At 62.3% G+C, this 55,922-nt stretch carries 51 protein-coding genes (1 of these 51 running past the window's edge); 28 read left to right on the forward strand and 23 right to left on the reverse strand.

Features of this window, described 5'->3' with window-relative positions:
* Positions 1–33 precede the first annotated feature (33 nt).
* A complete protein-coding gene (locus BJQ17_RS11425) occupies positions 34–2,331 on the reverse strand; it encodes a TonB-dependent siderophore receptor (RefSeq protein WP_003255779.1) in 2,298 nt (765 codons plus the stop codon).
* Between the two features lie 140 nt (positions 2,332–2,471).
* Here BJQ17_RS11425 and BJQ17_RS11430 point away from each other — a divergent pair, with 140 nt between their 5' ends.
* From BJQ17_RS11430 to BJQ17_RS11440, 3 genes are all read left to right on the forward strand, one after another.
* Positions 2,472–3,191 (forward strand): response regulator, encoded by a 720-nt coding sequence (locus BJQ17_RS11430; protein WP_011953225.1) that lies wholly within the window; start codon positions 2,472–2,474, stop codon positions 3,189–3,191.
* A gap of 1 nt (position 3,192) precedes the next feature.
* Positions 3,193–4,560, forward strand: a complete 1,368-nt coding sequence (locus tag BJQ17_RS11435; protein WP_070096087.1) for an ATP-binding protein — start codon at positions 3,193–3,195, stop codon at positions 4,558–4,560.
* A gap of 245 nt (positions 4,561–4,805) precedes the next feature.
* The gene (locus BJQ17_RS11440) at positions 4,806–6,473 is read left to right on the forward strand and encodes an FMN-binding glutamate synthase family protein (protein ID WP_070096088.1); all 1,668 of its coding nucleotides are present in this window, start codon (positions 4,806–4,808) and stop codon (positions 6,471–6,473) included.
* Positions 6,474–6,503: 30 nt separating this feature from the next.
* Here the strand turns inward: BJQ17_RS11440 and BJQ17_RS11445 are convergent, their stop codons facing one another.
* Complete coding sequence (locus BJQ17_RS11445; protein ID WP_003255784.1) at positions 6,504–7,823, reverse strand: OprD family porin; 1,320 nt, start codon at positions 7,821–7,823, stop codon at positions 6,504–6,506.
* A 473-nt stretch (positions 7,824–8,296) separates the two neighbouring features.
* Between BJQ17_RS11445 and BJQ17_RS11450 the strand changes: the two genes are divergently transcribed.
* Positions 8,297–10,366 carry a TonB-dependent siderophore receptor gene (locus tag BJQ17_RS11450; RefSeq protein ID WP_054888393.1) on the forward strand — a complete coding sequence of 690 codons (2,070 nt, stop codon included), beginning with the start codon at positions 8,297–8,299 and terminating at the stop codon, positions 10,364–10,366.
* A 66-nt stretch (positions 10,367–10,432) separates the two neighbouring features.
* Here BJQ17_RS11450 and BJQ17_RS32090 read toward each other — a convergent pair whose 3' ends face one another.
* Together BJQ17_RS32090 and aguA are read right to left on the reverse strand one after the other, a co-directional pair.
* Positions 10,433–10,639 (reverse strand): hypothetical protein, encoded by a 207-nt coding sequence (locus BJQ17_RS32090; protein WP_033726529.1) that lies wholly within the window; start codon positions 10,637–10,639, stop codon positions 10,433–10,435.
* Between the two features lie 194 nt (positions 10,640–10,833).
* Positions 10,834–11,940 carry an agmatine deiminase gene (gene aguA, locus BJQ17_RS11455; RefSeq protein ID WP_064615111.1) on the reverse strand — a complete coding sequence of 369 codons (1,107 nt, stop codon included), beginning with the start codon at positions 11,938–11,940 and terminating at the stop codon, positions 10,834–10,836.
* 277 nt (positions 11,941–12,217) lie between these two features.
* Between aguA and rfbC the strand changes: the two genes are divergently transcribed.
* The 4 genes from rfbC to BJQ17_RS11475 are packed head-to-tail and all read left to right on the forward strand — an operon-like array spanning position 12,218 to position 16,478.
* Positions 12,218–12,763, forward strand: coding sequence for a dTDP-4-dehydrorhamnose 3,5-epimerase (rfbC, locus tag BJQ17_RS11460; RefSeq protein WP_070096089.1), 546 nt, complete (start codon positions 12,218–12,220; stop codon positions 12,761–12,763).
* 42 nt (positions 12,764–12,805) lie between these two features.
* Complete coding sequence (locus BJQ17_RS11465; protein WP_070096090.1) at positions 12,806–14,620, forward strand: ATP-binding protein; 1,815 nt, start codon at positions 12,806–12,808, stop codon at positions 14,618–14,620.
* Complete coding sequence (locus BJQ17_RS11470) at positions 14,617–16,023, forward strand: sigma-54 dependent transcriptional regulator (RefSeq protein WP_003255789.1); 1,407 nt, start codon at positions 14,617–14,619, stop codon at positions 16,021–16,023. Before BJQ17_RS11465 ends, BJQ17_RS11470 begins: the two co-directional genes overlap by 4 nt.
* Positions 16,023–16,478, forward strand: coding sequence for a YiiD C-terminal domain-containing protein (locus BJQ17_RS11475; protein WP_004575932.1), 456 nt, complete (start codon positions 16,023–16,025; stop codon positions 16,476–16,478). Before BJQ17_RS11470 ends, BJQ17_RS11475 begins: the two co-directional genes overlap by 1 nt.
* 151 nt (positions 16,479–16,629) lie before the next feature.
* Here the strand turns inward: BJQ17_RS11475 and cysQ are convergent, their stop codons facing one another.
* Both cysQ and nudE read right to left on the reverse strand, forming a co-directional pair.
* Complete coding sequence (gene cysQ / locus BJQ17_RS11480) at positions 16,630–17,448, reverse strand: 3'(2'),5'-bisphosphate nucleotidase CysQ (protein ID WP_003255792.1); 819 nt, start codon at positions 17,446–17,448, stop codon at positions 16,630–16,632.
* Complete coding sequence (gene nudE, locus BJQ17_RS11485) at positions 17,445–18,011, reverse strand: ADP compounds hydrolase NudE (protein WP_003255794.1); 567 nt, start codon at positions 18,009–18,011, stop codon at positions 17,445–17,447. Before nudE ends, cysQ begins: the two co-directional genes overlap by 4 nt.
* Positions 18,012–18,075: 64 nt before the next feature.
* On the opposite strand from nudE, the gene yrfG reads away from it, so the two are divergent.
* Positions 18,076–18,738: a GMP/IMP nucleotidase gene (yrfG, locus tag BJQ17_RS11490; RefSeq protein WP_003255795.1), complete on the forward strand. Its 663-nt coding sequence runs from the start codon at positions 18,076–18,078 to the stop codon at positions 18,736–18,738.
* 111 nt (positions 18,739–18,849) lie between these two features.
* On the opposite strand, the gene lysM is transcribed toward yrfG, so the two are convergent.
* Complete coding sequence (gene lysM, locus BJQ17_RS11495; RefSeq protein ID WP_004575933.1) at positions 18,850–19,290, reverse strand: peptidoglycan-binding protein LysM; 441 nt, start codon at positions 19,288–19,290, stop codon at positions 18,850–18,852.
* A gap of 175 nt (positions 19,291–19,465) precedes the next feature.
* Here lysM and fdhD point away from each other — a divergent pair, with 175 nt between their 5' ends.
* The 3 genes from fdhD to BJQ17_RS11510 all read left to right on the forward strand — a co-directional run bounded on the left by fdhD (position 19,466) and on the right by BJQ17_RS11510 (position 23,323).
* Entirely contained in the window at positions 19,466–20,305 is an 840-nt protein-coding gene (fdhD, locus tag BJQ17_RS11500; protein WP_054889047.1) for a formate dehydrogenase accessory sulfurtransferase FdhD, read from the forward strand.
* Positions 20,302–22,647 (forward strand): FdhF/YdeP family oxidoreductase, encoded by a 2,346-nt coding sequence (locus BJQ17_RS11505; RefSeq protein ID WP_070096091.1) that lies wholly within the window; start codon positions 20,302–20,304, stop codon positions 22,645–22,647. The genes fdhD and BJQ17_RS11505 overlap by 4 nt, the downstream gene beginning before the upstream one ends.
* 196 nt (positions 22,648–22,843) lie before the next feature.
* Positions 22,844–23,323 carry a glycine zipper domain-containing protein gene (locus tag BJQ17_RS11510; RefSeq protein ID WP_020189999.1) on the forward strand — a complete coding sequence of 160 codons (480 nt, stop codon included), beginning with the start codon at positions 22,844–22,846 and terminating at the stop codon, positions 23,321–23,323.
* Between the two features lie 56 nt (positions 23,324–23,379).
* Here the strand turns inward: BJQ17_RS11510 and BJQ17_RS11515 are convergent, their stop codons facing one another.
* From BJQ17_RS11515 to hslO, 3 genes are all read right to left on the reverse strand, one after another.
* Positions 23,380–23,820 carry a thioesterase family protein gene (locus BJQ17_RS11515; RefSeq protein ID WP_070096092.1) on the reverse strand — a complete coding sequence of 147 codons (441 nt, stop codon included), beginning with the start codon at positions 23,818–23,820 and terminating at the stop codon, positions 23,380–23,382.
* Between the two features lie 416 nt (positions 23,821–24,236).
* Positions 24,237–25,778, reverse strand: coding sequence for a phosphoenolpyruvate carboxykinase (locus BJQ17_RS11520; RefSeq protein WP_003255806.1), 1,542 nt, complete (start codon positions 25,776–25,778; stop codon positions 24,237–24,239).
* Positions 25,779–25,957: 179 nt separating this feature from the next.
* Positions 25,958–26,857, reverse strand: a complete 900-nt coding sequence (gene hslO / locus BJQ17_RS11525) for an Hsp33 family molecular chaperone HslO (RefSeq protein ID WP_003255808.1) — start codon at positions 26,855–26,857, stop codon at positions 25,958–25,960.
* Positions 26,858–26,977: 120 nt separating this feature from the next.
* Here hslO and BJQ17_RS11530 point away from each other — a divergent pair, with 120 nt between their 5' ends.
* Positions 26,978–27,772 (forward strand): phosphatase PAP2 family protein, encoded by a 795-nt coding sequence (locus tag BJQ17_RS11530; protein ID WP_070096093.1) that lies wholly within the window; start codon positions 26,978–26,980, stop codon positions 27,770–27,772.
* A 27-nt stretch (positions 27,773–27,799) separates the two neighbouring features.
* Here BJQ17_RS11530 and BJQ17_RS11535 read toward each other — a convergent pair whose 3' ends face one another.
* Complete coding sequence (locus BJQ17_RS11535; RefSeq protein ID WP_003255812.1) at positions 27,800–28,201, reverse strand: RNA-binding S4 domain-containing protein; 402 nt, start codon at positions 28,199–28,201, stop codon at positions 27,800–27,802.
* A gap of 109 nt (positions 28,202–28,310) precedes the next feature.
* Between BJQ17_RS11535 and BJQ17_RS11540 the strand changes: the two genes are divergently transcribed.
* Together BJQ17_RS11540 and rimK are read left to right on the forward strand one after the other, a co-directional pair.
* Complete coding sequence (locus BJQ17_RS11540) at positions 28,311–28,793, forward strand: ATP-dependent zinc protease (protein ID WP_004576370.1); 483 nt, start codon at positions 28,311–28,313, stop codon at positions 28,791–28,793.
* Complete coding sequence (rimK, locus tag BJQ17_RS11545; protein WP_003255817.1) at positions 28,790–29,695, forward strand: 30S ribosomal protein S6--L-glutamate ligase; 906 nt, start codon at positions 28,790–28,792, stop codon at positions 29,693–29,695. Before BJQ17_RS11540 ends, rimK begins: the two co-directional genes overlap by 4 nt.
* 97 nt (positions 29,696–29,792) lie before the next feature.
* Here the strand turns inward: rimK and BJQ17_RS11550 are convergent, their stop codons facing one another.
* A complete protein-coding gene (locus BJQ17_RS11550) occupies positions 29,793–31,106 on the reverse strand; it encodes an ATP-binding protein (RefSeq protein ID WP_003255819.1) in 1,314 nt (437 codons plus the stop codon).
* Between the two features lie 13 nt (positions 31,107–31,119).
* Entirely contained in the window at positions 31,120–31,860 is a 741-nt protein-coding gene (gene ompR / locus BJQ17_RS11555; RefSeq protein ID WP_003255821.1) for a two-component system response regulator OmpR, read from the reverse strand.
* A 217-nt stretch (positions 31,861–32,077) separates the two neighbouring features.
* On the opposite strand from ompR, the gene BJQ17_RS11560 reads away from it, so the two are divergent.
* The 4 genes from BJQ17_RS11560 (at position 32,078) to BJQ17_RS11575 (ending at position 37,148) form a co-directional block, all read left to right on the forward strand.
* Positions 32,078–34,402: a Tex family protein gene (locus BJQ17_RS11560; RefSeq protein ID WP_004576371.1), complete on the forward strand. Its 2,325-nt coding sequence runs from the start codon at positions 32,078–32,080 to the stop codon at positions 34,400–34,402.
* Positions 34,402–34,785 (forward strand): PaaI family thioesterase, encoded by a 384-nt coding sequence (locus BJQ17_RS11565; protein WP_003255824.1) that lies wholly within the window; start codon positions 34,402–34,404, stop codon positions 34,783–34,785. Before BJQ17_RS11560 ends, BJQ17_RS11565 begins: the two co-directional genes overlap by 1 nt.
* A 153-nt stretch (positions 34,786–34,938) precedes the next feature.
* Positions 34,939–36,516 carry a glutamate--cysteine ligase gene (gene gshA / locus BJQ17_RS11570; protein WP_029611781.1) on the forward strand — a complete coding sequence of 526 codons (1,578 nt, stop codon included), beginning with the start codon at positions 34,939–34,941 and terminating at the stop codon, positions 36,514–36,516.
* Complete coding sequence (locus BJQ17_RS11575; protein ID WP_070096094.1) at positions 36,516–37,148, forward strand: TetR/AcrR family transcriptional regulator; 633 nt, start codon at positions 36,516–36,518, stop codon at positions 37,146–37,148. The genes gshA and BJQ17_RS11575 overlap by 1 nt, the downstream gene beginning before the upstream one ends.
* A gap of 147 nt (positions 37,149–37,295) precedes the next feature.
* Here BJQ17_RS11575 and BJQ17_RS11580 read toward each other — a convergent pair whose 3' ends face one another.
* The 8 genes from BJQ17_RS11580 to BJQ17_RS11615 all read right to left on the reverse strand — a co-directional run bounded on the left by BJQ17_RS11580 (position 37,296) and on the right by BJQ17_RS11615 (position 44,370).
* Positions 37,296–37,511, reverse strand: coding sequence for a molybdopterin-binding protein (locus BJQ17_RS11580; protein WP_003255829.1), 216 nt, complete (start codon positions 37,509–37,511; stop codon positions 37,296–37,298).
* Between the two features lie 27 nt (positions 37,512–37,538).
* Entirely contained in the window at positions 37,539–38,351 is an 813-nt protein-coding gene (gene ssuB / locus BJQ17_RS11585) for an aliphatic sulfonates ABC transporter ATP-binding protein (RefSeq protein WP_003255830.1), read from the reverse strand.
* A complete protein-coding gene (gene ssuC / locus BJQ17_RS11590) occupies positions 38,348–39,145 on the reverse strand; it encodes an aliphatic sulfonate ABC transporter permease SsuC (protein WP_003255831.1) in 798 nt (265 codons plus the stop codon). The genes ssuB and ssuC overlap by 4 nt, the downstream gene beginning before the upstream one ends.
* A 10-nt stretch (positions 39,146–39,155) precedes the next feature.
* Positions 39,156–40,304 (reverse strand): FMNH2-dependent alkanesulfonate monooxygenase, encoded by a 1,149-nt coding sequence (gene ssuD / locus BJQ17_RS11595; RefSeq protein WP_004576374.1) that lies wholly within the window; start codon positions 40,302–40,304, stop codon positions 39,156–39,158.
* Positions 40,305–40,363: 59 nt separating this feature from the next.
* Entirely contained in the window at positions 40,364–41,329 is a 966-nt protein-coding gene (locus BJQ17_RS11600; protein WP_004576375.1) for a sulfonate ABC transporter substrate-binding protein, read from the reverse strand.
* Between the two features lie 85 nt (positions 41,330–41,414).
* The gene (gene ssuE / locus BJQ17_RS11605) at positions 41,415–42,008 is read right to left on the reverse strand and encodes an NADPH-dependent FMN reductase (protein WP_003255835.1); all 594 of its coding nucleotides are present in this window, start codon (positions 42,006–42,008) and stop codon (positions 41,415–41,417) included.
* A gap of 217 nt (positions 42,009–42,225) precedes the next feature.
* Entirely contained in the window at positions 42,226–42,864 is a 639-nt protein-coding gene (locus BJQ17_RS11610; protein ID WP_003255836.1) for a peroxiredoxin, read from the reverse strand.
* A 165-nt stretch (positions 42,865–43,029) separates the two neighbouring features.
* On the reverse strand, positions 43,030–44,370 hold the full coding sequence (locus tag BJQ17_RS11615) for an OprD family porin (RefSeq protein WP_003255838.1): 1,341 nt from the start codon (positions 44,368–44,370) through the stop codon (positions 43,030–43,032).
* Between the two features lie 518 nt (positions 44,371–44,888).
* On the opposite strand from BJQ17_RS11615, the gene tauA reads away from it, so the two are divergent.
* Genes tauA through tauD form a run of 4 tightly spaced genes read left to right on the forward strand, consistent with a single transcriptional unit; the run spans position 44,889 to position 48,380 of the window.
* Positions 44,889–45,860, forward strand: a complete 972-nt coding sequence (tauA, locus tag BJQ17_RS11620; RefSeq protein WP_003255840.1) for a taurine ABC transporter substrate-binding protein — start codon at positions 44,889–44,891, stop codon at positions 45,858–45,860.
* 13 nt (positions 45,861–45,873) lie between these two features.
* Positions 45,874–46,662, forward strand: a complete 789-nt coding sequence (tauB, locus tag BJQ17_RS11625; protein WP_010951613.1) for a taurine ABC transporter ATP-binding subunit — start codon at positions 45,874–45,876, stop codon at positions 46,660–46,662.
* Positions 46,659–47,498: a taurine ABC transporter permease TauC gene (gene tauC, locus BJQ17_RS11630; protein ID WP_003255842.1), complete on the forward strand. Its 840-nt coding sequence runs from the start codon at positions 46,659–46,661 to the stop codon at positions 47,496–47,498. The genes tauB and tauC overlap by 4 nt, the downstream gene beginning before the upstream one ends.
* A gap of 48 nt (positions 47,499–47,546) precedes the next feature.
* Positions 47,547–48,380, forward strand: a complete 834-nt coding sequence (gene tauD, locus BJQ17_RS11635) for a taurine dioxygenase (protein ID WP_003255843.1) — start codon at positions 47,547–47,549, stop codon at positions 48,378–48,380.
* Between the two features lie 63 nt (positions 48,381–48,443).
* Here the strand turns inward: tauD and betT are convergent, their stop codons facing one another.
* Both betT and epsC read right to left on the reverse strand, forming a co-directional pair.
* Positions 48,444–50,447 carry a choline transporter BetT gene (gene betT / locus BJQ17_RS11640; protein WP_003255844.1) on the reverse strand — a complete coding sequence of 668 codons (2,004 nt, stop codon included), beginning with the start codon at positions 50,445–50,447 and terminating at the stop codon, positions 48,444–48,446.
* Positions 50,448–50,715: 268 nt separating this feature from the next.
* Positions 50,716–51,648 (reverse strand): serine O-acetyltransferase EpsC, encoded by a 933-nt coding sequence (epsC, locus tag BJQ17_RS11645; protein ID WP_003255846.1) that lies wholly within the window; start codon positions 51,646–51,648, stop codon positions 50,716–50,718.
* Between the two features lie 307 nt (positions 51,649–51,955).
* On the opposite strand from epsC, the gene tcyJ reads away from it, so the two are divergent.
* From tcyJ to BJQ17_RS11670, 5 genes are all read left to right on the forward strand, one after another.
* A complete protein-coding gene (gene tcyJ / locus BJQ17_RS11650; RefSeq protein ID WP_003255847.1) occupies positions 51,956–52,750 on the forward strand; it encodes a cystine ABC transporter substrate-binding protein in 795 nt (264 codons plus the stop codon).
* On the forward strand, positions 52,747–53,415 hold the full coding sequence (tcyL, locus tag BJQ17_RS11655; protein ID WP_003255849.1) for a cystine ABC transporter permease: 669 nt from the start codon (positions 52,747–52,749) through the stop codon (positions 53,413–53,415). Before tcyJ ends, tcyL begins: the two co-directional genes overlap by 4 nt.
* 2 nt (positions 53,416–53,417) lie before the next feature.
* The gene (gene tcyN, locus BJQ17_RS11660) at positions 53,418–54,176 is read left to right on the forward strand and encodes an L-cystine ABC transporter ATP-binding protein TcyN (RefSeq protein WP_003255850.1); all 759 of its coding nucleotides are present in this window, start codon (positions 53,418–53,420) and stop codon (positions 54,174–54,176) included.
* A gap of 318 nt (positions 54,177–54,494) precedes the next feature.
* A complete protein-coding gene (locus BJQ17_RS11665; RefSeq protein WP_070096095.1) occupies positions 54,495–55,736 on the forward strand; it encodes an SfnB family sulfur acquisition oxidoreductase in 1,242 nt (413 codons plus the stop codon).
* 141 nt (positions 55,737–55,877) lie between these two features.
* On the forward strand, positions 55,878–55,922 hold the 5' portion of the coding sequence (locus tag BJQ17_RS11670; RefSeq protein ID WP_060538820.1) for an SfnB family sulfur acquisition oxidoreductase. The gene runs 1,137 nt beyond the window's last position; 45 of the gene's 1,182 nt are visible here — the first part of the coding sequence; the start codon lies at positions 55,878–55,880; its stop codon lies beyond the right edge, outside the window.

A 55,922-nucleotide genomic window follows, 5' to 3' on the forward strand; every position in this document is an offset into this window, starting at 1 on the left:
AGAACCAGCGCCAGGCCTTGTGGAAGGGCTTGATCAGAACGCGGTGCTTACCGTCAACGACAGGTTACGCGGGTCGCCATAAATCGCCCCGGCATAGAACCCGTACTGGCTGTAGTAGTGCTTGTCGAACAGGTTGTTGGCGTTGAGGCTGACACTGGTGTTGTCGGTGAGCTGGTACTTGGCCATGGCATTCCAGATGGCATAACCGGACCAGTTCACGTCAGTGGCACCATTGCTCACACCGTTCGTAGGCTGGCCAGCCGGGCTGGAGATGGCGCGGATGTTGGTCTGCGCAGTCACGCCGGCGCCCAGGGTCAGGCGGTCGAGCGGGCCGCTCAGGCGGTAGGTGGTGGAGGCCTTGAACAGGTGCGACGGGTCGCTGCGGCCGTCGCTGTCGACGCGGCGGAAGTGCAGGTAGGTGTAACCGGCGTAGACGTTCCAGTTGGGGGTCAGGGCGCCTGCGACTTCCAGGTCGATACCGTCGGTTTCCTGCCCGGAGCCGGCCTTGTAGGCGCTGCCGCCGGTCGGGGTGGTCAGGTCGCCGTCCAGCACGGCCTTGTTTTCCTGCTTGGTGCGGAAGTAGGCCGCCGAGGCGTTCAGGCGGCCATCGAACCACTCACCCTTGATACCGGTCTCGTAGCTTTGCCCACGAATCGGCTCGACCTTGCTGCCGCTGCTGGTTTCAGAGGTTTGCGGCGTGAAGATATCGGTGTAGCTGGCATACACCGAGTAGTTGTCGTTGAGGTCATACACCGCGCCCAGGTAGGGGGTGACGATGCCGTTTTCTTCCTGGCTGCTGCGCTCGCCAGCCACGCTGCGGGTGACCGAGGAATAGTTGCTGGTGCGCACGCCAACGATCACCGACAACGGGTCGGTGATGCTCAGGCGGGTGGCGGCGTACATGCCCTGCAGACGGGTGGTGGTCTTGCTGTGAAGGCCGGTGCGCGAGGCGATGAGGTCGTAGTCGTCATCCACGCCATTGTGCCAGTCGGTGACCGGGAAGCCGTTGTTGGCGCGGAACTGGCAACCCAGTGCAGGCGCGCTGGTCATGCCGTCGCCGACCATGGTGCAGGTGTACTGAGGCGACCAGCCGACGGTGCGGCTGTCGTTGTAGCCGACCATCGCCTGGTGGGTGCGGCCGAACAGCTGGAACGGGCCAGACAGGTCGATCTGCGCCGACTGCTGGGTGGTGTCGCTGGAGCTGTGCAAACCATTCAGTACGGCGCCGCTACCGTCCTGGTCCCAATAGCCACCATAGCTGCCGCGCCCAGCTGAGTTCACCTTGGCAAGGCCGCGATGGTTCAGGGCTTCGGTGGTGGCTTGGGCGGCTTTCAGGTCCAGGGTCCAGTCGTTGTCGAAGCGGTGCTCGAGCGAACCGAACGCAGTGCGGGTGGTGTACTCGCCAAAGCTCCAGCTGGGCACCACGTTGGTGCTGCGCGGCAAGTCGGTCTTGCTGCCGTCGCGGTACCAGATCGGGATGTTCGCGCCCCAGCCGCCACCCACGACCTTGTTGTATTCATACTGGTAACCGGCGCCCAAGGTAGTGGCGTCGTCCAGGTCGAACTCGAAATTGGCCAACGCGGCGCGGGAACGTTCGGACTGGTTGTCGCGGAAGGAGTTGGCATCCTGCTGGGTCATCACGAAGCGCGAACGCAGGCGGCCATCTTCGGACAGCGGCAGGTTCAAGTCCGCCCCCAGACGACGCTTGTCCCAGCTGCCATAAGTGGCATAAGCGCTGCCGCCGAAGGTTTTGGTCGGTGCCTTGCGGATCAGGTTGACGGTGGCCGAGGGGTCGCCGGTGCCGCCCAGCAGGCCGTTGGCGCCGCGCACGATGTCGATGCGTTCGTACAGGTCCATGTTCAGCGCATTGCCGCTGCCACTGAAATCGGAGCCGCCCTGGGTCTGCAGGCCATCAACCTTCCAGTTGCTGATCGAGTAACCACGCGCGCGGTAGTCGGTGCGCCCACCCACCTCGGACTTGTTGGCCGTTACGCCTGGGGCGGTTTCCAATGCCTGCTCGATGGTATGGATGTCGCGGTCATCCATCTGCTGGCGCGTGATGGTGGTAACCGATTGCGGTGTCTGCCGTGGCGTCAGTGCCAGGCCAGTGGAGCTGCGGGTGCTCTCGACCGTGTAGCCCAACTGGCCGGCATCGTCGGCAGGCAGTACTGCGCTGTCTTCGATCTGTGTGGCGTCGAGTTCAAGGGGTTTGCCGTCGGCAGCCACTGCACCACCGCTGATGGCGACGGCGACGCAGAAGGCCAGCGGCTTGAGGCAATTGCCGCTTTGACTGAAGGGGGTGAACACTGGCGTGATGCTTTGGGGATTCATTTGGGAAGGCTTCGTATTTGCAGATGATTTTTTGTTAGGATTCTAGGGATCAGCCCTCCGGGCTCCAGACCCGACATGTACGGGGATGTAATTGAACGTAACGAGCGCCGCCGGCCCTCACCTAACAGGTGTTTTTCTGCATGAGCACGACCCTGCTGGTTGTCGATGATGACGACGAGATCCGCGAACTTCTTTGTGATTACCTGACCGATGCCGGCTACAGCGTGCTGGCGGCAGCCGACGGTCAACAGATGCGTGACCAGCTGGCTCGGCACAAAGTGGAGCTGGTGGTGCTCGACCTGATGCTGCCGGGTGAGGACGGCCTTAGCCTGTGCAGGCAGTTGCAGGCCACACCTGGGTTGGCAGTGATCATGCTGTCAGCCAAGGGCAGCACGCTGGACCGCATCATCGGTCTGGAAGTAGGCGCCGACGACTATCTGGCCAAGCCCTTCGAACCACGCGAACTGATCGCCCGGATCAAAGCCGTACTGCGTCGTCCGCAACGCCTGGGCACCTCTGCCGAAGAACCTATGGTGGACGCCCAGCTGTTCGCAGGCTTTCGCCTGGAACACGTCAAGCGCCTGCTCACCCGCCCGGATGGCGAGACCCTGACCCTGCCGCGCTCCGACTACCGCGTGCTGCGCGAACTGCTGGAAGCCAACAACCGTGTGGTCTCCCGTGACCAACTGACCCGCAGCGCGTTCGGCCGCGACCACCTGCCCGACGACCGTTCGGTGGACATGTGTGTCAGCCGCCTGCGCCAGCAGCTGCGCCGGGCGCCGGCGGGGACCGCGCAAATCCTGACCATCCGCAACGAAGGCTACCTGCTGAGTCTCGCCCCCCTCGCGGCCGGCGCCTGACATGCGCTGGTTTCACCGGCTATGGCCTCGCACCTTGTTTGGTCAGCTGCTGCTGATCATGGTCAGTGGCACGCTGGTGATCCAGTTGATGTCGAGCAGCATCTGGTTCGATGTGCGTTTCGCTCAGGCGCTAGAGGTGCCCGTGCGACTGGTTGCTGCACGCAGCGCACCCCTGATTACCCAGGCCGACTGCCACGGCGGTACGCTGCAGGCGCCAGCCCACTACCAGCTTCACTGCGTCGAAAGCCCGCCTGCGCAAGAGCATGACGAGCGCCGCGGGCACAGGCGGGTCGAGCTGTTGTTGCAGCAGGCCCTGAAGTACGAGCTGGGGCATGCCCAGGACGTGCGCCTGATGAACGTGCAACTCACCGACGAACTGGGCCAGCCGATCGTCTGGCGCAGCCTGTTCGGCCTGCGCACGGCCCAGGCGCATATCCAGTTCGCGGTGCCGCTGGCCGATGGCCACTGGCTGACCGTTGCGGGCCAGGAACTGCAGGGCTGGAGCGGCGAGTCGGCCTGGGTGCTGATCAGCGATTACCTGCTGCGGGTGTATGCGCTGCGCATCGTCGCGGTGCTGCTGGTATGCCTGGTTGCCGTGCGCCTGTGCCTGCGCCCGTTGCGGCGCCTGGCCGATGCCGCACGCGGCCTGGGCAGCAACCTCGAGCAGCCACCCCTGGCACTGGATGGCCCGGAGGAAGTGCGCCAGGCGGCGCAGGCATTCAACGCGATGCAGCAGCGGCTGATTGCCATGGTCAATGACAAGGCCTACTTCCTGGCCGCCGTGTCTCATGACCTGCGCACCCCACTGACCCGCATGCGCCTGCGTCTGGAGCGATTACCCGATGACGAACACCGCCAGCGCCTGCGGCAGAACATCAAGCAGATGGACGATATGATCGGTCAGGTTCTGGATTACCTGCGTGCCGGAGAGCAGCAGAATTTGCAGCAGGTGGACCTGGACCGATTGGTTGCGCGCCAGTGTGCGGACCTGGCCACTGCCGCAGAACCACTTCCGGTCCACGGCAAGGCGGGCAACTTGCGGGTAGATGCCTTGCTGTTGCAGCGCTGCCTGCAAAACTTGTTGGTCAACGCGTTGCGCTACGCCAAGAACATTTCGGTCACGTTGGAACGGGCCACCACAGGTGTATTGATCCATATCGACGACTGCGGGCCAGGGATTGCCCCGGGCCTGCTGGCGACCATTACCGACCCCTTCGTGCGCGGTGACGGGTCGCGTAACCAGGCGTCCGGCGGATATGGGTTGGGGTTGAGCATTGCCCAGCGGATCGCCACCAGCCATGGGGGTGAGCTGATGCTGTCGAACCGTGAGAGCGGTGGGTTGCGGGTCAGCATACTGCTGCCAGGCTAACGCGATCTTCTGTGGAAGCGGCCTTGTGTCGCGATGGGCTGCGCAGCAGCCCCGACGATTAGTGCCGTGACACCAATATCTGGGGCTGCTGCGCAGCCCATCGCGACACAAGGCCGCTCCCACAAAATAGGGCTGCGCAGACCTGGGAATTCGCAATCAGGTAACAGTCTTTTACCGATTACCCAGGTTTTCCGTCCCCTGCGTTTGCCTATCCTAGGCCCGGTCATCCTGCCTGCGATGGACCCATGAAACACTCTCTTCCCAGCCGCTACGCCTGCTTCGTACTCTGCCTTGCCTTCACCTTCGCCAGCCTGCCCCTGCTGGCCCAGCATGCCTGGCTGTGGCCGGTAACGCTGATCACCGCGCTGCTCAGCCTGGTCGGCCTGAATGACCTGCGTCAAAGCCACCATGCGGTGCGACGCAACTACCCGATCCTGGGCAATATCCGTTACCTGATCGAAACCATCCGCCCGGAAATCCGCCAGTACCTGATCGAAGGTGACGACGACAAGCTGCCGTTCTCCCGCTCGCAACGCTCGCTGGTCTACGCCCGCGCCAAGAACGAAAGCGCCGAGAAAGCGTTCGGCACACTCAACGACGCCTACAAACCTGGTTTCGAATTCATCAGCCATTCCATGCTACCGGTGGCCACGCCAGACCCTGCGTCGTTCCGCATTGCCATCGGCGGGCCGCAATGCCGAGTGCCCTACTCGGCCTCGATCTTCAACATCTCGGCGATGAGTTTCGGCGCCCTCAGCGCCAACGCCATCGCTGCGCTCAACCGCGGCGCGCGCATGGGCCGGTTTGCCCATGACACCGGCGAAGGCAGTATCAGCCCATACCACCGTGAACACGGCGGCGACCTGATCTGGGAAATCGGCAGCGGCTACTTCGGCTGCCGCACCGAGGACGGTCGTTTCGACCCACAGCGCTTCGCCGAACAGGCCCGCTCGGCACAGGTGAAGATGATCGAGATCAAGCTCAGCCAGGGCGCCAAGCCTGGCCACGGCGGCATTTTACCGGGGCACAAGGTCAGCCCCGAAATTGCCGAGACCCGTGGCGTACGTGTAGGCGAGGACTGCATCTCGCCGGCGGCGCACAGCGCCTTCCGCACGCCGGTCGAGCTGCTGCAGTTCGTAGCCGGCCTGCGCGAGCTTTCGGGCGGCAAACCCGTGGGCTTCAAGTTCTGCCTGGGCCACCCTTGGGAATTCATGGGCATTGCCAAGGCCATGCTCGCCACCGGCATCACCCCTGACTTCATCGTTGTCGATGGCAAGGAAGGCGGCACCGGCGCGGCACCTCGCGAGTTCAGCGACAACATGGGCGTGCCGATGCGCGAAGGCCTGATGTTCGTGCACAACACGTTGGTCGGCCTGAACCTGCGCTCCAGCATCCGCATTGGTGCGGCGGGCAAGATCGTCAGCGCCTTCGACATTGCCAGCGTATTGGCCATCGGCGCTGACTGGGTCAACTCGGCACGCGGCTTCATGTTTGCCATTGGCTGCATTCAGTCGCAGAGCTGCCACACCAACAAGTGCCCGACCGGCGTGGCGACCCAAGACCCTCTGCGCCAGCGCGCCCTGGTGGTGCCAGACAAGGCCGAGCGGGTGGCCAGCTTCCACCGCAACACACTGCACGCACTGGCCGAGATGTTGGCTGCCGCAGGCCTGGAGCACCCTTCGGAGCTCAAGCCCAAGCACCTGGCACGGCGCATCAGCCCCAGCGAAATCGGGTTGTTTTCGGACTTGCACACATTCCTCGAGCCGGGCGAATTACTCAGTGGCTCGATCGAAAGCGAGTTTTATGCGCGGATGTGGCGGATGGCGCGTAGCGACAGTTTTGCGCCGGAGACCGTAAGCCCAGCGCCGGCTCAACCAGTAACCGTTCGCCGAAAAGAGACAGCCCCGGCATAGGCCGGGGCTGTTCGATACATCAGATCAGAATCAGAAGATGCTGATCGGGTACTCGACGAATACGCGGACTTCGTTGCCGTCGTCGTTGTAACCGTTCTGCTGCACGGCGTTGTTGGTACGCAAGAACGAGCTACGCAGCTTGATCGACAGGTCCTTGGCCGGGCCGTCCTGCACCACGTAACGGATCTGGTTGAAGATCTCGCGCTCTTTACCTTCGCCGAAGCCTTGCGGGTTGGCGACGTTACGGGTGTTGATGTTGTCACCCACCACGTAGGCCAGCTTGTAGGTCAGGCCCGGAATGCCATAGGCACCGAAGTCCAGGCCGTAGCCCAGCTGCCAGGAGCGCTCGTCTTCGGCGTTGAAGTCGGACCAGTACGAGTTGGCCAGGTAGATGGTGGAACCACCGTCACCCACGCCGCCGGCGTTCTGGTAGAAGCCGTAGTTGTAGCCAGTGCTGCCGGTGCTGCGCTGGTGAGCGAGGGTGAACGAGTGCGCACCGTACGCGTAGGTGGCTGCAAGGCTCCAGATGGTGTTGGAGTCGCCGTTCAGGCCTGCGGCTTTTACGTACTTGTTGTTGATGTCCGACTTGTAGCCGTTGAAGTCCAGGGTCAGGGACTGGTCGCTGGCGATCGGGAAGACGTAGTTCAAGCCCAGGTAGTGCTTCTTCATCACATCTTCGTTGTCGGCGGTGTACAGCGAAGCGGTGAAGTTGTCGGTGAACTTGTAGCTGCCACCTAAGACGTTGATCGACTTCAGGCCACCACCATCACGGCGCTCGGCGCTCTTGCGCGCTTCCTGGGTGAAGCGGCCGGCGTTCAGTTCCAGGCCCTGGATCTCTTTGGAGGTGATCAGGGTGCCGGTGAAGCTTTCTGGCAGCAGACGTGCATCGTCGTACTGCAGCACTGGCAGTGCTGGCATCTGGTCACCGTACTTCAGCACGGTGTTGGAAATGCGGAACTTCACAGCAGCACCACCACGCGCCAGGTTGTGCGGCGAGCTGGCGTTGCCTTCGGCATTGGTGGTTTCGTGCGGTTTGAAGAAGTCGACGCCGCCACCACCGTTGTGGCCTTTGCCGCCATCCAGGCGCACGGCGTACAGGCCGAATGCGTCAACACCGACGCCAACGGTGCCTTGGGTGAAACCGGAGGAGAAGTTGGCGATGAACGCCTGGCCCCATTCGATCTGGTCGTCGGTGCCATGCTTCTTGTCACGGTTGATGTAGGCGTTGCGCAGAAGGACGTTGGCGTGACTGTCCTCGATGAAGCCCTTGCTGTCAGCCTGGTCATTGGCCTGAGCCTGGGTCGCGGCGATCATCGCCAGGGCGACCAGGCTGATCCTGGTTTTCAACATGTTGTTTTCCTTATTTCTTAATCAAAAACGCTCTGCAATATGACGCCAGGAACCAACGCCCCTTCGTAGGTTCGACGCTATGCGGATCCAGCCGGGCGGGCCGACCGGTAAGTTTACGGCGGCCCTTGGCAGCAGCTTGGCCAATACCTTGGCCAGCAGGCGTTGGCCGAATCCTAGCCGTGTGCGATTACAAATGTCAAAAAGTCGTGAAATGCAGGTTGATATAACCAAAATCACCGCCCTGTCTGGTGCATTTCCATGCAGGTTTGCGCTATCAGCGGGCAATTTATCTTGTGTAGGAAATTGCCTTTTGATCGAGCGGACAATTTCCTGAAAGCAGGCAAAGCGTGACCGTAGAGTTAGTTACAAACAGACACATATGTAAAGACAACCCTTTACGAATACCCGAGCAAGAGCAAATAACAAGCATTACCATCCGCACTTTATTTTCAACTGCTCGCCCGGATGTGCCCATGCTTGTACCCTGCCGCCTTTCACCCCTGACGCTCGGCCTGTCGCTGCTGTTCAGCGCTAGCCTGGCCAGCGCCGCCACCACCACACTGCCGGAGTCGTCGGTAACCGCCGACAGCGAGCGCGAGAAGGACAACCCGCGGGTCAAGGAGGTAAGCACTGCAACCCGCACCTCGACGCCCGTGCGTTATGTGCCGCAGGCCATCGATACGGTGAAAACCGCCAATGTGCTGGATTACGGCAGCAACACGCTGGGCAAGGCGCTGGAGGGTATTCCCAACGTCAGCAGCGGCGCCGACACCCGTTTTGACAGCGTACGCATCCGCGGCTTCGAGGCCAGCAACGACTTTTATCTGGACGGTATCCGCGACGACAGCCAATACATCCGCGACCTGCACAACATCGAGCGGGTCGAAGTGCTGAAGGGGCCTGCGGCGGTGCTGTATGGCCGTGGCAGCCAGGGCGGCATCGTCAACAGGGTCAGCAAGGCACCAGAGCCGGGTCGCCGCTCGACCATCGAAGCGCAGGCCGGCAGCGAAGACCTGCGCAGCCTGTATGCCGACCTCAGCGCCGACCCCAGCGACACGGTCAGCCTACGCCTGAACATGGGCAACCAGGACAACAACAGCTTTCGCGAGGGTGTCGACGGCAGCCGCCAACTGTTCGCCCCGTCGATCAGCTGGCAGATCACCCCCGACCTGAACTGGCTGGTGCAGTACGAATACAGCCGCTACAACCGCACACCAGACCGGGGCATCCCGAGTGTCAACGGCCGCCCGGCAGACGTCAGCCGCAGCGCCACCTACGGCGACCATCGCGACTACATTGACGACCGCGCCCAATCGCTGCGCTCGCGCCTGAACTACCAGTTGAACGAAACCTGGCAGCTGCGCCACACCCTGGGCCTGTTCAAACTCGACAGCGAGTTCGACAACACCTATGTCACGGGCTACAACGCCGGCACCAATACCTTGACCCGCCAACGCTGGCAGCAGGACCTGAACACCCGCAACCTGTTCAACAACCTGGAGGCCGAGGGCGACTTCGACACCTTGGGCCTTGAACACAAGCTGCTGCTGGGCCTGGAATTCGGCAACCAGCGGCGCGACCCGCTGCTATACAGCGCCGGCAGCCAGAACCTGCCAGGCCTGGGCAAACCCAGCCAGCCGCACAATGGTACGTTGGCGGTATCGAGCAACAACCACACCGTGGTCGACAGCCGCGGGGTTTATCTGCAGGACCAGATTCGCCTGAACGATCAGTGGCAGGTTCTCGCCGGCGTACGCTTTGACCAGTTCGAAGTGGAAACCACCAACAAGGATGGCTTGCGCGAACCGCAGGACAGCAACAGCACCAGCCCACGCCTGGGCGTGGTCTACACGCCATGGCGCGACCATTCGTTCTACGCCTCGTGGAGCAAGACTTTCTCGCCGGTGGGCGGAGGCTTGATCGGCATCACCCCGGGGGCGCCGGGCAATACCAACGACACCCGTCCGGAGCAGACCCGGCAGAAGGAAATCGGGGTGAAAAGTGACTGGCTCGACCAGCGTTTGACCACCACCCTGGCCATCTACGAGCTGGAACTTTACAACCGCCGCACCCGCGACCCGAACGACCCAAACATCATCTTGCTCAGCGGCATGCAGCGTTCGCGCGGCATCGAGCTGACTGCCACCGGCAACATCGTCGGCAACTGGTATGTACGCGGCGGCATTGGCCTGCAGGATGCGATCATCGTCAAGGACAATAACGGCCAGGAAGGCAACCGCATCAATGACGTGGCCAAGCGCAATGGCAGCCTGTTCGTGACCTGGAAGCCAGAACTGGGGTGGTACGCCGAAACCGGGCTGACACTGGTGGGCGAACGTTATGCGGACAACCAGAACACCACGGTATTGCCAGGGTATGGCCGTTGGGATGCACTGGCGGGGTATCGGACCCATGACTGGGATGTGCGGGCGGCATTGAGCAACATTGCTGACAAGACCTACTACAGCTCGGCGACCAGTGCGGCGCAGATCCAGGTGGGCGATCCGCGTAGCCTTGTGGTGACGGGTAGCTACAGTTTCTGATCTTAGTTGCCTGTACCTGCCTCTTCGCGAGCATGCCTGCGAAGAGGCAGGTACAGGTGCAATCAATCAGTGCCACACCGCCATCAGCGCCTGCATCTCTGCTTCGCTGATCAACCCTTGGGGGTATCGCCCGGCAAGCAGACGTCGTGGGTCGGTCGAGTCGGTCGTCCTGACCCTGATGCTTCCATGGTGTTTCAACCGCTTCGCCAAAAGCCTGAGCGATTGGCGATCAACTGCCGATGGGCGCAAAGCCGACTCACTTGCTGCGTTCATGTCCACACGTACTCCCTGGCCCGTGAGCGGCTAATTTACGTAGGTATTGTTACAGATCAGAGGCGCGGCCTGGCCGTGCCATCTCGCTATCTGCTTGAAAAACAATACAAAACGTATGCCAGCTCGGGCCTCCGGGCGTCGCCCGCGCAAAAAAGAGGCCCGTCACATGACGGGCCTCTTTATTCATCACGCGCTCAGCGCTTGACCGGCGCCGGCTGCTGTTGGGTCAGGCAGTGGATGTTGCCGCCCCCCAAGAGCAGCTCGCGGCCCGGGATCATCACCACCTCATGGTCGGGGAAGATCCTTGCCAGGATCGCTCTGGCTTCGGCATCTGCCGGGTCGTCGAAGCTTGGGGCAATGATGCCACCGTTAACAATCAGGAAGTTCACGTACGAACCCGCCAGGCGCACCGACGGGTCACGCTCCTGGCTGCCGGCGACCTGGTCGACACCGGCGCACTCTTCGGCGGTGGCGAACAGCGGGCCCGGGATCGGCATCTTGTGCACGATGAACTCGCGGCCCTTGGCGTCGCGGGTGTTCTTCAGCACATCCATGGCCGCGTGGCAGCGCGCATAGTTGGGGTCGTTGGAATCATCGGTCCAGGCCAGTAACACTTCGCCCGGGCGCACGTAACAGCAGAAGTTGTCGACGTGGCCGTCGGTTTCGTCGTTGAACAAGCCATCAGGCAGCCATACCACGGTGTCGACCGCCAAGTGATCGCGCAGCACCGCTTCGATCTGCTCGCGGCTCAGGTGCGGGTTGCGGTTGCGGTTGAGCAGGCATTCCTCAGTGGTGATCACGGTGCCTTCACCGTCTACGTGGATCGAACCACCTTCAAGCACAAAACCTTCGGTCTGGTAGCGCTGGCAGCGCTCCATTTCCAGCACCTTGGCGGCCAGTTCCTCGTCGCGGTTCCAGGGTGCGTACAGGCCGCCGTCGAAGCCGCCCCAGGCATTGAAGCCCCAATCGACACCGCGCACTTCGCCATGGCCGTCGATGACAAAGGTCGGGCCTGTATCACGCACCCAGGCATCGTCGTTGCTGATTTCAACCACACGAATGTTCGGCTGGTCGAGTTGGCGCCGGGCGTTTTCGTACTGGCCGGCGGAGGCCGCGACGGTCACAGGTTCGAAACGGGCAATGGCTTTGGCCAGGGTTACGTGGGCAGCCTGCGCCGGCTTGCCGCCCAGGCGCCAGTTGTCCGGGCGCTCCGGCCAGACCATCCACACCTGAGTCTGCGGGGCCCACTCGGCGGGCATGTGGAAACCATCGGCACGGGGCGTGGAATTGAGGGTTTTCATGGGTGACCTCTGTGATGGCCCTGAGCCGGGTGTGCTGGGGCGTTTGTCAATTTATAACCGATATATATCGATAATTGAAGCCTGAAAATCGAAGAATGCCGCGCCACTCGGCGAATTTAAATCGATAACAATCGACACATATCAGAGCTGGTCTGTTGAAAGGAACGGCCTGCCGTCCACCATAGCCACACCTTATGCATCCTGTTACAGCTACGCGCGGAAATTTTCGGCAAGGCCGACTAGTGTCAATACTTGAACGACGGACCAGCGAGCCGCTATGAACATCATCCCTACAGCAATCCCTGAAGTACTGATCATCGAGCCAAAGGTGTTCGCTGACAGCCGTGGTTTTTTCTTCGAGGCATTCAACGCCCGTGAGTTCTCACAGCAAACCGGCGTGAACGTGGAGTTCGTTCAGGACAACCACTCGCGTTCCATCAAGGGCGTGCTCCGTGGGCTGCACTACCAGGTGGCAAACACCCAGGGCAAGCTGGTACGCGTGGTGCACGGGGAGATCCGCGATATCGCTGTGGACGTGCGCAAAAGCTCGCCAACATTCGGCAAATGGGTCGCGGTGCACCTGTCGGCCGACAACCTTCGCCAGCTGTGGATTCCGCCTGGCTTCGCCCACGGGTTTGCGGTGATGAGTGAATCGGCCGAGTTCCTCTACAAGACCACCGACTACTACAACCCGGGCGCCGACCGCTGCATCCGCTGGGATGACCCGCAACTGGCCATCGACTGGGGGCTGCAGCAGCCTCCGCTGTTGTCGGACAAGGACAAGGTGGGCCTGCCATTGGCAGAGGCGGAACTGCTGCCTTAACTAGCGCATAATTGCGTCAGACTTTTCTGGCGCATTTACCTGATGATTGCAAAGCCCACGCCCCCACGCCGTCCCCGCTGGCGCAGCCTGGCCCTGCTGGCGCTGATCTTGGCCCCATTACTGTGGCCCCTGCATCACTTGGCCGAACGCTATTACCAGGAAGAACTGGCCTCGCAGAACCGCCAGACCCTCGACCTGTATGTGGCCAACCTGCTCGGCACCCTGCACCGCTACGAGACCTTGCCGCAAATTCTCGGCGACTTGCCGGCGCTGCGTGGCGTGCTGGCCGACCCTTTCCGCCTGGAAGCGGTGACCAACGCCAACCGCCTGCTCAAGGACATCGTGCAGCAGACCGGTGCCGAGGTGATGTACCTGATGGACGTCAGCGGCAACACCTTGGCCGCCTCGAACTGGGACAAGCACGACAGCTTCGTCGGCCGAAACTTCGCCTTCCGCCCCTACTTCAACGAAGCCATGGCTGGCCACCTGGGCCGTTTCTTCGGCCAAGGCACCACCTCGGCCAAGCGCGGCTACTTCTTTGCCGCGGCCGTGCGGGACCGCGAGCGGATCGTCGGCGTGCTGGTGGTCAAAGTCGATCTCGACCACACCGAAACCCTGTGGGGCCGTACGCCCGAGCAGCTGTTGCTGACCGATCACAATGGCGTGGTCATCCTGACTTCGCGGCCCGACTGGCGCTTCCGTGCTACCCGCACGCTGACCGACGCCGAGCGCCAGGCCATTATCGCCATCCAGCCCTATCCGACCCAGGCCCCACAGCCGCTGGTTCTCAACCCGCAGGCCTGGATCACCCAGACCCGCGACATCAAGGAAACTGGCTGGCAAGTCAGCATCCTTGCCCCGCGCACGCTGGTTGATCGCTCGGTGCAGACGGTAATGGCCATCGGTGCCGGCACGCTGCTGGTACTGATGTTGCTGGCAGGCCTGGTGATGCAACGGCGGCGCCATTACATCGACCGCATCGACTTCGAAGCCCGTGGCCGCCAGGAACTGGAAAAGCGCGTGGCCGAACGCACCGCCGACCTTGAAGGCCTGAATACCCGCCTGAAAAATGCCGTGCTGGAGCGCGAAAACGCTCAGCAAGAGGCAGTGCGCGCACAGGACGAACTGGTGCAGGCCGGCAAGCTGTCGGTGCTCGGCACCATGTCGGCCAGTATCAGCCATGAGTTGAACCAGCCCCTGGCCGCCATCCGCAGCTACGCAGAAAATGCCGAGATCCTGCTCGACCACCAACGTACCGAAGACGCCCGCGGCAACCTCAAGCTGATCGGCGAGCTGACCGGGCGCATGGCCTCGATCATTGCCCACCTGCGTGCCTTCGCCCGTCGTGACCGCCATGCCCCGGAGAGCGTTGCCCTGCAGCCGGCCCTGGACGATGCCCTGGCGCTGCTTGCCAAGCGCCGCCGGGCGATGGCCGTAGAGCTGATCCGCGACCTGCCGGAAGCCACCTTGTGGGTACAGGCCGGCGAAACGCGCCTGCGCCAGGTGCTAAGCAACCTGCTGGCCAATGCCCTCGACGCCCTGACCGAAAAAGCCAACCCGCGCCGCCTGTGGCTAAGTGCCGAGCAGCGTGATGACTGCGTCTACCTGTACATCCGTGACAACGGGCCCGGCTTCAGCCGCCAAGCCCTGGAGCACGCCAAGGAGCCGTTTTTCACCACCAAGACCCGTACCCAGGGCTTGGGCCTGGGGCTGGCCATCTGTGAAAGCCTGATGCGCGCCCTGGGCGGTGAACTGCTGCTGGCCAACCACCCGGAAGGTGGTGCAATGCTGACCCTCCAGCTGCGTGTGGCCGCATCTGGCGCTACTTTGCCCAATTCGGAGGACCCCTCGGCATGACCACCGAGACACTGATCGACAGCCGAGCCCAGGTCATCCTGGTCGACGATGACCCCCACCTGCGCCAAGCCTTGAGCCAGACCCTGGACCTGGCCGGGCTCAAGGTAGTCGCCCTGCCCGAAGCCCAAGGCCTGGCCGAACGTATCGAGGCCGACTGGCCAGGCGTGGTGGTCAGCGACATCCGCATGCCGGGCATCGATGGCCTGCAGTTGCTGGAACAACTGCACGGCCGCGACAGCGAACTGCCGGTGCTGCTGATAACCGGCCATGGCGATGTGCCGCTGGCGGTGCAGGCGATGCGTGCCGGGGCTTATGACTTCCTGGAAAAACCCTTTGCCACAGACGCCCTGCTCGACAGCGTACGCCGCGCCCTGGCCTTGCGCCGACTGGTGCTGGACAACCGTAGCCTGCGCCTGGCACTGAGCGACCGCCAGCAACTGGCAACCCGCCTGGTCGGCCATTCACCGGCCATGCTGCGCCTGCGCGAGCAGATCGGCGCCTTGGCCGGCACCCGCGCCGACGTGTTGATTCTGGGTGAGACGGGCGCTGGCAAAGAGGTGGTGGCCCGCGCGCTGCACGACCTGTCCAGCCGCAGCGAAGGGCCGTTCGTGGCGATCAACGCCGGCGCGCTGGCCGAGTCGGTGGTCGAAAGCGAACTGTTCGGCCACGAGCCCGGTGCGTTCACCGGCGCGCAGAAACGCCGTATCGGCAAGTTCGAATTTGCCAACGGCGGCACGCTGTTCCTCGACGAAATCGAGAGCATGAGCCTGGATGTACAGGTGAAGCTACTGCGCATGCTGCAGGAGCGGGTGGTCGAACGCCTGGGCGGCAACCAGTTGATCCCGCTGGACATCCGCATCATAGCCGCCACCAAGGAAGACCTGCGTCAGGCTGCCGACCAAGGGCGTTTCCGCGCGGACCTGTATTACCGCCTGAACGTGGCGCCGCTGCGTATTCCGCCACTGCGTGAACGCGGCGACGACATATTGGTGTTGTTCCAGCATTTCGCCGATGCTGCCAGCCAACGTCATGGCCTGTCGCCGCATGCGCTGCAACCCGCGCAACGCGCCCTGCTGCTGCGTCATGACTGGCCAGGCAACGTCCGCGAGCTACAGAACGCCGCCGAGCGTTTCGCCCTTGGCCTGGAACTGGCACTCGATGGCCAGGCACCCTCGGCAGCAGCGCCGGCAGCGCCCATGCTCAGCGGCAACCTCAGCGAACAGGTCGAGCAGTTCGAACGTTCGCTGATCGCCGCCGAACTGGCCCAGCCACACGGCTCCATGCGGAGCCTGGCCGAAGCACTGGGTATCCCCCGCAAAACCCTGCATGACAAGCTGCGCAAGCATGGCTTGAACTTCGACGGCGGCAGCGGCGGGCATGACGATCAAGAGGACAACCGTTAATGAGCACCAATAGCCAGTACCTGCAGTCCGTACTGCACAGCGACATCCCCCTGACCCGCGAGATGGGCCTGGAAGTGATCGATTGGCAGCAGCACACCCTGCGCCTGCAACTGCCGCTGGCGGCCAACGTCAACCACAAAAGCACCATGTTCGGCGGCAGCCTGTACTGCGCAGCAGTGCTGGTGGGTTGGGGCTGGCTGCACCTGCGCCTGCGTGAACTGGGGATCGATGACGGGCATATCGTCATCCAGGAAGGGCAGATCAGCTACCCGTTGCCAGTGACCGGCACGGCAGTGGCGCGTTGTGCCGCGCCAGACGAGAAAACCTGGGAGCGGTTCCTGACCCTGTACCAGCGCCGTGGGCGGGCGCGGTTGACGTTGGAAACCACCGTGAGCAATGCCGGAAGTGACGAGCCTGCAGTGAAATTCAGCGGCCAGTACGTTCTGCACCGCTAGTACGACTAACGCGGCCTTTGTGGGAGCGGCCTTGCGTCGCGACAGGGCCGCAAAGCGGCCCCAGGATTTCAGCTTCGCCGCCAGAATTGCCGGGGCCGCTTTGCGGCCCTGTCGCGACGCAAGGCCGCTCCCACAGGATCGTGCCAGGCAGTTAGATGAGGTTCAGGAAGGCCTGGCGCCATGCAGCATTGGCAGGCAATGCCAGGAAATGCGGATTGAGCAGCGACTCGCGTGGCGGATACCGGAACGGCAAGCCATCCAGCCCGATCACTTCGCCACCGGCCCCCTCCACCACACCCTGCGCCGCAGCAGTGTCCCACTGCGAAGTCGGCGCCAGGCGCGGATAGCAGTCTGCGCTGCCCTCGGCCAGCAGGCAGAACTTCAACGAGCTGCCGATATTGGCCAGCTCCAGCTCGCCCACCGCAGCCCCAAGGCCGGCCAACAGCGCTTCCTGCTCCGGGCTGGAATGCCGACGGCTGGCCACCACGGTAAAACGCTCGCCCTGCGCGGGTGCGTTGCGAACTTGGATCAGCTGGGCTGCCTCACCGGCATCTGCACGCCAGGCCCCCATGCCGCGCCCACCAAAATAGCAGCGCCCATTGGTGGGCATCGACACCACGCCAAACACCACCTCGCCGTTCTCGATCAGGGCGATGTTGACCGTGAACTCTTCACTGCCGGCAATGAATTCCTTGGTGCCATCCAGCGGATCGACCAGCCACCAGCGGCTCCAGCTTTGCCGCTCGGCCAGCGCAATATTGCAGTCCTCTTCGGACAGCACCGGAATCTGCGGCGCCAGCGCCAGCAGACCATCGGCAATTACCCGGTGCGCGGCCAGGTCGGCGGCGGTAACCGGCGAATCGTCGGCCTTGTTGGTTACCGCGACATCGGCGCGCCAGAATGGCAGGATCGCCTCGCCTGCCGTCAGCGCCAGCTTGACCACTTCGTGCATCAGTTGCAGGTCGTTCATAGCTCCAGCAGCCCCCGCTGAATCAGCAGGTCACGGGCCAGGTACAGCGCCGCCAGGGCGCGGCCCTCGGTGAACTGCGGATGCATGGCCAAGGCCGACAACTCACGCAGGTTGACCTTGTCGACCCGCATCGGCTCGGGCTCGTCGCCTTCCAGGCGCTCTTCGTACAGGTCGCTGGCCAGCACCACCTGAATCTTCTGGCTCATGTAGCCCGGCGACAGCGACAGTTCCGTCAGGTGCTCCAGCTGGCGTGCGCCAAAACCGGCTTCTTCCTTGAGCTCCCGGTCGGCTGCCGCCAGCACGTCTTCGCCCGGCTCGATCAGGCCCTTGGGCAACGACAGCTCGTATTCATCCGTGCCACCGCAGTATTCCTCCACCAGCACGGCGTGCTCGGCATCGAGCATGGCCACGATCATCACCGCGCCGTAGCCGTTACCCCGGCCCACCAGGCGCTCATAGGTGCGCTCGGCGCCATTGCTGAAGCGCAGCTGTACGGCTTCGACGCGGAACAGGCGGCTACTGGCGACAATTTCGCGGCTGAGTACGGTGGGTTTCTGGCGCATGGGGCGGCTCCTTGGCGTGAACGGGTTACTATACCGTGGCTTGCCGACTGATCGAGAGTTTCCCATGCCTGTTCTTCCCTGGTCTGCCATCGATACCGTCCTGCTGGACATGGATGGCACCCTGCTCGACCTGCATTACGACAACCGCTTCTGGCTGGACCACCTGCCCCAGCGCTATGCCGAGCTGCACGGTGTTAGCCGGGCCATGGCCGAAATGGAGCTGCAACCGCTGTTCGAACGCAATGCCGGCACATTGAACTGGTACTGCCTGGACTTCTGGAGCCGCGAGCTACGCCTGCCCATTCGCGAGCTGAAGCGGGAAATTGCCGACCTGATTGCCCTGCGCCCGGATGCCGATACCTTCCTGGCGGCGATTCGCCAGGCCGGCAAGCGTGTCGTGATGATCACCAATGCCCACCGTGACTCGCTGTCGCTGAAGCTGGAACGGGTGGAGCTGGCACCGTACTTCGAGCGGCTGATCAGCTCGCACGACTATGGCTACCCGAAGGAAAGCCCGCAGTTTTGGGATGCCCTGCAGGCGGATATCGGCTTCGAACCAGAACGCAGCCTGTTCATTGATGACACGCTGGCGATTCTGCGCAGTGCACGGCGGTTTGGTGTGGGGCACTTGCTGGCGGTGCGCCAGCCAGATAGCAAAGCAGGGCCGCGGGATACTGAAGAGTTTGCGGCGGTCGAGGATTACCGGGAGTTACTGGTAGGCCTATGAGGCCCTCTTCGCGGGTGAACCCGCTCCTACAGATACTGCGCCAGCCGTGAGAGGGCGCTCAACCTGTGGGAGCGAGCATGCCCGCGAAGAGGCCGGCACAGACTTCAGCGATCAGTCAGGTATACGCAGCACCTGCCCCGGATAGATCTTGTCCGGGTGCTTGAGCATCGGCTTGTTGGCCTCGAAAATCTTGTTGTACTGGTTGGCACTGCCATACACGACCACGGCAATGGCTGAAAGTGTGTCGCCCGATTTCACAGTGACGAACCTTGCCGCCTGGACTACCGGCCCGGTCACGGTGATCTGGTCCTCGACACTGGCCACGCCGCTGATGTTGCCCGCCGCCAGGATGATCTTCTCCTTCTCTTCCTGGCTGGCCACTTCACCCTTGAGGATGATCTTGTCTCCTTCTACAGTGGCCGTGATGTTGGGGTTGCCCAGGCCGACAGCTTCCACGTGTTTCTTAAGCTGCTCCTCGGCATTGGCGTTGCCAGGGGTCAGCAGGTCGATCAACTTCTCGCCGGCTTCCTTCACGAAACTGAACAGGCTCATTGCGCTCTCCTTGTTGACGAAACCTTGGACACAAGAGTCTAGGCCAGCTTTACCACTCCCGCCCTGCGCGACCAATCGACGCGGTCTATCAAGGCATAGACCCTAGCGATTAGACGCCGCCGGCCCGCACGCCTAGGCTTGTGCTATCAGAAAGCCGCCGGTATTCAGCGCCCCGATGAACAGCAAGCCTCCGGTCTGCGCGGCCTCATCGCCCTTGTCCATGCCCGCCGCCAGCAACACCTACGATTACGTCCAGCTCAGCGACGCCAAACGCGACAGCACCCCGCTGGCCGAGGAAGTGGCCCTGGCCATTGTCTATAACGGCCTCAACCAGGCGGTGATGCTGGTCAGTCCTACCGATCTGGAAGACTTCGCGGTCGGTTTCAGCGTCGGCAGCGGCATTGTCGAAGGCACCGCAGAAATCTACGACCTCAAGCTCTCCGGCAGCGGCTCGGCAATGTACGCCGACCTGGAAATCTCCAGCCGGGCGTTCTGGAACCTGAAAAACCAGCGTCGCCAACTGGCCGGCACCAGTGGTTGCGGCCTGTGTGGGGTCGAGGCGCTGGAGCAGGCGCTGCCGGATCTGGCCGTGTTGCCGGGTGCGCCCCTGCCCCCGGCCCAGTGGCTGGTCGGCCTGCGCGAGCGCATCGACGCCTTCCAGCCACTGGGCCAGCATTGCGGCGCCGTACATGCAGCACTGTTCATGGACCGCCAAGGTGAACTGCTGCTCGGCCGCGAAGACATCGGCCGGCACAACGCCCTCGACAAACTGATCGGAGCCCTGCTGCGGCAACGCATCGACAGCCAGGGTGGCTTGGCCATCGTCACCAGCCGCTGCAGCCTGGAGCTGATCCAGAAAGTACTGCGTGCCGGCATCCAGACCCTGGTCAGCCTGTCAGCGCCCACCGGCCTTGCCCTGCAATGGGCACGCAAGCACAACCTCAACCTTATCCATTTGCCCAAGCACAGCGCACCGCGGGTCTACAGCCCAGCGGCGGAGTCGTTACAGTCGTGACCTCGTACCAACATCTTCCGGACAACGCCCCAGCCTCCCCTCCTCGCTACAAGCCCTACCACGGTCCCGCCGGCGGTTGGGGCGCACTGCGTAGCGTGGCCAAGGCATGGGTCGGCAGCGATAACGCGCTGAAGAACATTCGCGCCCTGCTCAAGACCAACCAGAACGGCGGCTTCGACTGCCCCGGCTGCGCCTGGGGGGATTCGCCGGAAAGCGGCATGGTCAAGTTCTGCGAGAACGGCGCCAAGGCGGTGAACTGGGAAGCTACCAAGCGCCGTGTCGATGCAGCCTTCTTCGCCCGTTACAGCGTCACCTCGCTGCTGCAGCAGAGCGACTACTGGTTGGAGTACCAAGGGCGCCTGACCGAACCGATGGTCTACGACTCACCCAGCGACCGTTACCTGCCGATCAGCTGGGATGCCGCCTTCGCCCTGATTGCCCGCGAACTGAACAAGCTGGCCAACCCTGACCAGGCCGAATTCTATACCTCGGGACGTGCCAGCAACGAAGCGGCGTACCTGTACCAACTGTTCGTGCGCGCCTACGGCACCAATAACTTCCCTGACTGCTCGAACATGTGCCATGAGGCCAGCGGCGTGGCATTGGGGCAAAGCGTCGGGGTCGGCAAGGGTACAGTCACCTTCGACGACTTCGAGCACGCCGACTCTATTTTTGTCTGGGGCCAGAACCCCGGCACCAATCACCCGCGCATGCTCGACCCACTGCGCGATGCGGTAAAACGTGGCGCCCAGGTGGTGTGCATCAACCCGCTCAAGGAGCGTGGTCTGGAGCGCTTCCAGCACCCCCAGAACCCACTGGAAATGCTGACCAACAGTGACCGTCCGACCAACACCGCCTTCTTCCGCCCGGCCCTGGGTGGCGACATGGCGATGCTGCGTGGCATGGCCAAGTTCGCCCTGCAATGGGAACGCGAAGCCCAGGCCAACGGCGAACCGGCCGTGTTCGACCACGCCTTCATCGCCGAACATGGCCATGGCGTCGACGAGTACCTGGCCGTGGTGGACGCCACGCCGTGGTCGCACATCCAGGCACAGTCCGGCCTGACCTTGGCCGATATCGAACTGGCCGCGCGCATGTACTGCCGCGGCAAGCGGGTGATCATGTGCTGGGCGATGGGCATCACCCAACACCGTCATTCGGTGCCGACCATTCAGGAAATCGTCAACCTGCAGATGCTGCGTGGCAACATCGGCGTGCCCGGCGCCGGCCTGTGCCCGGTGCGTGGCCACAGCAACGTGCAGGGTGACCGCACCATGGGCATCAACGAGCGCCCGCCAGAGGCGCTGCTGGATGCCATCGAAAAGCGCTTTGGCTTCCCCGTGCCGCGGCGCAATGGCCATAACACCGTCGAAGCCATTCACGCGATGCTCGATGGCCGGGCCAAGGTTTTCATCGGCTTGGGCGGCAACTTCGCCCAAGCCACACCCGACACTGAGCGCACCGCCCAGGCGCTGCGCAACTGCGAGCTGACCGTGCACATCAGCACCAAGCTCAACCGTAGCCACCTGGTCCATGGCAAGCAGGCACTGATCCTGCCGTGCCTGGGCCGCACCGACATCGACCTGCAGGCCGACGGGCCGCAGGCAGTCACGGTGGAAGACTCGTTCAGCATGGTCCACGCTTCCAACGGCCAGCTGAAGCCGCTGTCGACGCAAATGCGCTCGGAACCTGCAGTGATCGCTGGCATCGCCGCCGCCACGCTGGGCAAGCAACCGGTGGACTGGCACTGGCTGGTGGCCGACTACGACCGCATTCGCGATCTGATCGGCGACACCATTGCCGGTTTCAGCGGCTTTAACCAGCGCCTACGTAATCCGGGTGGCTTCTATCTGGGCAACAGCGCGGCCAGCCGCGAATGGGCGACCAGCACCGGCCGCGCCAACTTCAAGGCCAACCTGCTGCCCGACACGCTGCTTGACGAACGCGTACGGGCCAGCGGCCAGTTGCCAGACTTGATCATGCAATCGATGCGCTCGCACGATCAGTACAACACCACTATCTACGGCCTGGACGACCGCTACCGCGGTGTGCGCGGCCAACGCGAGGTGCTGTTCGCCAACGAAGCCGACATCATCCGCCTGGGCTTCCAGCCGGGGCAGAAGGTCGACATCGTTTCGCTGTGGGGGGATGAACATGTGCGCCGGGTGCTAGGCTTTACCCTGCTGGCCTTCGACATACCTGCCGGGCAGGCGGCGGCGTATTACCCGGAGGTGAACCCGCTGGTGCCACTGGAGAGCATTGGTGTTGGTAGCCATACGCCAACATCGAAGTTCATTGCCATCAAGCTGGAGCGTGCGCGCGAGGACGGGCGTATCCTGTAAAAATGAAAAAAGCCCTGTTCCGTGGCGGCTCAGGGCTTTGTCATAAAGGTCTCAGACAGCCTAAAAACGATAAAGTTTCATAGTAAATACAGCAAGTTAGAGAATTGTGTACAACTCGTGTTACTCGTCGGATTTCCGTTGCCAGCCACGTCTCTTAGCTTCAAATTCGCCTCGTCATCCCTATGAGGCTCTCTTGATGAAGAAGTACTCCTCGATTCTGTTGTTGTCTTTCAGCTTGCTCAGCGGCGTTGCCATGGCAGGCGGCACCACCGAAGCCGGCATTGGCGGCGCATTGGGTGGGGTACTGGGCTCAGTGGTGGGCAACTCCATCGGTGGCAGCACCGGCGGCGCCATTGGTGCCGGTCTGGGCGGTGCGGCAGGCGGCGCATTGGGTGCCGACAAGCGCCAGCGCGGTGAGGCTGCTATTGGCGGCGCGCTGGGTGCTGCCGGCGGTAACGTGGTTGGTCGCTCGGTGGGTGGCACCACCGGTAGCTACATTGGCGCAGCAGCCGGCGGTGGCGCCGGTGGTGCACTGGGTAACTACATGGGCAACAAGGCCGACGAAGACGAACGCCACGAGAATCGCCGCTACCGTCGCGACTACGACGACCGTCGCCACTGGGACCGTGGCCGCCACTACGGCCACCGCAAGCACAAGCGCCACTGGCGCGACTAATGCCTGAGGGCCCTGCCCCCGGCAACAAAAGCCCCGCCCCTGCCAGCGGGGCTTTTTTATGCCTGCTGCTCCAGCACGAGGCCGGACAGGATCACCTGCAGCGCCTCTGGCAACGCCACAGGCCGGCCACTGGCGCGCTCAATGAACACCTGCACCACCGTGCCTGCCGCGCACGCGTCGGATTCGCCCGGGCGGTACAGCGCCAGCCGGTACTCTACCGTGCTGCCCGCCAGACGCGTCACTCCCAACCCCACTTCCAACAAATCCGGGAAGCCCGGTAGCGCGTAGAAATCCGCAGCTGAACTGACCACGAAGGCGGCCAGTTCACCGTGCCGCAGGTCCAGTTCCGCCTGCTCGACGAGAAACGCCTGTATCGCGGTTTCGAAGAAACCGTGCACCGTTGCACCGGCGATGTGGCCGTTCAGGTCGTTGTCCTGGGGGCGGGTAAGGATCGGGTGGAAGTGGGAGAAGGCAGTGCGCTGAGGGGCTTCGGTCATCTGGCTGGCTCTTGTCTTCGCTATGGATGCCGACAGTGAAACAGAAAAAACAGACTTTCGCTGCCTATGCGGGCCCCTTCGCGGGCAAGCCCGCTCCTACAACGGCCTGCGCTCACCACCGATCAGTGTGTAGGAGCGGGTTTACCCGCGAATACGATGGCGGCTGCGACGGTGAACCACGGGTGGAAATTGGCCAGCAGGTCCGGCCCTTTCGCGGGTAAACCCGCTCCTACACGACGGCCTGCGCTCACCACCAATCAGTATGTAGGAGCGGGTTTACCCGCGAATACGATGGCGGCTGCGACGGTGAACCACGGGTGGAAATTGGCCAGCAGGTCCGGCCCTTTCGCGGGCAAGCCCGCATCCACAAAAAAGCCGCCCCTGGGGGCGGCTTTCTCGTTGCGGCTGGGCTCGGCTTACAGCTGCGGGCCAGCGGCTTTGATGGCGTCGGAAACTTCGAACTTCTTGAAGTTTTCGATGAACAGCTTGGCCAGACCTTTGGCAGCCTCGTCGTAGGCCGCTTTGTCAGCCCAGTTGGTGCGCGGGTTGAGCAGTTCGGTTTCAACGCCCGGAACGGCCTTCGGCACGTCCAGGTTGATGATGTCCAGGTGCTCGGTTTCGGCACCGACCAATGCGCCGCTCTGGATGGCAGCGATCACGGCACGGGTAGTGGGGATGCTGAAGCGCTTGCCAACGCCGTAGCCACCACCAGTCCAGCCGGTGTTGACCAGGTAGACCTTGGAGTTGAAACCATTGATACGCTTGATCAGCAGCTCAGCGTACTCGCCAGCCGGACGCGGGAAGAACGGTGCGCCGAAGCAGGTGGAGAAGGTCGACTTGATGCCGCCGCCCGAGCCCATTTCAGTGGAACCGACCAGCGCGGTGTAGCCGGACAGGAAGTGGTAGGCCGCCTGCTCGTTGTTCAGGATCGAAACCGGAGGCAGAACACCTGTCAGGTCGCAGGTGAGGAAGATCACTGCGTTAGGCTCGCCGCCCAGGTTCGCTTCCGAACGCTTGGCAACGTGCTCCAGCGGGTAGGCCGCACGGCTGTTCTGAGTCAGGCTGACGTCGGTGTAATCGGCGTGCTTGTTGGCGTCGAGAACGACGTTTTCCAGTACTGCCCCGTGCTTGATGGCTTTCCAGATGACCGGCTCGTTCTTTTCGGACAAGTCGATGCACTTGGCGTAGCAGCCGCCTTCCATGTTGAAGACTACGCCTTCGCCCCAACCGTGCTCGTCGTCACCGATCAGGTAACGGCTTTCGTCAGCCGAAAGGGTGGTCTTGCCAGTGCCGGACAGGCCGAAGAACAAGGTCACATCGCCTTCTTCGCCGATGTTGGCTGCGCAGTGCATTGGCAGTACGTCGGCAGCCGGCAGCAGGAAGTTCTGCACCGAGAACATGGCTTTCTTCATTTCGCCGGCGTAGCGCATGCCAGCGATCAGCACTTTCTTCTGGGCGAAGTTGATGATCACGCAACCGTCGGAGTTGGTGCCGTCACGCTCAGGCTCGCACACGAAGTTGGCGACGTTGAGGATCTGCCACTGGTCGCGGCCAGCCGGGTTGAACTGCTCCGGGTTGATGAACAGGCAACGACCGAACAGGTTCTGCCAGGCAGTCTGGGTGGTCATCTTCACCGGCAGGTAGTGCTCGGCTGCGGCCCCTACGTGAACATAGGAAACGAAGTGATCCTGGGCGTTGTTGAACGCCTCGACGCGAGCCCACAGGGCATCGAACTTGTCAGCCGGGAACTTGCGGTTGATCGGGCCCCAGGAAATGGCGTCCTGGGTGGAAGGTTCTTCGACGATGAAACGGTCAGCCGGCGAGCGGCCAGTACGGTGACCAGTCTCCACGACCAGTGCGCCAGTATCGGCTAGTACGCCTTCACCGCGTTGCAGCGCTTCTTTTACCAGCTCATCGACGCTCAGGTCGGTGTACACGGTGTTGTTGGCTTGCGTCATGAGATACCCCATCCGGCCCGAGGCCGAGTGCTCCAAACGTTTTGTAGTTGTCTTGAAAAAACTACTACAGCGAAAAAAGTGGCCGGATTATGCCAGAAACGCCCAAAAAAAGTAGGCCCCTCCTGTCAGAACTGCGCTTTTGCGCAATTCGACAGGAGATTATCCTGTGATTTAACGTTTCAGTGACGAGTTTCTGAGGCCACGTCAGTACCGCCACCCGCAAACAGTTGCGCCACATCGCTGGCATCGAAGAAGTAGCGCTCGTTGCAGAACTGGCAATCGATCTCTACCGTCCCGCCACATTCGTCCACCAGCGCCTTGGCGTCGTGTTCGCCCAGACTGACCAGCGCATTGCCGGAGCGTTCCCGCGAACAGCTGCAATTGAAGCGCAGTGGCTGGATATCGAACAGGCGCACGGCGTCTTCGTGGTACAGGCGGTGCAGCAGGGTTTCGTTGCCCTCTGTCCACTCTTCAGGCTTGAGCGTCTTGGCCAGGGCCACCACGTGCTGCCAGCTGTCTTCGCGCTCTTCATCATCCGGCTGGCGATCACGCGGCAGTTGCTGCAGCAACAGCCCACGGGCCTTGCCGCCTGCGGCATTGAGCCAGAAACGGGTATTGAGCTGCTGCGACTGGACGAAGTAGCTGGTGAAACATTCCGACAGGTTGGCGCCATCGAGGTCGACGGTCCCCTGATAGCGCTGGCCCTTGACCGGGTCGATGGTCAGGGTCAGGTGGCCGTCGGGCATCAGCTGCGACAGGGTGGCATCAGCCGAAATCTGGTCCGCTTCGTAGCGGGCCATGCCGCGGATCTCGCGGTCGCTGGAGCATTCCACCATCAGCAGCGGAATCGGCCCAGCCGAACGCGCCTGCAGAATCAGCAAGCCATCGAACTTCATCGCACCCACCAGCAAGGCGGTGGCGGCCATCAACTCACCGAGCAGCACCTTGACCGGCTGGGGGTACTCATGACGCGCCAACACCGCGGCGTAGCTGTCATCGAGAGACACCCACTCGCCGCGCACATCGCGCTCGTCGAAGAGGAAACGTTGGGTGAAATCTGTATCAGGCAAATCGCTCATAGGTTTCGGCTATCTAAAAAATGATGACAAAATGGTTACAAGGGTTGTCGAGAATCGGCGAGAACCCGTGACAGAGCGCTCACAAGGCGCTCCGATTCCTGTTTGCAATAGAGGTATTTTATGGACAATCGACCACTGTTCCAAGCAAGGTGGTCCTGGGGGCCATTGGCAGCCTGTACGCTGCTTCCCATCGCTCTACTGTGTTTCTGGTTATGGCCTTTTGGCCAGATCCTGTGCCTGACTTTCGACGAGTGGCTGTTCCGCAGCCTGAACGCGCCGCTGGCCGATAGCACCACCTGGCGCTACATCTGGACCATCGGCAGCCTACGCCCGTTCGACATCGTCGTCGGCCTGATCCTGCTCGCTGTGCTCATTCGTGGTGACTGGGTGTTCAAGGCCGCTCAGGTTCGCCAGGCATTTTTCGGCTTTCTGGTCACGCTACTCCTCTTAGTGGTGATTCGCGCGCTGTTTTCCAAGTGGGTGGATGCAGCCGGGTGGCAACACAAGAGCCCATCGATGATCTTCGACGACGTCGTGCACCTGAGTGACTATTACCCGACCCTGGAGGCGGCCTGGGAACTCAAGGACCGTTCCAGCAAAAGTTTCCCGGGTGATCACGCCTCGGTGCTGCTGATCTGGGCGCTGTTCATGAGCGTGTTCAGCCGCCGCCTTATGCAATACCTGGTGGTCTGGGGGCTCGCAGCGCTGTTCATGCTGCCGCGCCTGGTGGCCGGTGCCCACTGGGGGCAGGACGACTACATCGGCGGCTTGCTGATGGCCGTACTGGCGTTGGGCTGGAGCTACTACACGCCCCTGGCGGCCAAAGGCAGCGAGGCGTTGATGCGCTGGACAGCGCCGTTGTTCAAGCTGCTGTCCACGTTACCGCTGGTCGGACGAATGGCGGTGTTGCGCTAGATTCCTGGGGCTGCGCAGCAGCCCCATTCAATCGTAACTTCCATGCAGCTGGTGAATCTGCCGCCGCTGCTTCTTGGTCGGCCGGCCATCGGTGGTCACGCCCATGGCCCCGGCCTTACGCATCTCAGCCGCCTGTTCACGGCGACGCACACTTTCTTCGGTTTCCTCGTACAACGCCTGCGCCTCTGGGGCACCACGACGCACCACCGACAGCGCCTTCACCACCACCGTGCGCTCATCGAAGCCGGTACGCAGTACGAACTCGTCGCCCACCCGCGGCTCTTTGCCCGGCTTGCAACGCTCGCCCCGGCAATGCACCTTGCCACTCTCGATCGCCGCCTTGGCCAGCGCTCGCGTCTTGTAGAAGCGCGCCGCCCACAACCATTTGTCCAGGCGAACCTTGTCGTCGTCTTCGGCTTTTTGTGCCATCCCGTTACCTCGGATTCTGTCTTTCATCGAACTGTACTACCTTCACATACGGATGCAAAAAGTCCCCGCCGTGCTTAAAGTTCTCCACCTCATTCGCAGGGTGCGCTTCGTGAAGACATTTGACCATTTGACTGTGATCGGCCTGCGCGAGTGGGTCGCCCTGCCTGACCTCGGCGTGGCCGGGCTGCGCGCCAAGATCGACACCGGTGCCAGCACGTCGAGCCTGCATGCCACCGAAGTGGAACCCTTCGAGCGCGACGGCCAGCCCTGGGTTCGCTTCACTGCGCACCTGGGCTCGGTGGTGCAGTTGCGCCACCGCCGCTGCGAGGCACCGTTGGTGACGATGAAGACCATCAAAAGCTCCAACGGCCACGCCCAGACCCGCTACGTCATCCGCACGTCACTGGCGCTGGGTGATGGTGTGTGGGAGGTGGAGTTCACCCTGGCCTGCCGCAAGAACATGCGCTACCGCCTGTTGCTTGGCTCCAAGGCCCTGATTCACGGCCAGCTGGTAGTGAACCCAGGCCTGAAATACGTACAAGACAAACCGGCCTTCCCGGCCACCCTTTCCCCTGTCACAGGTGCTGCATGAAGATCGCTGTGCTGTCGCGCAATCCGCGTCTGTATTCCACCCGCCGCCTGGTCGAAGCCGGTACCCAGCGTGGCCACGAAATGGTGGTGATCGATACCCTGCGGGCATACATGAACATTGCCAGCCACAAGCCGCAGATCCACTACCGCGGCAAGCCGCTGGAAGGCTTCGATGCCGTGATCCCGCGCATAGGTGCTTCGGTTACGTTCTATGGCTGCGCGGTGCTGCGCCAGTTCGAAATGATGGGCGTCTACCCGCTCAACGAGTCGGTAGCCATTGCCCGCTCGCGCGACAAGCTGCGCTCGTTGCAGCTGTTGTCGCGGCGCGGCATCGGCTTGCCGATCACCGGTTTCGCCCACTCGCCGGATGACATCCCCGACTTGATCCAGATGGTCAACGGTGCCCCGCTGGTGATCAAGGTACTGGAAGGCACCCAGGGCATTGGCGTGGTGCTGTGCGAAACGCCCCAGGCGGCCGAGTCGGTGATCGAAGCGTTCATGGGCCTCAAGCAGAACATCATGGTGCAGGAGTACATCAAGGAGGCCGGTGGCGCAGATATCCGATGCTTCGTGGTAGGCGACAAAGTGATTGCCTCGATGAAGCGTCAGGCCAAACCGGGCGAGTTCCGCTCCAACCTGCACCGGGGTGGCGTCGCCAGCCTGATAAAAATCACCCCAGAAGAGCGCATCACCGCCATCCGGGCGGCCAAGGTGATGGGGTTGAGCGTGGCGGGTGTGGATATCCTGCGTTCCAACCACGGGCCGTTGGTGATGGAGGTAAACTCGTCGCCAGGGCTGGAGGGCATTGAAGTCACCACCGGCAAGAACGTCGCCGGGATGATCATCGAGCACCTGGAGAAGAATGGCGGGCCCAATCAGACCCGGACCAAGGGCAAAGGCTGATTCAAGCCTGTGCCCGCCTCTTCGCGGCTAAGCCGCTGCCACAGGTACTGCACAATCCCTGTAGGAGCGACTTTAACCGCGAAGAGGCCAGTGAGCCTCACACAGCATTACGCGGCAGCAGCAGCCCCAGCGGCAACCTGACCCGCGCCTCGATCCCGCCGCCAGACCGGTTACGCAACTCCACGTTCCCGCCATGTTGCGCAGCAATCCGCTTCACGATCGCCAACCCCAACCCGGTGCCCTTGCCGCCCCGCGCCCGGTCACCGCGAATGAACGGGTTGAAAATGGTTTCCAGCTCCGACTCGTCAATACCGGTGCCCCGGTCCAGCACACTGAGCACCACATACGGCGCACTCTCATCACCTGATACATAGGCAGCCACCTCGACCCCCTTGCCAGCATGGTGCAGGGCGTTGCCGATCAGGTTGCCCAGCATGCGCTTGAGCGAAACCCGGCGCAGCGGGAACGGTGGAATCGGCTCCAGGCACAGGCGCACACGCTCTTCCGGCTGGTTGTACGGAGCCACCACCTCACGCACCAAGTCAGCAAGGTCGACCTCCTCCACCGGCTCGTCGCGGCCATCGCGGATGAAGGCCAGGAACTGATCGAGAATCGCGTCCATGTCCTCGATATCGCGAACCATGTCATCGCTCAGCTCGTTGTCGCTGTTCAGCAAGGACAGCGACAGACGCAGGCGCGTCAGTGGCGTGCGCAAGTCGTGGGAAACCCCGGCCAGCATCAACTCGCGCTCGCGCCCGGCCTGCTCGACATCCTCGGCCATCTGGTTGAACGCCTTGTACACCTCGGTCATCTCGCTGGGGGTATCGCTGATCGGCAGGCGCACACTGCGCCCCTGGCCAAGCTGGCGGGCGGCGAACACCAAGCGTTTGAGCGGCTGGTTGAGCTGACGCACAAAAATCCACGCCGATGCTGTGGACAACAAGCCAATGGCCAGGAACCAGCCCAGCACGTTCCAGATCTTCTGCCCACGCAATGGGTGCGGGTACAGCGGCACTTTCAGCCAACCCGGCCCCAGGCTTGGCGCATTGACCCACAACGCGGGCGGTGCATGAATGCGCAGCCGCACTTCGGTGTCGTCACCCAGCTCGGCCTGCATCTGCCGTTGGTAGATTTCACTGTAGGGCCAATGCTGCTCGCCTTCGGGCACACCCGAGCCGGTCACCCGGATAAGGCCTGCCGCCTCGGCGATCTTGTCGCGGTTTTCTTCGTCGGCGGCCCAATAGGCGCGCAAGGTCAGCGCTACACCATGGCTGTACTGACGGTCGACCAGCACGTCCTCGTTCATCAGCAGGTAGACCAGGGTCAGCGCCTTGGAGAACAGAACGACGATCAACACCAGCCACAGGGTGCGGGCGAAGAAACTTTGCGGAAACCAGAGCGGTGTTTTCATCGACGTTCAGGCATCATTTTCCGGCGTTTCCGTCCGGTACGAACACGTAGCCGACGCCCCAGACGGTCTGGATGTAACGCGGCTTGGACGGGTCCGGCTCGATCATGCGACGCAGGCGTGAGATCTGCACATCGATGGAGCGCTCCAGCGCATCCCATTCGCGGCCGCGCGCCAGGTTCATCAGCTTGTCGCGGGTCAACGGCTCCCGGGCGTGCATCACCAGGGCCTTGAGCACGGCGAACTCGCCGGTGGTGAGCATGTGCACTTCGTTGCCGCGCTTGAGCTCGCGGGTGGCCAGCGACAGCTCATAGTCGCCAAAGGTGACCGACTCGTCTTCGCTGCCCGGCGCTCCCGGCACGCTCGGCGCCTGGCGACGCAGCACCGCCTTGACCCGGGCCATCAGTTCGTCCGGGTTGAACGGTTTGCCCAGGTAGTCGTCGGCGCCCAGCTCCAGGCCCTTGATGCGGCTGAGCTCGTCGCCCTTGGCGGTCAGCATGATGATCGGGATCTGGTTGTTCTGCTGGCGCAGGCGCTTGCAGGCGGACAGACCATCCTCGCCTGGCAGCATCAGGTCGAGCACCACCAGGTTGAACACCTCGCGCTGCAGCAGGCGATCCATCTGCTCGGTGTTGGGCACTGCACGGGCACGGTAGCCCTTGCTGGTGAAGAAACGTTCCAGCAGGCTGCTAAGCCCCGGATCGTCGTCGACGATGAGAATCTTGTCACCTTCAGCGGTGTTTGGCGTGCCGGTCATGAATAACTCCTCTGATATCGCCGCGCATTATGGCGTAGCCATTGCTGCACGTTGCGTGAGCATTGTTAGCAGATTTTTCCCCCGGCGCCAGTTCCGGCTGGCCGGGCGCCATCACCGCAAGCCGTTTGCGATGGGTATAATGCGCGGCTTTCATCCAGCGCCGCCGGGCAAAAAGCCCACAGGCGACCCCCGTATTCACAAATGTCAGGTGGTTTACATGGACAGCATCAACAGCCGTATCGCCGAGGAACTGGGCGTACGCCCGCAGCAGGTCGAGGCGGCCGTGAGCCTGTTGGACGAAGGCTCGACCGTGCCCTTCATCGCCCGCTACCGCAAGGAAGTGACCGGTAGCCTTGACGACACTCAGTTGCGCCACCTGGAAGAGCGCCTGCGCTACCTGCGCGAACTCGACGAGCGCCGCGCCAGCATCCTTTCCAGCATCGAGGAACAGGGCAAGCTGACCCCGGAACTGGCCCGCGAGATCAAGCTGGCCGACACCAAGACCCGCCTCGAAGACCTTTACCTGCCCTACAAGCAGAAACGCCGCACCAAGGGCCAGATCGCCCTGGAAGCCGGCCTCGGCGAACTGGCCGATGGCCTGTTCAACGACCCGACCCTGGCCCCGGAAAGCGAAGCCGCACGCTTCGTCAACGTCGAAAAGGGCGTGGCCGACGTCAAGGCCGCGCTGGAAGGCGCCAAATACATCCTGATGGAGCGCTTTGCCGAAGACGCCGCCCTGCTCGACAAGCTGCGCAGCTATCTCAAGCAGGAAGCCGTGCTCAGCGCCCGCGTCGTGGCTGGCAAGGAAGAAGAAGGCGCCAAGTTCCGCGACTACTTCGCTCATGACGAGCTGCTGCGTACTGCGCCATCGCACCGTGCCCTGGCGATCTTCCGCGGGCGCAACGAAGGCGTGTTGAGCGTCTCGCTGAAGGTCGGCGAAGAACTGCCCGGCACCCTGCACCCGTGCGAACTGATGATCGGCAACCACGTCGGCATCGAAAACCGCAGCCGACCCGCCGACAAGTGGCTGGGAGAAGTGGTGCGCTGGACCTGGAAGGTCAAGCTGTACACCCACCTGGAGACCGACCTGTTCGGCGAGCTGCGTGACAATGCCGAAGGCGAGGCGATCAACGTGTTCGCCCACAACCTGCACGATCTGCTGCTGGCCGCCCCGGCCGGCCCCCGCGCCACCCTGGGCTTCGACCCAGGCCTGCGTACGGGCTGCAAGATCGCCGTGGTCGACGCAACCGGCAAGCTGCTGGACCACACCACGGTCTACCCGCACGCGCCGAAGAACGACTGGGACCGCACCATTTCCATCATGGCCGCACTGTGCGCCAAACACTCGGTGGAGCTGATCGCCATCGGCAACGGTACCGCCAGCCGCGAAAGCGACAAGCTGGTGGCCGAGCTGGTCAAGAAATATCCAGCCCTGAAAATCACCAAGATCATGGTCTCCGAAGCCGGTGCTTCGGTGTACTCGGCATCGGAACTGGCCGCCCGCGAGTTCCCGGACCTGGACGTGTCGATCCGCGGCGCCGTGTCGATCGCCCGTCGCCTGCAGGATCCGCTGGCCGAACTGGTGAAGATCGATCCGAAATCCATCGGTGTCGGCCAGTACCAGCACGACGTGTCCCAGCTGAAACTGGCACGTGGCCTGGACGCGGTGGTCGAGGACTGTGTGAACGCCGTGGGCGTGGACGTGAACACCGCTTCGGTGGCGCTGCTGACGCGCATCTCCGGCCTCAATGCCACGCTGGCACAGAACATCGTCGCCCACCGCGATGCCAATGGTCCGTTTGCCACCCGTGCAGCGCTGAAAAAGGTTAGCCGCCTGGGTGAGAAAACCTTCGAGCAGGCCGCCGGCTTCCTGCGTGTGATGAACGGCGACAACCCGCTGGACGCCTCTGCGGTGCACCCTGAGGCTTACCCGCTGGTGCAGCGCATTGCTGCCGATACCGACCGCGACATCCGCTCGCTGATTGGTGACAGCAGCTTCCTCAAGCGCCTGGACCCGAAAAAGTTCACCGACGAAACCTTCGGCCTGCCAACTGTCACCGACATCCTGCAAGAGCTGGACAAGCCCGGCCGCGACCCGCGTCCGGAGTTCAAGACCGCCACCTTCCAGGACGGCGTCGAAGACCTCAAGGACCTGGAACCGGGCATGATCCTCGAAGGCGTGGTGACCAACGTTACCAACTTCGGTGCCTTCGTCGACATCGGCGTGCACCAGGATGGCCTGGTGCATATCTCGGCGCTGTCGGAGAAGTTCGTCAAAGACCCGCGTGAAGCGGTCAAGGCCGGCGATGTGGTCAAGGTCAAGGTCATGGAAGTGGACATCCCGCGCAAACGCGTCGGCCTGTCCATGCGCATGAGCGACACCCCGGGCGAGAAGGTCGAAGGCAACCGCGGTGGTAACCGCGGCAATGGTGGCAGCCGCCAGCAGCAGGCTCCGCGCCAGCGTGAAACCGCCACGGCTGCGCCGGCCAACAATGCCATGGCCTCGCTGTTCGCCAACGCCAAGCAATTGAAGAAGAAGTAATGGACGTACCACGCGAATACGTCGAAAGCGCCTTCAGCCAACTGCTGGGCTGCCGCCTGCAACACCTGGACACAGGTGTTGCCGAGGTAGCCCTGGCGCTGGAGCCCCAGTTGCGCAACCGTGGCCAGAAGCTGCACGGCGGGGCGATCTTCAGCCTGGTGGATATCGCCATGGGCCTGGCCTGCTCGGCCAGCCATGGCTTTGACCAGCAAAGCGTCACCATCGAGTGCAAGATCAACTACATGCGTGCCGTCAGCGACGGCGAAGTGCTGTGCACCGCCCGCGTGCTGCACGCCGGGCGGCGCACCCTGGTGGTCGACGCCGACGTAGTTCAGGGCGACAAGCTGGTGGCCAAAGCGCAAGGAACCTTCGCGGTTCTCTAGCTCACCAAGCAGTATCTGCGGTATTTTCAGCAGTGCGCTGGCACTGCTGGAACCGCGTAAACCAGGCGACAACGCCAGTTCCTTTCTTCCTACCCTTGTAGACCGTTATCTCTACCCCCATATTGGGGCGACTGACGCGTGAAGGAATACATCTTGAGCGAACTCCTCAACCGCCGCCTGAGCCTGCTCGGCGCCAATCTCCCCCTGCTCAAGCAGTGCCTGCACGGTATTGAGCGCGAATGCCTGCGCGTGACCGATGAAGGTCGCCTGGCCCAGACCCCGCACCCGGAAGCACTGGGATCGGCGCTGACCAACGAGCAGATCACCACCGACTATTCCGAGTCGCTGCTGGAGTTCATCACCCCGGCCCTGGCCGATCCGGCCAAGGTGCTCGAAAGCCTCGAAGAGACCCACCGTTTCGTCTACAGCAAGCTGGGCGACGAATACCTGTGGAGCCCGTCGATGCCGTGCACGCTGCCGGCCGAGGAGGACATCCCGATCGCCGAGTACGGCAGCTCGAATATCGGCAAGCTCAAACACGTCTACCGCAAGGGCCTGGCCCTGCGTTACGGCCGCACCATGCAGTGCATCGCCGGTATTCATTACAACTTCTCGCTGCCCGAAGCGCTTTGGCCACTGCTGCGCGAAGCCGAAGGCAGTACGGAAAATGACCGCGACTACCAGTCGTCGGCCTACATCGCGCTGATTCGTAACTTCCGCCGCTACAGCTGGCTGCTGATGTACCTGTTCGGCGCCTCGCCGGCCCTGGACAAAGGCTTCCTGCGTGGCCGCCCGCACCAGCTCGAAGAGCTGGATGCCGAAACCCTGTTCCTGCCTTATGCCACCAGCCTGCGCATGAGCGACCTGGGTTACCAGAGCAACGCCCAGGCCGGCCTGACGCCCTGCTACAACAACCTGGCCAGCTACACCGACAGCCTGCGCAAGGCCGTTGGCACGCCCTACCCGCCTTACGTTGAAATCGGCACGCATGTGGATGGCGAGTGGGTTCAGCTGAACACCAACATTCTGCAGATCGAAAACGAGTACTACTCGAACATCCGCCCCAAGCGCGTCACCTACACCGGCGAGCGGCCGATCCAGGCTCTGACCTCGCGGGGCGTGCAGTATGTGGAAGTGCGTTGCCTGGACATCAACCCGTTCCTGCCGGTCGGTATCGACCTGACCGAGGCGCGCTTCCTCGACGCATTCCTGCTGTTCTGCGCCTTGGAAGACAGCCCGCAACTGGACAACGGTGAGTGCGGCCAGTGCACCAGCAACTTCCTGACCGTGGTCAAGGAAGGTCGTCGTCCGGGCCTGGAGTTGCACCGCAATGGCCAGCCGATCAGCCTGAAAGACTGGGCCAGCGAGCTGATCGAGCGTATCCGCCAATTGGCCAATCTGCTCGACCAGGCGCAAGGTTCTGATGAGCACGCCAAGGCCCTGGATGCGCAGCAGGCCAAGGTCGACGACACCTCGCTGACCCCGTCGGCCCAGGTGCTGGCACGCATGACCGAGCATGACGAGAGTTTCGTCCAGTTCTCGCTGCGCCAGAGCCGTGTGCACGCCGAGACTTTCCGCGAGCAACCGCTAAGCAACGAAAAGCAGCAAGCATTCGAGACGCTGGCCCGAGAGTCGCTCGCCAGGCAGTCCGAGCTGGAGCGAGACGAAGTCGGTGATTTCGACCTGTTCGTCGGCGCCTACCAGGCCAGCATCCTGGCAATCAGCAGCTGATGAACCGCACCGCCACCCCGCGCAAACCGCGCGCCAGCAGCCAGGCCAGGATCGAGGCGATCCTGGCGGCTGCGCGTGAGCTGTTGGCCGAGCAAGGGGTGGCAGCACTTTCTATCTACAGCGTGGCCGAGCGGGCGCAGATTCCGCCTTCGTCGGTGTATCACTTTTTCGCCAGCGTGCCGGCCTTGCTGGAGGCACTTACTGCAGATGTGCACCGGGCGTTTCGCGAAGCCCTGAGCGCACCGATCGACAGCAGCGCGCTCAGCACCTGGCACGAACTGTCACGGCTGATCGAACAACGCATGCTTGATATCTATAACGAGGATGCAGCGGCGCGGCAGTTGATCCTGGCGCAGCATGGCCTGAGCGAGGTGGTGCAGGCCGACCGGCAGCACGACATGGAACTGGGCGACTTGATGCACACGTTGTTCGACCAGCATTTTCACCTGCCGGTGATGCCACTGGATGTGGACGTGTTTGCCTTGGCCATGGAATTGAGCGACCGGGTGTATGCGCGGTCAGTGCAGTTGCACGAGGCGATCACCCTGCGCATGGCCGAGGAAGGCAAGCGGGTGTTCGAGGCGTATCTAGGGTTGTACCTGCCGCCGTTTCTGGCCAAGCGTTCCCGCTGAATCGTGGGGCCGCGTTGCGCGCCCTTCGCGGGTGAACCCGCTCCTACACGCCCCGCGTTAACCCTGAGGTTTGCTGGTGCGCGGTCGACGTAGGAGCGGGTTCACCCGCGAAGGGCTGCAAAGCAGCCCCAATATCGACCCGCCGCATCACAGCTTGGCGATAGACACTTCAGTCGACTTCACAAAGGCAATCACTTCACTGCCCACCTGCAACTCCAGCTCACGCACGGAACGGGTGGTAATCACCGAAGTGACGATACCCGAAGCCGTCTGCACGTCGATTTCCGACAGTACCGGGCCTTCGAGGATTTCTTTCACAGTACCTTTGAACTGGTTGCGAACATTGATGGCTTTGATAGTCATGGTTTGCTTCCTTTTGGCTTTTGAGATTCAGTGCGCCCAGCGCAGTTGCGTGGGCAGAGGGGCTACAGGATCCGGCTCGGGCGCAGTGCCCGGGGTGGACAGAACACGGTTGAGCACTTCGCTTTCCAGCGCGGCCAGACGGTGCGAACCACGCGCCCGGGGCCGTGCCAGGTCAACAGTGAGGTCGAGCCCGACCTCGCCGTCCTCAATCAGGATCACCCGGTCAGCCACGGCAACCGCCTCGCTGACGTCGTGGGTGACCAGCAGCACAGTGAAGCCGTGCTGACGCCACAGGCGTTCGATCAGTTGCTGCATCTCGATGCGGGTCAATGCATCCAGCGCCCCCAGTGGCTCGTCCAGCAGCAGCAGGCGGGGCTGGTGAATCAAGGCTCGGGCCAAAGCCACGCGCTGCTTCTGGCCTCCCGAGAGCGCTGCCGGCCATTCGTTGGCGCGGTCGGCCAGGCCAACCGCATCCAAGGCCTCCAGCGCACGCTGTCGCCAGTCACCAGACAGCCCAAGGCCAACGTTGTCGATCACCTTCTTCCACGGCAGCAGCCGCGCGTCCTGGAACATCAGGCGGGTTTCTTCACGGGCCTCTTCCAGCGGCGCGGCACCCGCCAGTAGTTGCCCGGCGGTGGGCTGGTCCAGCCCGGCCAGCAGCCGCAGCAAAGTGCTCTTGCCGCAGCCGCTGCGGCCGACGATGGCCACGAACTGGCCGGCCGGAATGTGCAGGTCGATACCCTTCAGAACTTCGCGTTGACCAAAAGTCTTGCGCAGGCCCTTGGAGGCCAGCGGGGTGCCACGCAGCAGGCGTGGCGGCTGTTCCTTGAGCACGGTCATGCGCCCTCCTTCCTGGCAACTTGATAGGCCGGGTGCCAGCGCAACCACACGCGCTCCAGGCCCCGGGCCGCAAGGTCGGCAAGCTTGCCGAGTACGGCATACAGGACGATGGCCAGCACTACCACGTCGGTTTGAAGAAATTCGCGAGCATTCATTGCCAGGTAACCGATGCCAGCGTTGGCCGAAATGGTTTCGGCAACAATCAGCGTCAGCCACATGAAGCCCAGGGCGAAACGCACACCCACCAGGATCGAAGGCAGCGCCCCCGGCAGGATCACCTGGCGGAACAGGCCGAAGCCGGACAAGCCGTAACTGCGCGCCATTTCCACCAACGCTGGGTCAACGTTGCGAATGCCGTGGTAGGTGTTCAGGTAGATCGGGAACAACGTGCCCAGCGCGACCAGAAAGATCTTTGCCGACTCGTCGATACCGAACCACAGAATCACCAGCGGTATGAGCGCAAGGTGCGGCACGTTGCGGATCATCTGTACCGAGCTGTCGAGCAGGCGTTCACCCCAATTCGACAAGCCGGTGATGAAGCCCAGTACCAGGCCGATGCTGCCGCCGATGACAAAGCCCAGGCCTGCACGCCAGCCGCTGATGGCCAGGTGGGTCCAGATTTCGCCGCTGCGCACCAGTTCGACGCCCGCGCTTACCACTGCGCTAGGTGCCGGCAGGATACGCGTCGACAGCCAGCCAGCGCTGACGGCCAGTTGCCATATGGCCAACAGCAGCACCGGCAGCGCCCACGGCGCCAGGCGCTGGGTCAGGTTCGAAGAAGTTGCACGACTCATGGCCAGGCCCTCAGCTCTGCGACACAGATTTGGGCAGGATGTCGTTGGCCACCATTTCGCCGAACGGGCTTACATAACCACCGGTTTTCGGCTGCTCTGGGCGCTGCACATCAAGGTGCGGGAACAGCAGCTCCGCCACGCGGTAAGACTCTTCCAGGTGTGGATAACCCGAGAAGATGAAGGTATCGATACCCAAGTCGGCATATTCCTTAACCCGTGCTGCCACGGTGGGGCCATCGCCCACCAGTGCGGTGCCCGCCCCGCCACGTACCAGGCCAACACCTGCCCACAGGTTGGGGCTGACTTCCAGGTTGTCGCGGTTGCCGCCGTGCAGCGCGGCCATGCGTTGCTGGCCCACCGAATCGAAACGCGCCAGCGAGGCCTGGGCGCGGGAGATGGTGTCATCGTCCAGGTGCGAGATCAGGCGTTCGGCAGCGGCCCAAGCCTCTTCGTTGGTTTCCCGCACGATCACGTGCAGGCGGATACCGAAGCGTACTTCGCGCCCTTGAGCAGCCGCTTTTTCGCGCACCTGTGCGATCTTCTCGGCAACGGCTGCCGGTGGCTCGCCCCAGGTCAGGTACAGCTCGACCTGTTCGGCCGCCAGGTCCTGAGCGGCCTCGGAGGAGCCGCCGAAATACAGCGGTGGGCGTGGTTGCTGAATCGGCGGGTAGAGCAGCTTGGCGCCCTTTACCTGGATGTGCTTACCGTCGTAATCGACGTTTTCGCCTTCCAGCACCTTGCGCCAGATACGGGTGAACTCGACCGAAGCTTCGTAGCGCTCCTGGTGGTTCAGGTGCAGGCCATCACCCGCCAGCTCGTCCGGATCACCACCGGTCACCAGGTTGAATAGCGCACGGCCATTGGACAAGCGATCGAGGGTGGCCGCCTGGCGTGCTGCCACGGTCGGTGAAATGATGCCCGGACGCAGGGCTACAAGGAACTTCAGGCGCTGGGTCACGGGGATCAGCGACGCGGCCACCAGCCAGGAGTCCTCGCAGGAACGCCCGGTCGGGATCAGCACCCCACCAAAACCAAGGCGGTCGGCGGCCTGCGCGATCTGCTGCAGGTAACCGTGGTCGACCGCACGTGCGCCTTCGGAAGTGCCCAGGTACTTGCCGTCACCGTGGGTTGGGAGGAACCAGAAAATGTTAAGGCTCATTGGAGTCGTCTCCTCAAGGGTGGCTCTAGCCGGAGCGGCGCCCCGGCACTGGCAGTCAATCAAGGCGCGCTAGCGACTTTGGCAGGGGGTGTCCAGATCACGTCCTTGATGCTCAGCGGCTTGGGAATAAGCTTCAGCGCCTGGAACGTGTCGGCGATCTTCTGCTGCGCGGCCACCACGTCCGGGGTCAGCGGCGCAGCGCCGTAGCCTTGGCGTTTGACAGAGGTCAGGGTGATGCCGGCAGGCAGGCCGAGCAGCGGGGCAACCTGGTCGGTCACCTCTTGCGGGTTGGCCTGGGACCATTCACCCACGGCGCGCACTTCCTCGATCACGGTGTTGATCACCGCTGGGTGCTGTGTCGCATAGTTGCGGGTGGCGAGGTAGAACTGGTGGTTGTCGACCAGGCCCTTGCCGTCACGCAGGGTGCGCGCTTGCAGCTGCTGCTCGGCGGCGGCCTGGTAAGGGTCCCAGATCACCCAGGCATCCACGCTGCCGCGCTCGAAGGCGGCGCGGGCGTCGGCTGGCGGCAGGTAGACAGGCTGGATGTCGCTGTACTTGAGGCCGGCGTCTTCCAGGGCGCGGACCAGCAGGTAGTGCACGTTGGAGCCTTTGTTGAGGACGACCTTTTTACCCTTGAGGTCCTTCACCGACTGGATCGGCGAGCCCTTGGGCACCAGGATCGCTTCGCTGTGCGGCGCTGGCGGCTCGTAGGCCACGTAGAGCAGGTCGGCGCCAGCGGCCTGAGCGAACACAGGAGGCGTCTCGCCGGTTACGCCGAAATCGATGGAGCCGACGTTCAGCCCTTCAAGCAGCTGCGGGCCGCCGGGGAATTCGGTCCATTGCACCTGTACTCCCTGCTCGGCCAGGCGCTTCTCCAGCGTGCCCTTGGCCTTGAGCAGCACCAAGGTGCCGTATTTCTGGTAACCGATACGCAGGCTCTCGGCCTGGGCTTGGGTAATGGCGCCGAAGGACACAGCCGCCGCAAACAGGGCGACCAGACCACGACGCAAGAAGACTGTGCGCATGGCGCTCTCCTGTGCGAATGGGGTTCGGGTTGCACCTGCTTGCCTCGTTAACGGGCGAGTAAGGTGGTGAAGCGGGTAATGCCGTTCAGATGCTCCAGCGAGCGCTGATCAGACGTTCGTTCAGTACGCCAGGGGCCACGGGGCGCGGCCGACGGGCCAGGGCGACGTGGAAGGTTTCCAGCGAGTCGTGCAGGCGTTCTTCCAGCGCCTGTACCAACTGCGCGGGCTTTGTACCTTCTGCGTAAGCCACCTGGCTGTCGTCGGCAAAGATCCCTTGCAGGGTCTCTTGTGCCTTGAGTGCCGACAGCACCGGCTTCAATGCGTAATCCACCGCCAGCATGTGGGCGATGCTGCCGCCAGTGGCGATGGGCAACACGATCTTGTGGGCCAGGGCGCGCTCGGGCAGCAGGTCAAGCAAGGTTTTCAGGGCACCGGAAAACGAAGCCTTGTACACCGGGGTGGAGACGATCAGGCCATCGGCCTGGGCCACCAGCTGCTGAAAGTGTTGCACATGCGGGCTGTCGAAACGGGCATGCAGCAGGTCTTCGGCGGGAAAGTCACGCACTTGGAATGTCACCACTTCAACGCCGCGATCCTGCAGCCACTGGCGCGAACGCTCGAGCAGCACGCCGGAGCGTGAACGGAGACTTGGGCTACCACCGATTGAGACGACCAGCATTGCTGCGCTTCCTTGTGTTCTGTTGGAGGAGACATTAACAGCTGCTACATATATCTAGAAATCATATTTTTTCATTTGTTTATTCCATTATTGTCTTTACCCATAAAGCCCTCCTCGCGGGCGCGCCCGCTCCCACAGTTTTTACAGGCATAAAAAAGGGCCGTCGAAACGGCCCGAAAATCCCTGCTTGGCTAAGAGCAATGCAACGAGGAATCCATTAACGATTGGGTTGAGGGGTTAGGCGCAGATAGGGTTTGACCGCCCGGTAACCTTTGGGGAAGCGCTGCTTGATCTCCTCCTCGTCTTTGAGCGAAGGCACGATCACCACTTCATCGCCGTCCTGCCAGTTACCCGGTGTGGCGACCTTGTGGTTGTCGGTCAGCTGCAGCGAGTCGATCACCCGCAGAATTTCGTTGAAGTTGCGCCCGGTACTGGCCGGGTAGGTAATGGTCAGGCGCACCTTTTTATTCGGGTCGATGATGAACAGCGAGCGCACGGTCAGGGTGTCGCTGGCGTTCGGGTGGATCAGGTCGTAAAGGTCGGACACTTTGCGGTCAGCGTCAGCAATGATCGGGAAGTTGACCACGGTATTCTGTGTTTCGTTGATGTCATCGATCCACTTGTGATGCGAGTCGACCGGGTCCACCGACAGGGCGATGGCCTTGACCCCGCGCTTGGCAAACTCGTCCTTCAGCTTGGCGGTCAGGCCCAACTCGGTGGTGCACACCGGGGTGAAGTCGGCCGGGTGGGAGAACAACACCCCCCAGCTGTTGCCCAGCCACTCGTGGAAGCGGATCTTGCCTTCGCTGGAATCCTGTTCGAAATCGGGGGCGATATCGCCGAGTTTGAGGCTCATGGGCTGCGGCTCCTGGGCTGGGTTCTGTACCGTATGGGCTCAATGTGCCTGCATTCAGTTAAAAATAAAAAGAATAAATAACGATTTATTTATAACCATAACGCATACGAATTAGCAGGCACAAAAAAGCCTCGCACTAGGCGAGGCTTTCTTTGTGGCTACGACTTACAGGAAGCTGTAAGTGTAGTTCACGATGAAGCGAGCCTGATCCTGGTCGGCACTGCTCTCGCCGGCACCACGGTACACGCCTTGGCGCAGGCTGAAGCCCAAGCCTTTGAGGGCACCTTCCTGGAGGGTGTAGTCGATGCGCGCATCGCGTTCCCATTCATTGTAGGTACCGCTGCCCGACTTGTTGCGGATATCGTCACCACGCAGGTAAGCAACCGATGCCTTCAGGCCTGGCACACCCAGCGCCGCGAAGTCATAGGAGTACTGACCGAAGGTGGTGTTTTCACCAGCACGGGCGAACTGGTTGATCATGCTGTCGGTGAACAGGTAGAAGCTGGAGCCGCCAGCACCTTCCGAGGTGCCGCTGTCGTTGCTCAGGCTGCCCTGGTTCAACCATACGAAGCCACCGTCGTCACCCACTTGCTGGTGACCGAGCATCAGCGCGTGGCCACCCAAGGTATAGGTGAACATGGCGGACCAGGTCTTGTTGTCGATCTCGCCGGTGTTTTTGGCGTAGCCACCGTTGTTGTTGAAGTTGTAAGCGCTGTCGTTGCCATTCTTGCCGTCGCTGCTGCTGTCGAAGTAGCGCAGGTCGGTCTTGAACGACTGGTCGTCAGCGATCTTGAACACGTGGGTCGCGCCCAGGAAGTGCTGCTTGTAGAAGTCTTCCAGGTTCGAGTAGTAGTACTGCAGGGTCAGGTCTGGAGTGAGCTTGTAGTCCAGGCCACCATAGCGGAACTTGTTGCTCTCGGCATTGGAACCGGCGACAGACAGACCGGTACGGTTGCTCGAAGCACGGCCCATGGCGTGGGTCAGCTGACCCGCGTTGATGGTCAGGTTGTCGATTTCCTTCGACTGGATGGTGCCACCCTCGAAGGTTTGTGGCAGCAGACGGCCATCGTTGGAAACCAGGATCGGCAGGTTCGGTGCGAGCGCGCTACCGAAATGCGCTTCGGTCTTGGAGAAGCGCGCCTTGGCATTGGCACCGAAACGAGCCCACTGGGCTGCAGAACCTTTGCCGTCATCCGGGAAGAAGCCGGACTTGTGGTAACCCTCGCCACCATCCAGGTGAATACCCCACAGCGCTTGGGCATCAACACCAAAGCCTACGGTGCCTTGGGTAAAGCCCGAGATGTAGTCGAGCTTGAAGCCCTGGCCCGACTCACGCTGATCCGGGCGCTCCGCACCCGGTTTTGCGTGATCTTCACGGTTGTCGCCGTTGTAGTACATGGTGCGCGAGCTGAGCGACAGTTTGCTGTCCTCAACGAAACCGGCAGCGCCTGCTTGTTGGGCGAGAACCCCCAGTGCCACGGCCAGAGCCAGGCTGGACTTGTACATGTTTTGCTCCTCTACGTTCTAATTTTTGTGTATCTCTGGCGGAGGGGTCTGATGCCCCGCTCACCGGGATGGGCGATTTAGTCCCAAAGCGTGACTGTTAAGTCAATCGTTTCTAAACGTTTCGCGACTTTGGTCTAAGACGCCACCTGCGCTACAGGATAATGACAATCCTATAAATCCAAAATGACTGTTTTATGAATTTGTAAGACTTTTAAGGAATATATTAGGAACCTTTACTGCCATTCGTTGTAGCTGCGACTCATTTAATAACTTTTGGTTATTTGCAAACGTTTGCTCATAACCTAATGCCAAATCGTTCTATCGGGCCTAGAACGCCTCGCACGCCTCTCTGATTTCGCCACGGGTCATGGCGCACTCACCCCTTGTTCGCCTGCGAAACGCCTGGCTTTAAAGCGTTTGGCTCCTAAGCTAATGCAAAAAAGTTATTTATTTTAATTTTCTTAGATCATTTAGCCTTCTCGTCATCCAACCCGACTTGCCTGACGAGAGGTTCAACCATGATCCCGCACGCTCCGCTGCGCCTGTTCGCCGCCCTGACCCTCGCCAGCACCAGCTGGTTGGCCCAGGCAGCCGACCTGACAGTGGCCTACCAGACCACTGTCGACCCGGCCAAAGTGGCACAGGTCGATGGCGACTACGAAAAAGCCAGCAAGGCCAGCATCGACTGGCGCAAATTTGATAACGGCGCAGACGTGATCACTGCCGTGGCCAGCGGCGACGTGCAGATCGGCTACCTGGGCTCCAGCCCGCTGGCCGCTGCCGCCACCCGCAAGCTGCCGGTTGAAACCTTCCTCATCGCCACCCAGATTGGCGCGGGTGAAGCGTTGGTGGCCCGTGACAGCATCAAGTCGCCGCAAGACCTGATCGGCAAGAAGGTCGCCGTCCCGTTCGTGTCCACCGGGCATTACAGCCTGCTTGCCGCACTGAAAAGCTGGAATATCGACCCTTCCAAGGTACAGATTCTCAACCTGGCGCCGCCAGCCATCATTGCCGCCTGGAAGCGCGGCGACATCGATGCGACCTACGTGTGGGACCCGGCCCTGGGCGTGGCCAAGGAAAACGGCAAGGTCCTGATCACCTCTGGTGAGCTGGCACAGAAAGGCGCGCCTACCTTCGATGCCTGGATCGTGCGCAAGGACTTCGCCGAGAAACACCCTGATGTGGTCAAGGCCTTTGCCAAAGTCACCCTCGATGCCTACGCCGACTACCGCAAGGACCCGAAAGCCTGGCTGGCCGACAAGGGCAACGTAGACAAGCTGGTGAAGCTGTCCGGTGCCAAGGCCAGCGACATCCCGGTGCTGCTGGAGGGCAACGTCTACCCGCTGGCCGCTGACCAGGCCAACGCCCTGGGCGCGCCGACCACCCAAGCGCTGACGGACACCGCCAACTTCCTCAAGCAGCAAGGCAAAGTCGAAGCAGTGCTGCCGGACTACTCGCCGTACGTCAGCGCCAAGTTCCTTCCAAACTGATCCGGAGCCCGTCATGGCCTTGCTCGAGCTGGAGCGCATCAGCGCACAGTACCCAGGCGCCAGCACCCCGGTGCTGGCCGACATCAACCTGAGCCTGGGACCACGCCAACTGCTGGTGGCCCTGGGGCCTTCCGGCAGCGGCAAGACCTCACTGCTCAACCTGATCGCCGGCTTCGTCGCCCCCAGTGGCGGTCACATCACCCTCGATGGTGTGCCGGTGCAGGGCCCCGGTGCAGAACGCGGCGTGGTGTTCCAGGACGATGCCCTGCTGCCATGGCAGAACGTGCTGGGCAACGTCGCCTTCGGCCTCGAACTGGCCGGCGTACCCCGCGCCCAGCGTGAGGCCAAGGCCCGCGAAATGCTCACCCTGGTCGACCTCGATGGCTTCGGCGAACGGCGTATCTGGCAATTGTCCGGTGGCCAGAAGCAGCGCGTGGGCCTTGCCCGGGCGCTGGCGGCTGACCCTCGGGTACTGCTGATGGATGAACCGTTCGGTGCCCTCGATGCCTTCACCCGTGAGCAGATGCAAGAGCTGCTATTGCAAGTTTGGCAACGCACCGCCAAGCCGGTGTTCCTGATTACCCACGACATCGAAGAAGCGGTGTTCCTCGCCAGCGAACTGGTACTGCTGGCGCCCAACCCGGGACGCGTAGTGGAACGCCTGCAGCTGAACTTCGGCCAGCGCTATGCCGCTGGCGAATCGGCCCGGGCCATCAAGTCCGATCCAGCCTTCATCGAAACCCGCGAGCATGTGCTGGCGCGGGTGTTTTCCCAACGCCAAAGCCTGCAGGAGCGCGCATGAGCAGCCTGGACCTGCCGGTCGCCGGCAAACACAACACCCAAACCCGGCCAGCCGCCACGCTACGCCGCCCACTGTCCACCCGCTGGATCAGCACCCTGACCCTGGCCAGCCTGCTACTGGTCTGGTGGCTGGTGACGGCTGCCGGTTGGGTAGAGCCCCTGTTCCTGCCCTCGCCCGGTGACATCCTGGCCAAGGCATGGACCTTGCTGACCCAAGGCTACATGGATGCCAGCCTGTGGCAGCACCTGGGCGCAAGCCTGGGCCGCATCGGCCTGGCGCTGGTGGCTGCGACCCTGACCGCAATACCAGTCGGCATCGCTATCGGCTACAACCGCGTAGCCCGCGGCATTCTCGACCCGCTGATCGAGTTCTACCGGCCCATCCCGCCGCTGGCCTACCTGCCGCTGATCGTCATCTGGTGCGGTATCGGCGAGTTGTCGAAAGTGCTGCTGATCTACCTGGCAATCTTCGCCCCCATCGCCATTGCCACAGCCACCGGTGTGCGCACGGTAGATCCGGCCAAGCTGCGCGCGGCGCAGTCGCTGGGCGCAACCAAGGCCCAACTGATCCGCCACGTCATTTTGCCCAGTGCATTGCCTGACATCCTTACCGGCATCCGCATTGGCCTGGGGGTCGGCTGGTCGACCCTGGTGGCCGCTGAACTGATCGCCGCCACCAGCGGCCTGGGCTTCATGGTGCAATCGGCGGCGCAGTTTCTGGTCACCGACGTGGTGGTGCTGGGCATCCTGCTGATCGCCCTGATCGCCTTCGCTCTGGAAATGAGCCTGCGTGCCCTGCAACGCAAGCTGGTGCCCTGGCATGGGCAGATTCACTGAATTCCATTGTCCACGCCAGCACACTGGCGCCCGATTGAAGAGACCGACATGAGCCTGACCATCACTCCCCTAAGCCCAGCACTCGGCGCCCAGATCAGCGGCGTGGACATCAGCCGCGATATCAGCGCAGAAGAGCGCGATGCCATCGAACAGGCACTGCTCCAGCACCAGGTGCTGTTCCTCCGTGACCAGCCGATCAACCCGGAACAGCAGGCGCGCTTTGCCGCCCGCTTCGGCGACCTGCACATCCACCCGATTTACCCCAACGTGCCGGACACCCCGCAGGTGCTGGTGCTCGACACGGCGGTTACCGATGTGCGCGACAACGCCGTGTGGCACACCGACGTGACCTTTTTGCCGACCCCGGCACTGGGCGCGGTACTCAGCGCCAAGCAATTGCCTGCTTACGGTGGCGATACCCTTTGGGCCAGCGGCATTGCGGCCTTCGAGGCCTTGTCGGCGCCGCTGCGTGCAATGCTGGACGGGCTGACCGCTACCCACGACTTCACCAAGTCGTTCCCGCTGGAGCGCTTTGGCACCACGCCGGAAGACCTGACGCGCTGGGAGGCCACCCGGCGCAACAACCCACCGCTGTCGCACCCGGTGGTGCGCACGCATCCGGTGAGCGGGCGCAAGGCGTTGTTCGTCAATGAAGGGTTCACTACACGCATCAATGAACTGAGCGAACTGGAAAGCGATGCGCTGCTGAGGCTGCTGTTCGCCCATGCGACGCGACCGGAGTTCAGCATTCGCTGGCGTTGGCAGGAGAATGACGTGGCGTTCTGGGACAACCGCGTGACCCAGCATTTTGCGGTGGATGATTACCGGCCGAACCGGCGGGTGATGCACCGGGCGACCATCCTTGGGGATGCACCCTACTAGCGGTTGCCTGTCCTGGGCTCTTCGCGGGCTTGCCTGCGAAGAGCCCAGGACAGGAGAGCTTGGTCAGCGCACCAGGTGCAGGTACTGCATGTGCCGCTCGTACTGGTCGAGGATGTCGTTGATGATCTGCTCCTTGCTGTAGCCCACCAGGTCATAGTTCTGGCTGCCTTCGCTCAGGTGCACCTCCGCCCGGTAATAGCGGCGGTTCTTCAACTCCTGCGTACCCAGCCCCCCCAAGGCGAACGATGGTGTGAAATAGCCACGCATCTGCACTTGGTAAATGAACGGCTGTTCCTCGCCATGGCCAATCTTCAGGCTGACGTTGTCATGGCTAGGGTCGTCCTGGGTAATCAGTACCAGGCCTTTCTGCTCGAACACTTCACGCACATCGGCAATCGCCGGGCGCACCACATCATCCATGAAACGGTACACCTCATCTCGTGACGGGAAGTGCACCGCCTGGCTCAGGCGCTGGCGCCAGCCGCCACGGCCGCGACGTGACTGGGCGAACGGGGCCAGCGAGTGCATCTGCGCGATCTGCCGCTGCGACTCCAGGTAGAACGCCTTGTGCAGCCCCCACATCATGCACAGCAGAATGAGCGAGAACGGCAGCGACGTCAGCACCACTGCCGACTTCAGCGAATCAATGCTGCCAGCGAACAACAGCGCACTGGTGATCAGTGCAGTCATCGCCCCCCAAAAGATACGCAGCCAGTTCGGCCCATCTTCATCAGCGTCACCGCCCTTGGCCGACAAGGTCGACAGCACCACGGTGCCCGAGTCGGCCGAGGTGACGAAGAACACGAAGCTGATGAACACCGTGGTGGCGATGACTGCCTTGCTCCAGGGGTAGGTTTCCAGCAGCAGGTACAGGCTCATCGACGGGTTGTCCAGCGCCGACTGGCCCAGTGCGGTCATGCCGTGGTTGATCACCTGGTCCAGGGCGCTATTGCCGAAGATCGACATCCACGCCAGGGTGAAGCCCAGCGGAATCAGCAGCACGCCAAAGACGAACTCACGGATGGTACGGCCACGGGAGATGCGGGCGATGAACAGGCCCACGAACGGCGCCCAGGCAATCCACCAGGCCCAGTAGAACACGGTCCAGCCGCCCAGCCAGCCCCGGTTTTCACCATAGGCATACACGTCGAAGCTCTTGCGCGGCAACGCACCCAGGTAGTCGCCCAGGTTCTGGATCAGCGTGTTGAACAGGTGCTGGGTAGGCCCGGCGAACAGCACGAACAGCAGCAGCGCACAGGCCAGGAACAGGTTGATGTCGCTCATCACCCGCACCCCCTTCTCCACCCCGGCCACGGCTACGGCCACAGCCGCGCCCATCATCAGGGTGATGAGGATCACCTGCACCCACTGGCTGTGGCTGATGCCGAACAGGTAGTCCAGACCGGCGTTCAGATGCAGCACCCCAAAGCCCATGTCGGCGCCCAGGCCGAACACCGTGGCGATGATGCCGAAGCCATCCACCGCATAACCGATCGGGCCGTTGATGCGCTTGCCAATCAGCGGGTACAGCGCCGAACGCAGGGCCAGCGGCAGGTTATGCCGGTAGGCGAAATAGGCCAATGCCATGCCGACGAAGGCGAACACCCCCCAGCCATGCAGGCCCCAGTGCAGGAACAGGATCTGCATCGCCTGGCGCCCGGCCTCGACCGTGCCGGCTTCGCCTTGGGGCGGTTGCAGCATGTGGGTCAGCGGTTCGGAGACACAGAAGAAGAACAGCGTGATGCTGATGCCGGCGGCGAACAGCATGCCGGCCCACGACAGGTAGCTGAACTCGGGTTCGTCGTGGTCGGCACCGAGTTTGATCTTGCCGTAGCCAGACAAGGCGGTGACCACCACGAAGACCAGGTACAGCGTCATCGCCAGCATGTAGTACCAGCCGACCGTGTTGGCCGCCCAGTTCTGCGCCGCCAGCAACCAGTCACCTGCGGCTTGCGGGTTGGAGATGACTACCAGGCCAAAGATGAGGATGAAACTCGCCGCAAAGTAGAACACCGGGGGGTTCATGCGGATTTTGCCGTTGGCAGCGGAAGGGTTCGGTGCACTCATAGGGCGTGCACCTCGTCGAATGACGTGAGGTTCGGAATGAACGGGTTCAGCAAAGGAATCCTCCTGTTGAACACCGGCAGCGGACCAGCGTTTTTCATTGAACAAGCGTTCAAGTTAAACATGGATCGGATTTCAATGCGAATTGGGGCGCCGATTGGTGTCGTCCTGTTTCGGCCTCTTGCGGGTAAACCCGCACCTACATCTGGTACGTCCGTCGTAGGCGCGGGCTTGCCCGCGAAGAGGCCAGCAAGGCAATCGCAATGCGGGATCAGTTCTTGTCCTGGCAATCCAGTTGCAGGTTGGCCTGAGTAATGTTGCTTTCAGCCGGCACACTGCGCGTCAGCCACACATTACCGCCAATGGTCGAACCCTTACCGATGGTAATACGCCCCAGCACCGTGGCCCCGGCATAGATCACCACATCGTCCTCGACGATCGGGTGGCGTGGCAGGCCTTTATGCAGCGTACCCGACTCATCGCTGGGGAAACGCTTGGCGCCCAGGGTCACCGCCTGGTAGATGCGCACGCGCTCGCCGATGATCGCGGTTTCACCAATGACCACACCCGTACCATGATCGATGAAGAAGCTCGGGCCGATCTGCGCCCCCGGGTGAATGTCGATACCGGTGGCCGAATGCGCCAGCTCCGAACTGATCCGCGCCAGCAGCGGCAGCCCAGCCTTGTACAGGTGGTGTGCCAGCCGGTGATGGATGATCGCCAGGATGCCCGGGTAGCACAGCAGCACTTCATCGACGCTGCGCGCTGCCGGGTCGCCGTGGTAGGCGGCCAGCACATCGGTGTCGAGCAGAACGCGCAGTTCCGGTAGCGCAGCTGCAAAGCCCTGGATCAGGCTCAGCGCACGGGCGTCGACGCCCGCCAGCTCAGCCTTGCTTTGCCGTGCCGCGTAACGAAGTTCAAGACGAGCCTGGGCCAGCAAGGCGGTCAGCGCGGCATCCAGGGTATGGCCGACGTAGAAGTCTTCACTTTCTTCGCGCAGGTCGACTGGCCCCAGGCGCATGGGGAACAGCGCCCCGCACAGTTGCTCCAGAATCTGTCGCATCGCTTCACGCGACGGCAGCTCGCGCCCGCCCTGCTCGCCAATACTGCGGCCATTACGGGTGCGCCATTGCTCACGGGCCCCGCGCAGGCCAGTGACAATGCTCTGCAACTGCCAATGCGCGGATGAAGGTTGTTCGCTCACGGTGTTCTCCTGCCGTATAGGCCATCTGATTTTGTTGCCAGGCCCGCGAAAAGGCCGAACCTGCCTGCTGCAATCCACTTTACGGCAAATCTGAGGCTTGGAAAAAACAACGCTTTATTCCATCCTGCACTAAGTCAGGCATAAGCCGCGATGACGGAGTGGGTATCGTCGCCTACCCTCAAAGCAGCCAGCACCTGGCGCAAATCAAAAAAGGAATATTAAAGTTATTTTTTAGTATTTCCCGGCCTAATCAGCCAACCCTATAGTCGCCACCTCACTACCTAGACAACAAGCGCGGGGCTCTGACATGTCGAAATTCGCCAAACCGCTACTCAACGCCAGCCTGGCCCTCCTGCTGGGTGCCGGCCTGCTCAGCCAGGCTTTCGCCGGCGAGCAATTGAAGACCATTCAGGAAAAAGGCGTCATCAACGTCGGCCTCGAGGGCACCTACCCGCCATTCAGCTTCCAGGACGAAAACGGCAAACTGACCGGCTTCGAAGTGGAGCTGTCTGAGCTGCTGGCCAAGGAGCTGGGGGTCAAGGCCAAGATCCAGCCGACCAAGTGGGACGGCATCCTCGCCGCGCTGGAATCCAAACGCCTGGATGTAGTGGTCAATCAGGTGACCATTTCCGAAGAGCGCAAGAAAAAGTACGACTTCTCCGAGCCCTACACTGTCTCCGGCATCCAGGCACTGATCCTGAAGAAGAAAGCCGAGCAGCTGAACATCAAGGGCGCACAGGACCTGGCCGGCAAAAAGGTCGGCGTAGGCCTTGGCACCAACTACGAACAGTGGGTGAAAAAAGACGTGCCGCAAGCCGATGTGCGCACCTATGAAGACGACCCAAGCAAGTTCGCTGACCTGCGCAACGGCCGTATCGACGCCATCCTGATCGACCGCCTGGCGGCGCTGGAATACGCGCAAAAAGCCAAGGACACCCAACTTGCTGGCGATGCCTTCTCGCGCCTGGAAAGCGGCGTGGCCCTGCGCAAAGGTGAGCCGGAACTGTTGGCAGCTATCAACAAGGCCATCGACAAGCTAAAAGCTGACGGCACGCTGGCCAAGCTGTCCGAGAAGTACTTCGGTGCCGATGTCACCAAATGATCGCTGAAAGCCTGCAACTCGTTGTCGATTCCGCGCCCTTCCTGCTGAAGGGCGCGGGTTATACGGTGCTGCTCAGTGTCGGCGGCATGTTCTTCGGTCTGGTGCTGGGCTTTGCCCTGGCGCTGATGCGGCTGTCGAAGATTCTGCCGCTGAACTGGCTGGCGCGGGTCTACGTGTCGTTCTTCCGCGGCACGCCGCTGCTGGTGCAGCTGTTCGTCATCTATTTCGGCATGCCGCAAATCGGCATCGAGCTCGACCCAATCCCCGCTTCGCTGATCGGCCTGTCGCTGAACATGGCGGCCTACATCTGCGAGATCCTGCGCGCAGCCATTTCCTCGATCGACCGTGGCCAGTGGGAAGCAGCCGCCAGCATCGGCATGACCCGCGTGCAAGCCATGCGCCGGGCGATCCTGCCACAGGCCTTGCGCACCGCGCTGCCACCGCTGGGCAACAGCTTCATCTCGCTGGTAAAGGACACTGCCCTGGCGGCAACCATCCAGGTGCCCGAGCTGTTCCGCCAAGCCCAGCTGATTACAGCGCGCACGTTCGAAGTGTTCACCATGTACGTGGCGGTCGCGGTCATCTACTGGGTGCTGTGCAGCATCCTTGCGCACTTCCAGAACCGCATGGAAGCGCGGGTCAACCAGCATGACCAGGAGCATTGAGCATGATTGAAGTCAAAGGCCTGACCAAGCGGTTCAAGGGCCAGACCGTGCTCAACGGTATTGACCTGACCGTGCAGCCCGGTGAAGTGGTGGCCATCATCGGCCCCAGTGGCTCGGGCAAAACCACCTTCTTGCGCTGCCTTAACCTGCTGGAAACCCCCGATGCCGGGCAGATCCAGATCGGCGCCATCAGCATCGATGCCAACCGCCCTTTGGGCGGGCAGCAGGGTGCGATTCGCCGTTTGCGCCAGCAAGCCGGGTTCGTGTTCCAGAACTTCAACCTGTTCCCCCATCGCACTGCCCTGGAGAACGTGATCGAGGGGCCGGTGATCGTCAAGAAGACGCCTCGCGAACAGGCCATCGAGCTCGGCCGGCGCCTGCTGGCCAAAGTCGGCCTGGCGGGCAAGGAAGACGCCTACCCACGGCGCCTGTCCGGCGGCCAGCAGCAACGCGTGGCCATCGCCCGCGCCCTGGCCATGGAACCAGAGGTAATCCTGTTCGACGAACCGACCTCGGCGCTGGACCCGGAGCTGGTCGGTGAAGTATTGGCGACCATCCGCGGCCTGGCCGAGGAAAAGCGCACCATGATCATCGTCACCCACGAGATGAGCTTTGCCCGGGACGTGGCGAACCGGGTGATCTTCTTCGACAAGGGCGTGATCGTGGAGCAGGGCGAAGCCAAGGCGCTGTTCGCGGCGCCGAAGGAAGAACGTACCCGGCAGTTCTTGCGCAAGTTCCTCGGGACTGCGGCCTCCGAGTAAACCTGTTCCGGCCCTTTCGCGGGTAAACCCGCTCCTACAGTGAATGCACAGATCTTGAGGCATGTGTAGGAGCGGGTTTACCCGCGAAGAGGCCAGCACGCCCTTAACAAATCCCCCCCTTCTATAAATATTCCAAAAAGTTAGTTCATAAAATTTTTATAAATCATTAGGGTATATAAACCGGACCACCGGACCAGCACACATCTGTCGCGATCAGCTGTAGCGACATAACTATTTTGTGAGGTCAGGAATGGTCAGGATCACAATCACCCCAGTGCGTAACGCCAGGGCATTGAGTGCAGCCAAGGAGCGGCACTGATGCCCAGCCAAGCCAACACCCAATTCCATAGCGATCTGGACAGCTCGCCCCCGCTGCTGCCGGCCAAGGTACTGCGCAACGACGCCGAGGCCCTGCAAGCGGCCCGCGAACTGGCCGATGTCGCCCGTGAGCAAGCTGCCCGGCGCGACCAGCAACGCAAACTGCCCTGGGCCGAAATCGAACTGTTTACCCGCAGCGGTCTGGGCAGCATCAGCGTACCCAAGGCCTACGGTGGCCCCGACGTATCGTTCGCAACCGTCGCCGAAGTGTTCCGCCTGATCAGCGCCGCCGACCCCGCCCTGGGGCAGATCCCGCAGAACCAGTTCGGCATGCTGCAACTGCTGCGCCTGACGGCCAGCGAGGCGCAGCAAGCGCGGATCTTTCGCAGCGTGCTCGACGGCTGGCGCATCGGCAATGCCGGGCCTGAGCGTGGCACCAGGGATACCCTCACCCTCAAGGCCCGAATCACGCGCGCCGGCGACAGCTACCGCATAAGTGGCGAGAAGTTCTACTCCACCGGTGCCTTGTTCGCCCATTGGGTGGCGGTAAAAGCCCTCGACGACGAAGGCCGCCAGCGCCTGGCATTCGTGCGCCGGGGCAGCCCGGGGTTGCGCATTGTCGATGACTGGTCCGGGTTCGGCCAGCGCACCACCGCCAGCGGTACCGTGCTGCTGGACCAGGTGCCGGTGGACGCAGAACTGGTAATCGACAACTGGCGCCAGCGCGATATCCCCAACATTCAGGGCGCCGCTTCGCAGCTGATCCAGGCGGCGATCGACGCTGGCATCGCCGAAGCAGCTATCGATGATGCGATCACCTTCGTGCGCGAAAAGTCCCGGCCGTGGATTGAAGCCAACGTCGACCGTGCCAGTGACGACCCTTATGTAATTGCCGACATCGGCCGCCTGAAACTCGAGCTGCACGCCGCCGAAGCGCTGCTGCGCAAAGCCGCTCGGGTACTCGACGAGGTCAATGCTGCGCCTATCGACGCAGCCAGTGCGGCACGTGCCTCGATTGCGGTGGCCGAGGCCAAGGTGCTGACTACCGAAATTGCCCTGCAGGCCAGCGAAAAGCTGTTCGAGCTGGCCGGCAGCCGCGCCACCCTTGCCGAGTTCAACCTCGACCGCCACTGGCGAAACGCTCGGGTGCACACCCTGCACGACCCGGTGCGCTGGAAGTACCACGCGGTGGGCGCTTACCACCTTAACGGCACCCTGCCTGCACGGCATTCCTGGATCTGATTTGCTGCCTTTGGGGCTGCTGCGCAGCCCTTCGCGGGCTTGCCCGCTCCCACAGGATTGCCACCGCCTGAACGGGCATCACTTCACCTGTGGGAGCGGACAAGCCCGCGAAGGGCCACAAAGCGGCCCCCGGAGAACTCCATGACAATCGCTATCATCACCAACGACGCCCAAGCCCTGGCCGTC

This window comes from Pseudomonas sp. NBRC 111139, from assembly GCF_001753955.1.
GTDB classification, from domain to species: Bacteria; Pseudomonadota; Gammaproteobacteria; order Pseudomonadales; family Pseudomonadaceae; genus Aquipseudomonas; species Aquipseudomonas alloputida.

What these genes read in the sequence shown, in the direction of transcription:
- BJQ17_RS11610 (WP_003255836.1), bottom strand. Translation starts at nt 42,864, where the DNA reads ATGAGCCTCAAACTCGGCGATATCGCCCCCGATTTCGAACAGGATTCC.
- tauD (WP_003255843.1), top strand. Translation starts at nt 47,547, where the DNA reads ATGAGCCTGACCATCACTCCCCTAAGCCCAGCACTCGGCGCCCAGATC.
- BJQ17_RS11535 (WP_003255812.1), bottom strand. Translation starts at nt 28,201, where the DNA reads ATGGCACAAAAAGCCGAAGACGACGACAAGGTTCGCCTGGACAAATGG.
- BJQ17_RS11575 (WP_070096094.1), top strand. Translation starts at nt 36,516, where the DNA reads ATGAACCGCACCGCCACCCCGCGCAAACCGCGCGCCAGCAGCCAGGCC.
- fdhD (WP_054889047.1), top strand. Translation starts at nt 19,466, where the DNA reads ATGAACAGCAAGCCTCCGGTCTGCGCGGCCTCATCGCCCTTGTCCATG.
- betT (WP_003255844.1), bottom strand. Translation starts at nt 50,447, where the DNA reads ATGAGTGCACCGAACCCTTCCGCTGCCAACGGCAAAATCCGCATGAAC.
- BJQ17_RS11445 (WP_003255784.1), bottom strand. Translation starts at nt 7,823, where the DNA reads ATGTTGAAAACCAGGATCAGCCTGGTCGCCCTGGCGATGATCGCCGCG.
- BJQ17_RS11550 (WP_003255819.1), bottom strand. Translation starts at nt 31,106, where the DNA reads ATGAAAACACCGCTCTGGTTTCCGCAAAGTTTCTTCGCCCGCACCCTG.
- BJQ17_RS11470 (WP_003255789.1), top strand. Translation starts at nt 14,617, where the DNA reads ATGACCACCGAGACACTGATCGACAGCCGAGCCCAGGTCATCCTGGTC.
- BJQ17_RS11615 (WP_003255838.1), bottom strand. Translation starts at nt 44,370, where the DNA reads ATGTACAAGTCCAGCCTGGCTCTGGCCGTGGCACTGGGGGTTCTCGCC.
- rfbC (WP_070096089.1), top strand. Translation starts at nt 12,218, where the DNA reads ATGAACATCATCCCTACAGCAATCCCTGAAGTACTGATCATCGAGCCA.
- BJQ17_RS11440 (WP_070096088.1), top strand. Translation starts at nt 4,806, where the DNA reads ATGAAACACTCTCTTCCCAGCCGCTACGCCTGCTTCGTACTCTGCCTT.
- BJQ17_RS11510 (WP_020189999.1), top strand. Translation starts at nt 22,844, where the DNA reads ATGAAGAAGTACTCCTCGATTCTGTTGTTGTCTTTCAGCTTGCTCAGC.
- BJQ17_RS32090 (WP_033726529.1), bottom strand. Translation starts at nt 10,639, where the DNA reads ATGAACGCAGCAAGTGAGTCGGCTTTGCGCCCATCGGCAGTTGATCGC.
- yrfG (WP_003255795.1), top strand. Translation starts at nt 18,076, where the DNA reads ATGCCTGTTCTTCCCTGGTCTGCCATCGATACCGTCCTGCTGGACATG.
- tauA (WP_003255840.1), top strand. Translation starts at nt 44,889, where the DNA reads ATGATCCCGCACGCTCCGCTGCGCCTGTTCGCCGCCCTGACCCTCGCC.
- ssuE (WP_003255835.1), bottom strand. Translation starts at nt 42,008, where the DNA reads ATGCTGGTCGTCTCAATCGGTGGTAGCCCAAGTCTCCGTTCACGCTCC.
- BJQ17_RS11530 (WP_070096093.1), top strand. Translation starts at nt 26,978, where the DNA reads ATGGACAATCGACCACTGTTCCAAGCAAGGTGGTCCTGGGGGCCATTG.
- aguA (WP_064615111.1), bottom strand. Translation starts at nt 11,940, where the DNA reads ATGAAAACCCTCAATTCCACGCCCCGTGCCGATGGTTTCCACATGCCC.
- BJQ17_RS11560 (WP_004576371.1), top strand. Translation starts at nt 32,078, where the DNA reads ATGGACAGCATCAACAGCCGTATCGCCGAGGAACTGGGCGTACGCCCG.
- rimK (WP_003255817.1), top strand. Translation starts at nt 28,790, where the DNA reads ATGAAGATCGCTGTGCTGTCGCGCAATCCGCGTCTGTATTCCACCCGC.
- BJQ17_RS11430 (WP_011953225.1), top strand. Translation starts at nt 2,472, where the DNA reads ATGAGCACGACCCTGCTGGTTGTCGATGATGACGACGAGATCCGCGAA.
- BJQ17_RS11565 (WP_003255824.1), top strand. Translation starts at nt 34,402, where the DNA reads ATGGACGTACCACGCGAATACGTCGAAAGCGCCTTCAGCCAACTGCTG.
- BJQ17_RS11465 (WP_070096090.1), top strand. Translation starts at nt 12,806, where the DNA reads ATGATTGCAAAGCCCACGCCCCCACGCCGTCCCCGCTGGCGCAGCCTG.
- BJQ17_RS11600 (WP_004576375.1), bottom strand. Translation starts at nt 41,329, where the DNA reads ATGCGCACAGTCTTCTTGCGTCGTGGTCTGGTCGCCCTGTTTGCGGCG.
- ssuD (WP_004576374.1), bottom strand. Translation starts at nt 40,304, where the DNA reads ATGAGCCTTAACATTTTCTGGTTCCTCCCAACCCACGGTGACGGCAAG.
- lysM (WP_004575933.1), bottom strand. Translation starts at nt 19,290, where the DNA reads ATGAGCCTGTTCAGTTTCGTGAAGGAAGCCGGCGAGAAGTTGATCGAC.
- ompR (WP_003255821.1), bottom strand. Translation starts at nt 31,860, where the DNA reads ATGACCGGCACGCCAAACACCGCTGAAGGTGACAAGATTCTCATCGTC.
- tcyN (WP_003255850.1), top strand. Translation starts at nt 53,418, where the DNA reads ATGATTGAAGTCAAAGGCCTGACCAAGCGGTTCAAGGGCCAGACCGTG.
- BJQ17_RS11665 (WP_070096095.1), top strand. Translation starts at nt 54,495, where the DNA reads ATGCCCAGCCAAGCCAACACCCAATTCCATAGCGATCTGGACAGCTCG.
- cysQ (WP_003255792.1), bottom strand. Translation starts at nt 17,448, where the DNA reads ATGAACGACCTGCAACTGATGCACGAAGTGGTCAAGCTGGCGCTGACG.
- BJQ17_RS11475 (WP_004575932.1), top strand. Translation starts at nt 16,023, where the DNA reads ATGAGCACCAATAGCCAGTACCTGCAGTCCGTACTGCACAGCGACATC.
- tcyL (WP_003255849.1), top strand. Translation starts at nt 52,747, where the DNA reads ATGATCGCTGAAAGCCTGCAACTCGTTGTCGATTCCGCGCCCTTCCTG.
- ssuC (WP_003255831.1), bottom strand. Translation starts at nt 39,145, where the DNA reads ATGAGTCGTGCAACTTCTTCGAACCTGACCCAGCGCCTGGCGCCGTGG.
- ssuB (WP_003255830.1), bottom strand. Translation starts at nt 38,351, where the DNA reads ATGACCGTGCTCAAGGAACAGCCGCCACGCCTGCTGCGTGGCACCCCG.
- nudE (WP_003255794.1), bottom strand. Translation starts at nt 18,011, where the DNA reads ATGCGCCAGAAACCCACCGTACTCAGCCGCGAAATTGTCGCCAGTAGC.
- BJQ17_RS11435 (WP_070096087.1), top strand. Translation starts at nt 3,193, where the DNA reads ATGCGCTGGTTTCACCGGCTATGGCCTCGCACCTTGTTTGGTCAGCTG.
- BJQ17_RS11515 (WP_070096092.1), bottom strand. Translation starts at nt 23,820, where the DNA reads ATGACCGAAGCCCCTCAGCGCACTGCCTTCTCCCACTTCCACCCGATC.
- BJQ17_RS11580 (WP_003255829.1), bottom strand. Translation starts at nt 37,511, where the DNA reads ATGACTATCAAAGCCATCAATGTTCGCAACCAGTTCAAAGGTACTGTG.
- BJQ17_RS11450 (WP_054888393.1), top strand. Translation starts at nt 8,297, where the DNA reads ATGCTTGTACCCTGCCGCCTTTCACCCCTGACGCTCGGCCTGTCGCTG.
- tauC (WP_003255842.1), top strand. Translation starts at nt 46,659, where the DNA reads ATGAGCAGCCTGGACCTGCCGGTCGCCGGCAAACACAACACCCAAACC.
- hslO (WP_003255808.1), bottom strand. Translation starts at nt 26,857, where the DNA reads ATGAGCGATTTGCCTGATACAGATTTCACCCAACGTTTCCTCTTCGAC.
- tcyJ (WP_003255847.1), top strand. Translation starts at nt 51,956, where the DNA reads ATGTCGAAATTCGCCAAACCGCTACTCAACGCCAGCCTGGCCCTCCTG.
- tauB (WP_010951613.1), top strand. Translation starts at nt 45,874, where the DNA reads ATGGCCTTGCTCGAGCTGGAGCGCATCAGCGCACAGTACCCAGGCGCC.
- BJQ17_RS11425 (WP_003255779.1), bottom strand. Translation starts at nt 2,331, where the DNA reads ATGAATCCCCAAAGCATCACGCCAGTGTTCACCCCCTTCAGTCAAAGC.
- BJQ17_RS11520 (WP_003255806.1), bottom strand. Translation starts at nt 25,778, where the DNA reads ATGACGCAAGCCAACAACACCGTGTACACCGACCTGAGCGTCGATGAG.